The organism is Streptomyces sp. NPDC088810 (assembly GCF_044750305.1).
GTDB lineage: Bacteria > Actinomycetota > Actinomycetes > Streptomycetales > Streptomycetaceae > Streptomyces.
Genome location: NZ_JBIVJQ010000010.1, coordinates 281332 through 328344 on the forward strand (window position 1 = coordinate 281332; position 47013 = coordinate 328344).

36 protein-coding genes and 2 tRNA genes (1 of these 38 only partly in view) are annotated in these 47013 nt (G+C 72.7%); 10 read left to right on the forward strand and 28 right to left on the reverse strand.

The genetic code is table 11. From position 1 onward, the window contains the following. On the reverse strand, nucleotides 1-479 hold the 5' portion of the coding sequence (locus tag ACIP4Y_RS29165; RefSeq protein ID WP_401398713.1) for a catalase. The gene continues 976 nt to the left of window position 1, outside the view; the window shows 479 of its 1455 coding nt (coding positions 1-479); the start codon lies at nucleotides 477-479; its stop codon lies off the left edge, out of view. A gap of 144 nt (nucleotides 480-623) precedes the next feature. On the opposite strand from ACIP4Y_RS29165, the gene ACIP4Y_RS29170 reads away from it, so the two are divergent. After that, on the forward strand, nucleotides 624-1040 hold the full coding sequence (locus tag ACIP4Y_RS29170) for a Fur family transcriptional regulator (RefSeq protein WP_358647742.1): 417 nt from the start codon (nucleotides 624-626) through the stop codon (nucleotides 1038-1040). Between the two features lie 108 nt (nucleotides 1041-1148). Here the strand turns inward: ACIP4Y_RS29170 and ACIP4Y_RS29175 are convergent. The 4 genes from ACIP4Y_RS29175 to ACIP4Y_RS29190 form a co-directional block, all read right to left on the reverse strand. Further along, nucleotides 1149-1222 (reverse strand) — tRNA-Met (locus ACIP4Y_RS29175). A gap of 59 nt (nucleotides 1223-1281) precedes the next feature. Further along, nucleotides 1282-3096, reverse strand: coding sequence for a tetratricopeptide repeat protein (locus ACIP4Y_RS29180; protein WP_401398714.1), 1815 nt, complete (start codon nucleotides 3094-3096; stop codon nucleotides 1282-1284). A gap of 205 nt (nucleotides 3097-3301) precedes the next feature. Next, nucleotides 3302-3375, reverse strand: a tRNA-Met gene (locus ACIP4Y_RS29185). 41 nt (nucleotides 3376-3416) lie between these two features. Next, on the reverse strand, nucleotides 3417-6275 hold the full coding sequence (locus ACIP4Y_RS29190) for a UPF0182 family protein (protein ID WP_401398745.1): 2859 nt from the start codon (nucleotides 6273-6275) through the stop codon (nucleotides 3417-3419). 164 nt (nucleotides 6276-6439) lie between these two features. On the opposite strand from ACIP4Y_RS29190, the gene ACIP4Y_RS29195 reads away from it, so the two are divergent. Next, on the forward strand, nucleotides 6440-6982 hold the full coding sequence (locus ACIP4Y_RS29195; RefSeq protein ID WP_401398715.1) for a PPA1309 family protein: 543 nt from the start codon (nucleotides 6440-6442) through the stop codon (nucleotides 6980-6982). A 72-nt stretch (nucleotides 6983-7054) separates the two neighbouring features. On the opposite strand, the gene ACIP4Y_RS29200 is transcribed toward ACIP4Y_RS29195, so the two are convergent. The 4 genes from ACIP4Y_RS29200 to ACIP4Y_RS29215 form a co-directional block, all read right to left on the reverse strand. Continuing rightward, nucleotides 7055-8152: a PDZ domain-containing protein gene (locus ACIP4Y_RS29200; RefSeq protein WP_401398716.1), complete on the reverse strand. Its 1098-nt coding sequence runs from the start codon at nucleotides 8150-8152 to the stop codon at nucleotides 7055-7057. A 50-nt stretch (nucleotides 8153-8202) separates the two neighbouring features. Beyond that, nucleotides 8203-8376: a hypothetical protein gene (locus ACIP4Y_RS29205; RefSeq protein ID WP_358647750.1), complete on the reverse strand. Its 174-nt coding sequence runs from the start codon at nucleotides 8374-8376 to the stop codon at nucleotides 8203-8205. 139 nt (nucleotides 8377-8515) lie between these two features. Beyond that, on the reverse strand, nucleotides 8516-8977 hold the full coding sequence (locus tag ACIP4Y_RS29210; protein WP_358647752.1) for a molybdenum cofactor biosynthesis protein MoaE: 462 nt from the start codon (nucleotides 8975-8977) through the stop codon (nucleotides 8516-8518). 121 nt (nucleotides 8978-9098) lie between these two features. Then, nucleotides 9099-10208: an SDR family oxidoreductase gene (locus ACIP4Y_RS29215; RefSeq protein WP_401398717.1), complete on the reverse strand. Its 1110-nt coding sequence runs from the start codon at nucleotides 10206-10208 to the stop codon at nucleotides 9099-9101. A 192-nt stretch (nucleotides 10209-10400) separates the two neighbouring features. On the opposite strand from ACIP4Y_RS29215, the gene ACIP4Y_RS29220 reads away from it, so the two are divergent. Both ACIP4Y_RS29220 and ACIP4Y_RS29225 read left to right on the forward strand, forming a co-directional pair. Further along, nucleotides 10401-11846 carry a zinc-dependent metalloprotease gene (locus tag ACIP4Y_RS29220; protein ID WP_401398718.1) on the forward strand — a complete coding sequence of 482 codons (1446 nt, stop codon included), beginning with the start codon at nucleotides 10401-10403 and terminating at the stop codon, nucleotides 11844-11846. Next, a complete protein-coding gene (locus ACIP4Y_RS29225) occupies nucleotides 11843-12364 on the forward strand; it encodes an NUDIX hydrolase (protein WP_401398719.1) in 522 nt (173 codons plus the stop codon). The genes ACIP4Y_RS29220 and ACIP4Y_RS29225 overlap by 4 nt, the downstream gene beginning before the upstream one ends. A 60-nt stretch (nucleotides 12365-12424) precedes the next feature. On the opposite strand, the gene ACIP4Y_RS29230 is transcribed toward ACIP4Y_RS29225, so the two are convergent. The 4 genes from ACIP4Y_RS29230 to ACIP4Y_RS29245 all read right to left on the reverse strand — a co-directional run bounded on the left by ACIP4Y_RS29230 (nucleotide 12425) and on the right by ACIP4Y_RS29245 (nucleotide 16367). Further along, a complete protein-coding gene (locus ACIP4Y_RS29230; RefSeq protein ID WP_401398720.1) occupies nucleotides 12425-13180 on the reverse strand; it encodes an AIM24 family protein in 756 nt (251 codons plus the stop codon). Between the two features lie 17 nt (nucleotides 13181-13197). Further along, nucleotides 13198-13878 (reverse strand): AIM24 family protein, encoded by a 681-nt coding sequence (locus ACIP4Y_RS29235; protein WP_358647760.1) that lies wholly within the window; start codon nucleotides 13876-13878, stop codon nucleotides 13198-13200. Nucleotides 13879-13890: 12 nt separating this feature from the next. Next, nucleotides 13891-15570: a TerD family protein gene (locus tag ACIP4Y_RS29240; RefSeq protein ID WP_401398721.1), complete on the reverse strand. Its 1680-nt coding sequence runs from the start codon at nucleotides 15568-15570 to the stop codon at nucleotides 13891-13893. Nucleotides 15571-15761: 191 nt separating this feature from the next. Beyond that, nucleotides 15762-16367 carry a M48 family metallopeptidase gene (locus ACIP4Y_RS29245; RefSeq protein ID WP_401398722.1) on the reverse strand — a complete coding sequence of 202 codons (606 nt, stop codon included), beginning with the start codon at nucleotides 16365-16367 and terminating at the stop codon, nucleotides 15762-15764. A gap of 292 nt (nucleotides 16368-16659) precedes the next feature. Between ACIP4Y_RS29245 and ACIP4Y_RS29250 the strand changes: the two genes are divergently transcribed. Then, the gene (locus tag ACIP4Y_RS29250) at nucleotides 16660-17874 is read left to right on the forward strand and encodes a TOMM precursor leader peptide-binding protein (protein WP_401398723.1); all 1215 of its coding nucleotides are present in this window, start codon (nucleotides 16660-16662) and stop codon (nucleotides 17872-17874) included. Next, nucleotides 17867-19303: an ABC1 kinase family protein gene (locus ACIP4Y_RS29255; RefSeq protein WP_401398724.1), complete on the forward strand. Its 1437-nt coding sequence runs from the start codon at nucleotides 17867-17869 to the stop codon at nucleotides 19301-19303. Before ACIP4Y_RS29250 ends, ACIP4Y_RS29255 begins: the two co-directional genes overlap by 8 nt. 73 nt (nucleotides 19304-19376) lie before the next feature. Here ACIP4Y_RS29255 and ACIP4Y_RS29260 read toward each other — a convergent pair whose 3' ends face one another. From ACIP4Y_RS29260 to ACIP4Y_RS29280, 5 genes are all read right to left on the reverse strand, one after another. Beyond that, complete coding sequence (locus ACIP4Y_RS29260) at nucleotides 19377-19589, reverse strand: hypothetical protein (protein ID WP_401398725.1); 213 nt, start codon at nucleotides 19587-19589, stop codon at nucleotides 19377-19379. A gap of 136 nt (nucleotides 19590-19725) precedes the next feature. Next, nucleotides 19726-20049 (reverse strand): hypothetical protein, encoded by a 324-nt coding sequence (locus tag ACIP4Y_RS29265; protein ID WP_401398726.1) that lies wholly within the window; start codon nucleotides 20047-20049, stop codon nucleotides 19726-19728. Beyond that, nucleotides 20046-20414, reverse strand: coding sequence for a WhiB family transcriptional regulator (locus tag ACIP4Y_RS29270; RefSeq protein ID WP_037660091.1), 369 nt, complete (start codon nucleotides 20412-20414; stop codon nucleotides 20046-20048). Before ACIP4Y_RS29270 ends, ACIP4Y_RS29265 begins: the two co-directional genes overlap by 4 nt. Before the next feature lie 174 nt (nucleotides 20415-20588). Continuing rightward, on the reverse strand, nucleotides 20589-20912 hold the full coding sequence (locus tag ACIP4Y_RS29275; RefSeq protein ID WP_401398727.1) for a hypothetical protein: 324 nt from the start codon (nucleotides 20910-20912) through the stop codon (nucleotides 20589-20591). A 162-nt stretch (nucleotides 20913-21074) separates the two neighbouring features. Further along, on the reverse strand, nucleotides 21075-23303 hold the full coding sequence (locus tag ACIP4Y_RS29280; protein ID WP_401398728.1) for an ATP-dependent DNA helicase UvrD2: 2229 nt from the start codon (nucleotides 23301-23303) through the stop codon (nucleotides 21075-21077). A gap of 217 nt (nucleotides 23304-23520) precedes the next feature. Between ACIP4Y_RS29280 and ACIP4Y_RS29285 the strand changes: the two genes are divergently transcribed. Next, nucleotides 23521-23763, forward strand: a complete 243-nt coding sequence (locus ACIP4Y_RS29285; protein ID WP_030338954.1) for a mycoredoxin — start codon at nucleotides 23521-23523, stop codon at nucleotides 23761-23763. A gap of 65 nt (nucleotides 23764-23828) precedes the next feature. Here ACIP4Y_RS29285 and nudC read toward each other — a convergent pair whose 3' ends face one another. The 5 genes from nudC to ACIP4Y_RS29310 all read right to left on the reverse strand — a co-directional run bounded on the left by nudC (nucleotide 23829) and on the right by ACIP4Y_RS29310 (nucleotide 34122). Then, on the reverse strand, nucleotides 23829-24773 hold the full coding sequence (gene nudC / locus ACIP4Y_RS29290) for an NAD(+) diphosphatase (protein WP_358647068.1): 945 nt from the start codon (nucleotides 24771-24773) through the stop codon (nucleotides 23829-23831). A gap of 154 nt (nucleotides 24774-24927) precedes the next feature. Further along, nucleotides 24928-26331: a dipeptidase gene (locus ACIP4Y_RS29295; protein WP_358647070.1), complete on the reverse strand. Its 1404-nt coding sequence runs from the start codon at nucleotides 26329-26331 to the stop codon at nucleotides 24928-24930. 53 nt (nucleotides 26332-26384) lie between these two features. After that, on the reverse strand, nucleotides 26385-29990 hold the full coding sequence (locus ACIP4Y_RS29300) for a UvrD-helicase domain-containing protein (protein WP_401398729.1): 3606 nt from the start codon (nucleotides 29988-29990) through the stop codon (nucleotides 26385-26387). 113 nt (nucleotides 29991-30103) lie between these two features. Beyond that, a complete protein-coding gene (locus ACIP4Y_RS29305; RefSeq protein ID WP_401398730.1) occupies nucleotides 30104-33478 on the reverse strand; it encodes an ATP-dependent helicase in 3375 nt (1124 codons plus the stop codon). Between the two features lie 257 nt (nucleotides 33479-33735). Further along, entirely contained in the window at nucleotides 33736-34122 is a 387-nt protein-coding gene (locus tag ACIP4Y_RS29310) for an MGMT family protein (protein ID WP_401398731.1), read from the reverse strand. A 201-nt stretch (nucleotides 34123-34323) separates the two neighbouring features. Here ACIP4Y_RS29310 and ACIP4Y_RS29315 point away from each other — a divergent pair, with 201 nt between their 5' ends. From ACIP4Y_RS29315 to ACIP4Y_RS29325, 3 genes are all read left to right on the forward strand, one after another. After that, entirely contained in the window at nucleotides 34324-37176 is a 2853-nt protein-coding gene (locus tag ACIP4Y_RS29315) for a lysylphosphatidylglycerol synthase domain-containing protein (protein ID WP_401398732.1), read from the forward strand. Between the two features lie 76 nt (nucleotides 37177-37252). Beyond that, complete coding sequence (locus ACIP4Y_RS29320) at nucleotides 37253-38797, forward strand: alpha/beta hydrolase (protein WP_401398733.1); 1545 nt, start codon at nucleotides 37253-37255, stop codon at nucleotides 38795-38797. Between the two features lie 143 nt (nucleotides 38798-38940). Then, entirely contained in the window at nucleotides 38941-40500 is a 1560-nt protein-coding gene (locus tag ACIP4Y_RS29325) for an alpha/beta hydrolase (protein WP_401398734.1), read from the forward strand. A 65-nt stretch (nucleotides 40501-40565) separates the two neighbouring features. Here the strand turns inward: ACIP4Y_RS29325 and moeZ are convergent, their stop codons facing one another. From moeZ to ACIP4Y_RS29350, 5 genes are all read right to left on the reverse strand, one after another. Then, nucleotides 40566-41744, reverse strand: a complete 1179-nt coding sequence (gene moeZ / locus ACIP4Y_RS29330) for an adenylyltransferase/sulfurtransferase MoeZ (RefSeq protein WP_358647082.1) — start codon at nucleotides 41742-41744, stop codon at nucleotides 40566-40568. 63 nt (nucleotides 41745-41807) lie between these two features. Next, on the reverse strand, nucleotides 41808-42557 hold the full coding sequence (locus tag ACIP4Y_RS29335; protein ID WP_401398735.1) for a spherulation-specific family 4 protein: 750 nt from the start codon (nucleotides 42555-42557) through the stop codon (nucleotides 41808-41810). Beyond that, nucleotides 42545-43504, reverse strand: a complete 960-nt coding sequence (locus tag ACIP4Y_RS29340) for an NAD-dependent epimerase/dehydratase (protein WP_358647086.1) — start codon at nucleotides 43502-43504, stop codon at nucleotides 42545-42547. Before ACIP4Y_RS29340 ends, ACIP4Y_RS29335 begins: the two co-directional genes overlap by 13 nt. 186 nt (nucleotides 43505-43690) lie before the next feature. Further along, the gene (locus ACIP4Y_RS29345; RefSeq protein WP_401398746.1) at nucleotides 43691-44953 is read right to left on the reverse strand and encodes a hypothetical protein; all 1263 of its coding nucleotides are present in this window, start codon (nucleotides 44951-44953) and stop codon (nucleotides 43691-43693) included. Between the two features lie 155 nt (nucleotides 44954-45108). Beyond that, complete coding sequence (locus tag ACIP4Y_RS29350; protein ID WP_401398736.1) at nucleotides 45109-46845, reverse strand: DUF3492 domain-containing protein; 1737 nt, start codon at nucleotides 46843-46845, stop codon at nucleotides 45109-45111. Between the last annotated feature and the right edge of the window lie 168 nt (nucleotides 46846-47013).

Here is a 47013-nt window from a genome sequence, read left to right on the forward strand (position 1 = left end):
TTGTCGGCCTCGGTGCTGCCGGTGTACGGGTCGCGCTTCTGGGTGTGGATGAAGTCCGGGAACTTGATCGCGTCCCGGATGAAGAAGACCGGGGTGTTGTTGCCGACGAGGTCGTAGTTGCCCTCCTCGGTGTAGAACTTCAGCGCGAAGCCCCGCGGGTCCCGGACGGCGTCCGCCGCGCCGAGGTTGCCGGCCACGGTCGAGAAGCGCAGGAACACCTCGGTCTGCTTGCCGACCTCGGAGAGGAACGCGGCGCGCGTGTACGGCGTGACGTCGGCGGTCACGGTGAAGGTGCCGTACGCGCCGGCGCCGCGGGCGTGCACCACGCGCTCCGGGATCCGCTCCCGGTTGAAGTGGGCCAGCTTCTCCAGCAGCAGCTGGTCCTGGACCAGGACCGGCCCGCCGACGCCCGCCGTCTCGCTGTTCTGGTTGTCGGCGACCGGGGCCCCGGCCTCCGTGGTGAGCGGTCCCTGCGTCACGTGCGCCTCCTGCGTCATCACTGACTAGTCCTGTCCTGTGGCCAAAGCCGTTCTCGATCCTACAATGGACTTTGTCTAAGTCAAACAGCGATCCAAAGTCACACCCGTTCCCGATCTGGTGACTCTCCTGTTAGGCTGGTGGCCATGAGCGACCTTCTGGAACGGCTGCGTGGACGCGGATGGCGGATGACCGCGCAGCGGCGCGTGGTGGCCGAGGTCCTGAACGGCGAGCACGTCCACCTGACGGCGGACGAGGTCCATGCACGGGCCGTCGCGAAGCTGCCCGAGATCTCCCGGGCGACCGTCTACAACACCCTGGGCGAGCTGGTCTCGCTCGGCGAGGTGCTGGAAGTCACCACGGACAGGCGCGCCAAGCGGTACGACCCGAACGCGCACCGCCCGCACCACCACCTGGTCTGCGCCCGGTGCGGCGCGATCCGCGACGTCCACCCCACCGGCAACCCCCTCGCCGACCTCCCCGACACCGAGCGCTTCGGCTTCACGGTCTCGGACGTCGAGGTGACGTACCGCGGGCTGTGCCCGAACTGCGCGAGCGCGTAGCACCCCGTTTCCATGAGAAGAGCCCCGGCAACCGCCGGGGCTCTTCTCGTGCACGCACAAAAACCGAGGGCCGGAACCCATTTCTGGATTCCGGCCCTCGGCCTTCAGTAGCGGGGACAGGATTTGAACCTGCGACCTCTGGGTTATGAGCCCAGCGAGCTACCGAGCTGCTCCACCCCGCGTCGGTGAACACGACACTACGTGACGTCGACGCCGGGACGCAAATCGCTTTCCCGGCGGCTCACGCCGAGAGCTCTTCGCGCAGCGCGTCCCGCAGTCGCCCCGCCCGCTCGGCCACCTCCGGCGGCCCCAGCGCCACCGCACGGTCGGCCCACCGCTGACCCTCGGCCAGCTCCCCGCGACGCGCGTAGACCAGGGCCAGCCGCAGCGCCGCCCGACCGTGCCCGGCGTCCGCTGCCCGGGTCCACCACACCGCCGCCTCCGGCTCGCTGCCCTCGCGGGCGAGCAGCAGCCCCAGGTTGAAGGCGCCGTTGCGCGAGCCGGCCTCGGCCGCCGCCCGGTACCACCGCGCGGCCTCCACCACGTCACCCCGGGCCGCCGCGAGCATGCCGACCCGGACCTGCGCCCGCCGGTGCCCCTGCGAGGCGGCACGCTCGTACCACTCCTCGCACTCGGTCTTCTCCTGCACGGTCTCGCCCAGCTCGTGCGCGGGCTCCGGCGGCCGGCGCGCGTCGAGCAGGGCGGCCAGCCGGTATGCGCCCTCCGCGCTGCCGCCGCCCGCCGCACAGCGCAGATGCCGTTCGGCCTCCTGCTCGTCGCCCTCGCGCAGCCGGGCGATCCCGACCTGCAGCGCCGCCTCGGCGTGCCCGGCGGCAGCCGCCCGCTCGTACCAGCGCAGCGCCGTCTCGTCCTCGCCGCGCCCGGCGTAGAGGATGCCGAGGTTGAACGCGGCGTCCACGCTGCCGGCCTCGGCGGCCTTGGAGAACCACGGCTCCGCCCCGGTCGTGTCGCCGCCCTGGAGCAGCAGGATGGCCAGCGCGTTCGCGGCCTCGCGGTGCCCGGCGTAGGCGGCCCGCCGGTACCACTGCTCGGCCTGGGCGGTCCGCCCCTGCTCCGCGCAGAGCAGCCCGAGGTTGTAGGCGCCGTTGTCGTCACCGGCGTCCAGCGCGGCCCGGTACCAGCGTTCGGCGGTCTGGGTCTCGCCGCGCTCGGCGTGCAGCGCGCCCAGCGCGTTGGCCGCGTTGCCGTCGCCCTCCTGGGCGGCGCGCAGCCACCACACGGCGGCGCTCTCGGTGTCCCCGGCGTCGCGCAGCAGGAAGCCGAGCGCACAGGCGGCCCGGGGCTCGCCGTCCTTGGCGGAGGTCAGGTACCAGCGCCCGGCCTCCTTCAGTTCGCCGCGCTTCTCCAGGATCGCTCCGAGGTGCAGCGCGGCCCGCCGGTGGCCGCGCGCGGCGGCCTGCCGGTACCACTGCTCGGCCTCCGCGACAGCGTTGTCGGTCGCGGCCTCCTCCCCCGGTCCGGCCGTGCGGTCGAGGGCGCGCGCCAGCCGGTAGGCGGCCTCGCGGTGCCCGCGCTCGGCGGCGGCCCGCATCCAGTGCTCGGCGCCGACGTCCCCGCGGTGCTCCAGCAGGTCGGCGAGCGCGTAGGCGCCCAGGACATGGCCCTGCTCGGCGGACTGGCGCAGCCAGTACTCGGCGGCCGGCTCGTCCCCGCGCTCGCGGTGGTGGCGGCCCAGCGCGTGCGCGGCGGCGGCGGAACCGGCCACGGCGGCGATCCGCCACCAGCCGGCCGCCTCCTCGGGGTAACCGCGCTGGTGCAGCAGGACGCCCAGGTTGTTGGCGGCGGCCCGGTCACCGGCCGCGGTGGCCGCGCGCAGGTGGGGTTCGGCTCCGTCGAGGTCGCCACGGCGCAGCAGCATGGCCCCGAGGACGCTGGCCGCCTCGGCGTCGCCGCTCTGCGCGGCGAGCGCGAGGCGCATCTCCTCCTCGGCGGCCTCCCCCAGGTCCACCATCTCGTCGCGGGCCGGCTCCGTACCGGAAGGCTGCACAAATCGCCCTGTCTCGAACAGAGTTGCCTTGTCCCCCATAACGTCCATCGTCGCACCACCTGCAACCTGGGTACACCCGGTATACCGCAGCCCGTGAGGTCACTTCAGCGTTTTGTCGACATGCCCACAGGGAGACAAGTCAAACACACACCACCCAACTACCCACTGCGGCGCGGCCGTCCCTCCCCCCAGTACATGAGTTCGCACACCACGAAGGCCCGGATCCTTGTTGGATCCGGGCCTTCGACTTCAGTAGCGGGGACAGGATTTGAACCTGCGACCTCTGGGTTATGAGCCCAGCGAGCTACCGAGCTGCTCCACCCCGCGCCGTTGCAGGTCAACCGTACCACGGCGCGGAGGCATCTTGATCAGCGGTCGGTCTTGGACTGTGCGTCCTCGGCCCGCTTCAGCGCGTCCTGGAGATCCTTCTGCGCCTTGGCGTACGCGTCCCAGTCCGGCCCGTCCTTCAGCGCCTGCTGCCCGGCGTCGAAGGCCTTCTGGGCGTCCTCCAGCGCCTGCCTGACCGTCGGGTTGCCGGTATTGGGCGGGTTCTTCGTGCCGGTCTCCGGTGGTCTGGTCGAACTCTTCACCCCGAACACCTCGTTGAGGGCCTCGTCCAGGGTGTCCTTGAAGGCGGTCTTGCCCTCGTAGGTGACCAGAACCTTCCTCAGCAACGGGTACTTGAGCGAACCACCGCGGACGTAGACGGGCTCCGCGTACAGCAGGCCCCCGTCCAGTGGCACGGTCAGCAGATTTCCGTACTCGACCTTGGAGTGACCGCGGCTGAGGAGGCTGATGGTCTCGGCGATGGCCGATTCGGAGTTGAACTGGCTCTGGACCTGTTTGGGGCCGTCGACGGTCGTGTTCGTCGGCAGCTTCAGGACTCTGATCCTGCCGTAGTCGTCGGTGCGCGGATCGGAGTCGACGGCCATGAAAGCGCTGAGGTTGTCACGCCGGTTGGGCGTGAACGTCGTGGTCAGGGAGAAGGCCTGGTCGCTCTGGCCCGGCATCTTCATGCTCAGGTAGTACGGCGGCACCGCGCTGCCCGAGTTGTTGGTCGGGTCGTCCGGGACCTCCCACACCTCGCTGCCGGTGAGGAAGGTCTGCGCGTCCGTCACGTGGTAGCGGGTGAGCAGCTCGCGCTGCACCTTGAACAGGTCCTGCGGGTAGCGCAGATGGTCCATCAGCTCCGCGGAGATCGCGTCGCGCGGCTCCACCGTGTCGGGGAAGGCCTTCATCCAGGTCTTCAGCACCGGGTCCTTAGTGTCCCACTGGTAGAGCTTGACCTCGCCGGTGTACGCGTCGACGGTCGCCTTCACCGAGTTGCGGATGTAGTTGACCTGGTTCTGCTGGGCCACCACCGCGCGCGAGTTGTTCGTCGCGGTCAGCGAGTCTGCCGTCGTGTCACCGAGGGTCGTGCGCGAGGAGTACGGGTAGCCGTTCGACGTCGTGTAGGCGTCGACGATCCACTGGATGCGGTGGTTGACGACCGCCGGGTACGCGTCGCCGTCGATGGTCAGCCAGGGGGCGACCGCCTCCACGCGCTCCTTGGGGGTGCGGTTGTACAGCATCCGCGAGCCCTTGCCGATCGCGCCCGAGTAGAGGATCTGCGGCTCGTTGAACGCCACCGCGTACGCCGCCCGGTTGACCGGGTTGTCGAGGTTGACCCCGCTGTGGCCCTGGTAGCTGGTGGTCATCTCCCGCTCGTTGTCGGAGTAGTCGACCTCCTTCTGGGGGCCTCCGACGATCGAGTACGCGGTGGTCTTCTCGCCGTAGTAGATCCGCTGCTCGTAGGTCCCCAGGTCACCCTGGGACGGCAGGTTCTTCTCGGTGAAGACCGGCCGGCCCTCGGAGTCGGCCTCGGTGCCCTTGGCGGCCACCACGCCGAAGCCGTGCGTGTAACGGAAGTGGTCGTTGATCCAGTTGTTCTTCGGGATGCCGTCCAGGTTCAGCTCCCGCAGGCCGACGACGGTGTCCTGCTCCTTGCCGTCCTTGGGGTACCGGTCGACGTCGAGGTTGGTCGGGAACCCGTAGTAGGCCTTGATCTGCTGGAGCTGCTGGAACGTCGGCGAGACGACGTTGGGGTCCATGATGCGGATGCTGGCCGTGGCGCCGACCTGGTCGCGCAGCTTGGTCTTGTCCGAGGTCGTGGACTTGCCCGCGTACTCGGTGACCTTGGCGTCGTCGATGCCGTACGCCTGGCGGGTCGCCTTCAGGTTCTTCTGGACGTACGGCGCCTCCTTGGCCTGCTCGTTCGGCTGGACCTGGAACTTCTGCACGATGGCCGGGTACAGGCCGCCGATCAGGATCGCCGACAGGACCATCAGGCCGAAGCCGATGACGGGCAGCTGCCAGGTGCGCCGCCACAGGGTGGCGAAGAACAGCAGCGCGCAGATGACGGCGATGCAGAACAGAATCGTCTTGGCCGGCAGATAGGCGTTGGCGTCGACGTAGCGCAGGCCCGTCCAGTTGTCGGTCGCCTTGAAGTCGCTGGACTTGACCGCGAGGCCGTACCGGTCGAGCCAGTAGGCGACCGCCTTGAGGGCCACGAAGATGCCGAGCAGCACCGAGAGGTGTCCGGTCGCGGCGGCGGTGGCGCGCGCGCCCGGGCTGGTGACGCGCAGCCCGCCGTACAGGTAGTGGGTGAGCGCGGCGGCGATCAGGCACAGGATCGCGGCGGCGAAGCCGAAGCCCAGCAGGAAGCGGTACCAGGGCAGGTCGAAGGCGTAGAAGGAGACGTCCAGGTGGAACTGCGGGTCCTTCTCGTGGAAGGGCACGCCGTTCACCCACATCAGCCAGGTCCGCCACTGGCTCGACGCGGAGGCGCCCGCGATCAGCCCGACCAGCGCGGTGACGGCGAGCAGCAGCCACTTCTTGTACGGCGCGATGGCCATGCGGTAGCGGTCGAGGCTCTGCTGCTCCGTGGACATGGCGCTGAGCGGGGGCCGCAGCCGGTGCGCGAGCCAGATGTTGAGGCCGACCGCGACCGCCATCAGCAGGCCGAAGACGAAGAACAGCCCGATCTTGGTCGACAGGGTGGTGGTGAACACGGACGAGTAGTGCACCGACCGGTACCACAGCCAGTCCGTCCAGAAGCCCGCGAACATGGTGAACGCCATGCCGAGGACGGCAAGGACGCCCAGTGTCACGAGCAGGGTCCTCACCCTCCGGGACGGGCGGCCCGCTCTGATCCGTGGCCCCGTCGGGCCTCCGCCGCGGTCCGGCATCTGGAAAGCCAAGGTGCGCACCTCGAAGTTCGCTGTCGATCCGTCAGACCCTCGGGTTCGCGGGCCCGCCGTGGCCCCCCGTGATCGCGGGCCCACACCTATGCAACTTACTCACGGTTTACTCGGTTCCCGATTCCGGCCCTGAACGAGGCAGGATTGTGACCATGTCCAACACTCCCATGGCAGCGAGCCCGCTCACCCGGGCCGTACTCGAGATCGACGAGTACGTCTCCGGCCTCGGCTGGGACCAGCCCGCTCGCCTTTTCGCCCTCGTAGACACCGCACGGCTGCGGGCTCAGGAACCGTCGCTCGCGGCCCAGCTGGGCCTGCAGGACGAGTCCGAGGCCGTCGGTCTCACCCCGATCGAGCAGGACGAGATCCCGTCCGGCAAGCCGCTAGACGAGTTCCTCGGCACCATCGCCTGGCCCGACGCGGTGGCCGGCTGCGCGCTCGCCGTGGAGCGCCTGATGCTGCCGCCGTCCGCCGAGGCCCAGGTGCCCTCCGGCCTGGACGAGGCCGGGCTGGCGAGGTGGGTGGCCGAGCACCCCGAGCGCCAGGAGGTCCGGATGACGGTGGCCGTGCTGCGCGACGGCAGCCGCGAGTCGGCGCTGCGGCTGCGCGAGAAGGACTCCCCGACGGAGGTCCTGACCGGCCCCGACCTGGTCCCGGGCCTGGCGGACGCCCTGGCGGCGACCTTCGCGGACTGATCCCGTCCCGCGGTACGACGACGGGGGCGCCCCTGGTGGCCGGGGAGCGCCCCCCGCCGTGTCCGGGCCCGCTCAGCCCTTGGTGGTGCACCGGGGCAGGGCGGCGGTGTCGCCGCTGCGGATGTCCTTCAGCGCGTCGAGCGCGTCACCGATGGTCTTGACCTTGACCAGGGTGAGTCCGCCCGGGGTGTCCTTGGCGGCCGCGGCGCAGTTGTCGGCGGGGGTCAGGAAGTACCGGGCGCCCTTGTCGCGCGCGCCGACGGTCTTCATCTCGACGCCGCCGATCGGGCCGACCGTGCCGTTGTCGTCGATGGTGCCGGTGCCGGCGACGAACGTGCCGCCGGTGAGGTCGCCCGGGGTGAGCTTGTCGTAGATCCCGAGGGCGAACATCAGGCCGGCGCTGGGCCCGCCGACGTCGGCGAGCTTGATGTCGATGGAGAACGGGAAGGTGTGGTCGGTCCCGGCGGAGATGCCGACGATGGCCCGCTTGGCACCGCTGTCGTCGGAGGTCGCGGTGGTGATCGTGACGTTCTGCGTCCTGGTCGCCGTCTTGTCGGCCTTCTCGGCGGCGGCCTGCTCCTTGGCCGGGACGACGGTGAAGACGGCCTTCTGGCCCGGCTTGTGCTTGGTCACCAGCTTGGCGACGTCGGCCGGCTGCTTGACGGCCGCGCCGTCGACGGCCTTGATCACGTCACCGGCGTGCAGTCTGCCCTCGGCCGGGGAACCCTTGACGACCGTGGAGACGATCACCCAGGACCGCACCGGGACGCCCAGCTCCTTCAGGGCTGCGACCTTGGCGCTCTCCTGGGACTGGCTGAACTCCTCAGCGTTCTCCTGGGTGGACTGCTCCTCCGTCTTGCCGTCCGGGTAGAGCGTGTCGTGCGGGACGATCTTGCTGTCGTGCGCGAGCCAGCCGTAGACGGCCTCGACGAGGTTCATCCGGTAGTCGGCGCTGGTGACCCGGACGGTGGTCATGTTGAGGTGGCCGTCCGTCGGATAGGTCTTGTGGCCGGAGATCTGCAGCACCGGCTCGCCGTCGTGCTCCCCGAGCGTGTTCACGGTGGGGCCGGGAGACAGCTCCGCGTACGGCACGGGGATGAGCACTCCCGCGCACAGGAGCGCGATCAGCATCAGGGTCGAGGCGAGCATCGTCGCAGTGCGGCGTGGCATGCCACGACAGTACGGGACGCCTCTGTCAGCGCACCGTCAGGGCACCCCCGTCACGCGCCGCGCGCACCCGTGTGGGACTTCTCCATGGCTTCCCGGAACCGGGCGTATCCGTCCAGCTCAGGACCGTCGCTGCGGGCCTTCCGGGTCCGGTTCGCCCAACTGCCCCACAGCCCGCCACCGATCGCAGCCACCAGCGGGATCAGCAGCCAGACAAGCACCCCCATGCCGACCTCCCGTAGGCCATGAGCGTCCGCAACTGACTGATCAGCAGATTAACCATCCGCACGGACAACGCTCACGCGAGGGTCCCGGTTACGCAACCGGAGGGGTTGGTGTGCGGGATGTGACGCGTTCGGGTCAGTCTCAGCAGGCGCCGACCCACTCCTCGGTGCCGTCGGAGAACTTCTGGTGCTTCCAGATGGGCACCTCGTGCTTGAGGTCGTCGATCAGCTTGCGGCAGGCGTCGAAGGCCTCCGCGCGGTGCGGGCAGGCCACGGCGACGACGACGGCGAGGTCCCCCACCCGGAGGTCGCCCACCCGGTGGACGGCGGCCAGTGCCCGCACGGGGTGGTCCGCGACGACCTTCTCGGCGATCCGCCGCATCTCGGCCTCGGCGCTGGGATGGCACGAGTAGCCGAGCGCGTCCACGTCGGCGCCCTCGTCGTGGTTGCGCACGGTGCCCACGAACAGCGCGATGCCCCCGGCCGCGTCGTCCCCGACGGCCCGGAACACCTCGTCGACGGAGAGCGGCGTCTCACGGACGGCGATCAGCTTGATGGGATCCTGGGCCGCCCGCTCACCGGGGTGGTCGTTCGTGTGTGCCATGCGTCCATCGTGCCGCACGCCTCGGACATCGGGGAATGCGAGATTCACCAGGCACGCGCGCGGGGCGTTTTGGAGTGTCCTACGACGTGACCGCCCCGCCCCCGGCCCGGTGCCGTGCGCGTCAGCGCCGCCGGGCCTTGCGGGCCCGCCGTACGACGGCCGCCGCGCCCAGCAGGGCGACCGTCGCGCCGGCCGCGCCGGCCGCCGTCGCGTCCTTGCGTCCCAGCCGCCGCCCGGCCACCGTGTGCCGTCCGGACACCTCCTCCAGCAGCTCGGCGAGGACCTCCTCGTTGGTCCACTTCGGCCGCCACCCGGCGTCGTGCAGCCGGCTCCCGCTGACCACCCAGGGGTACATCGTGTACGCGAGGTCGCCCGCCGGGGACGGGGTGAGGCCGATGCGGTGCAGCCGGGCCGCCGCGCCGAGCGCGACCGCCGAGGGCAGCTCCATCCGCCGGATGCCGCTCAGCTCCTCGACCTCCTCCTGCTCCAGCCACCCGTCGCAGCCGACGGCCAGCTCCCCCTCGACCTTCTCCAGGACGGCGTACTCCAGGGCGCTGCACAGGTCCTCGACGTGGCAGAACTGCCACGCGGGCCGCGACCCGGCCACGACCAGCAGCCGCGGCGACTCGAAGTACCTGGTCAGCGCGGTGTCGGTGCCCCCGACGAGGACGGCCGGCCGGACCACGGTGACGTTGAGCCCCGGATGGGCGCGCGGCGCCCGGCGCGCCAGCCGCTCGATCTCCAGCAGGTCGCCGACCCCGGTCGCCTCGGCGGTGGCGCGCAGCTCGGCGTCCTCCGACAGGGGCAGCTCGTTGTCCGGGAGCGCGCCGTAGACCATCGCCGAGGTGCACAGCACCACGCGGTGCACCCCGGCCGCCGCGGCGGCGGTCAGGACGGTCTGGGTCCCCCGGACGTTGTAAGCCGTGCGTGCCGCCGGATCGGTCTCCAGGTCGAGGTCGAGCGCGAGGTGGACGACGACGTCGGCGCCGCGCAGCTTGTCCGCGATGGCGGGGTCGCGCACGTCGAGGATGTGCCACTGGGCGCCGGCGCACTCGCCGCGCCGCTCGTCGATGGCGAGGACCTGTTTGATCTCCTCGGAGGCGGCGAGCCGCTCGGTGAGCAGGGCACCGACCCCGCTGGCGGCGCCGGTCACCGCGACGACGGGCCCGCGCACGGCGGGAGAGGTTGAGGGGTTTCGCGCTGCGCGAACCTGCGGATCTGGGGAACTCACCGGGCGTCTCCAGCGGTTGTCTTCAGTACGGGCGCGAGTGACGCGTACGTACCAGGTGCATCCATCCTGCCGCAGGCCTTCCGCAGGCGAAGCACCGAGGCCCGATCGGGTCCAGGTGTCTACGCTGGGTGGTGTTGTCGGGCAGCCGCGCCGCCGGATCGCAACCGGTGGCCTTACCAGCCGAGGAATCCCGTGAGTGACACCCCATTCGGTTTCGGCCTTCCGCCGGAGGAGCCGGAAGACGGCGACGAGGGCAAGAAGAAGGACCAGCAGAGCGGTGGTGGGCAGGGACCGGCCAATCCGTTCGGTTTCGGCGGTCTGCCCGGAGCCGGCGGCTTTGGCGGCCCCGGCGCCGACAACCCGCTCGCAGCCATGTTCGGTTCCCTGAACCCCACCGACCTGGGCGCCGCGTTCCAGCAGCTCGGCCAGATGCTCTCGTACGAGGGCGGGCCGGTGAACTGGGACATGGCCAAGCAGATCGCCCGCCAGACGGTCGCGCAGGGCGCCCAGGACGGCTCGAAGGACGCCAGCGTCGGCCCGGCCGAGCGCAAGGCGGTCGAGGAGGCCGTCCGCCTGGCCGACCTGTGGCTGGACGACGCGACGTCCCTGCCGTCGGGCTCCGGCTCGGCGGTGGCCTGGTCGCGCGCGGAGTGGGTCGAGGCGACCCTGCCTGCCTGGCAGGAGCTGGTCGATCCGGTCGCCGAGCGGGTCGGCGCGGCCATGGGCGATGTCCTGCCGGAGGAGATGCAGGCCATGGCCGGCCCGCTGATCGGCATGATGCGCTCGATGGGCGGCGCCATGTTCGGCACGCAGATCGGGCAGGCCGTGGGTGTGCTCGCGGGCGAGGTCGTCGGCTCGACCGACATCGGTCTGCCGCTGGGCCCGGCCGGCAAGGCCGCGCTGCTGCCGGCCAACGTCGAGGCCTTCGGCAAGGACCTCAGCGTGCCGCAGGAGGAGGTGCGGCTCTACCTGGCCCTGCGCGAGGCCGCCCACCAGCGCCTGTTCGCGCACGTGCCGTGGCTGCGCTCGCACCTGTTCGGCGCGGTCGACGGCTACGCGCGCGGCATCAAGGTCGACACGGCCAAGCTGGAGGACGTGGTCGGCCAGTTCGACCCGCAGAACCCCGAGCAGCTTCAGGACGCGCTCCAGCAGGGCATGTTCCAGCCGGAGGACACGCCCGAGCAGAAGGCCGCCCTGGCCCGTCTGGAGACCGCTCTGGCGCTCGTGGAGGGCTGGGTGGACGCGGTGGTCCACGCCGCCGCGAAGCCGCGTCTGGGGTCCGCCGACGCCCTGCGCGAGACGCTGCGCCGCCGCCGCGCCACCGGCGGCCCGGCGGAGCAGACGTTCGCCACGCTGATCGGTCTGGAGCTGCGGCCGCGCCGGCTGCGGGACGCCTCCCGCCTGTGGGCGTCGCTGACGGACGCGCGCGGGGTGGACGGCCGGGACGGCCTGTGGGCCCACCCGGACATGCTGCCGACGGCGACCGACCTGGACGACCCGGACGGCTTCGTCCACCGCGAGCAGCTGGACTTCTCCGAGCTGGACAAGATGCTCGGCGAGGCGGCGAGCGGTTCGCACGGCAAGCCGGACCTGCGCAAGAAGGACGACGGCGAGACCGAGGGCGACGGCGCCGAGTGAGCCTGTACGACGACGCGGTCCTCGTCCTGAAGGGGTACGAGGGCCAGGAAGAGCTGCGCCAGGCCTACCTGGACCATCTGGCCGCCCACCCGGAGGGCATGTGGAAGGCCTGCCACGCGGGTCATGTCACGGCCAGCGCCCTGGTGATCGACCCGGAGCGCGGCCGGGTGCTGCTCACGCTGCACCGGAAGCTGCGGATGTGGCTGCAGATGGGCGGCCACTGCGAGCCGGGCGACCCGACGCTGGCGGCGGCGGCCCTGCGTGAGGCGACGGAGGAGTCCGGTATCTCCGGGCTGACGCTGCTGCCCGGCGGCCCGGTGCGGCTGGACCGGCATCCGATCCCGGCGCCGTGCCACTGGCACTTCGACGTCCAGTACGCGGTCCTGGCCCCGCCCGGCGCGGTGCAGCAGATCAGCGACGAGTCCCTCGACCTGCGCTGGTACGCCTACGACGAGGTCGCCGGCGTAGCCGACGAGTCCGTCGTGCGCCTGCTGGAGGCCACGCGCGCCAGGCTGTGACGGTGTAAGGGGTGGCCGCCCGTGCGGTCACCCCTTACACGTCCTGGGCCTCGGTCCGGCTCAGCTCCAGACGTTGCCCTGGTTCTGGCCGCGCGCCCCCTGCTGGCCCATGCCGAACTGGGCGGCCAGGCCCTGCCCGATCACGGCGTTCTGCGGCGGCAGCAGCTCGCTGGGCTGCACGAGCGCGAACCCGGAGCCCATGAAGCTCAGCTCCCAGCCCTCACCGGTGTTGCCGCGCCGCCGCCACACCCCGGAGGAGTGCGTCTGGGCCTGCATCTGCACGCGCAGCCCGGTGGACCAGGCCACGATCGCGTCGGCGTCGCAGTTGACGTACCGGTCGGGCGTGACCTGCATCAGCAGCGGCGCCCCCGAGGTCATCAGGGCCACCTTGCCGCGCCCGGTGATGTTGAGCTGGTACTTCCCGGAGCCGGAGATGCCGTAGAGGCTGTCGACGGCGATCACCTCGTGGTGCAGCGAGGAGTCCATGGCGAGGACGTAGGAGCTGTCGACGGTCAGCCCGTCCTGCTCGACGTCCATGATGTGCACGCGCTGGGCGAGGTTGGCGAGGTAGACGGTGCCCTGGCCGTGACAGCGCATCAGGTCCAGGCCCTCGCCGGTGCGTGCACGCGCGCGTGCCTGGTTGTTGCTGCGGTACTCGGCGTCGAACTCGACCAGGCCCTGGTAGGCGACCATGGTGCCCTTGCGGGCGAGGATGTCGTCGTGGCCCTCCAGGGTGATCCGGAGCATCTGCGCGTTCTGCAGGCTCCAGCGCTCCTGGGTCTGGAGGTCGTTGTGCGCGAAAAGCGGGCTCTGCATGGTGTTCTGGCTCCCCCTCAGCCCCGGAACCGGAGGCGGTCGGTGCTGTCCTCGCTGGGCTGGACGACGACGATGCCCTGGCCGGAGAAGGCCATCTGGTAGGCCTCGCCGCTGCCCCGGCCGATCAGCGACTGGGCCTTGAAACTGCGCTTGCCCTTCACCTTCAGGTTCGGCGACCAGGCGACGAGCGCGTCCGGGTCGACGTACGTCTCGTCCTCGCCGCCGCCGCAGTCCACGACGATCGGCTTGCCCCGGGAGGTCAGCGCGACCCAGCCCTGCCCGGAGATCTTCGTGTTCCACAGGCCCTGCCCGGCGAACTTCGCGAGCCCCTTCACACGCTCCACGCCCCAGGTCAGGTGCGCGTCGAAGGCGAGGAGGTTGGTGGCGTTGACGGAGATGCCGTCGCCGTTGAGGTTGATCACGACGACGTTCGCGCCGTAGTCGGCGAGGTAGAGCAGGCCGTCGCCGGAGCACTTCATCAGCGGCGCGCCCTCGCCGGTGATCCAGTCGCGGGCGATCTGGCGGACGGCCGGCGGGTTGGGCTCGTACTGGATGAAGCCTTCGTAGGCGACCATCGACCCCACGCGCGCGAGGAGGTCGTTCCCGGTCTGCAGGGCGACCTTCAGCATGTGGTTGCCGTGGTTCTCCATGCGGGCGGTGACGGGTGCGGGGGCGAAGCCCGCGAGCGGCTGGTTCATGACGGGCTCCCTTTAGACCTCGTAGGGCTGGACGACGATGAAGTTGCCGGGCGCGCCCCGGAACTGGAGGTTGACGCTCTCGCCGGTGTCGCCGGGGTAGGCGTTGCGGCGCATCCGGACCTGGCTGGAGACGATCACCTGGGAGGCGGCCGACCAGGCGACGACGGCGTTGCAGTCGGCGAAGGTGGTCGGCGTGACCGGCAGCACCACGGGCGTGCCGTGCGTCTTGACGACGATCGTGCCGGTGCCCTGGAACTGCATGGTGAACAGTGCGCCGCCCGGGATGCCGTGCCCCTCGATCCGGCGGACCTCGTACTGCAGGCTCTCGTCGAAGGCGAGGACGTTCTCGGCGGACACGCAGATCGCGTCGCCCTGCAGCTCGACCGGGTGCAGGTGGGTGGAGTTCTCCGCGAGGAACACCTGGCCCTGGCCGGTGCAGCGCATCAGCTGCATCTCCTGGCCGGTGGCGTTGCCGACGACACGCCCGGCGAACCCGGCGCCCTTGTAGCTGAAGTCGACCTTGCCCTGGTAGAGCACCATGCTGCCCTGCTTGGCCAGCACGGGCTGGCCGCCGATGCCGAGGTCGACGCGGATCAGCTTCTTGTTCTGCTGCGTCCAGCGCTGCCCGGTCGGCGTCTCCTTGAACGCCTGGAGCGCGGCCGTCACACCGGCAGCGCCCTGGGGTGCGCCCTGCGGCACTCCGTACGCGGCGGGCTGCTGGCCGGGGACCTGCCCGTAGCCCGGGGGCATGGGCGAAGTCGGCTGACCGCCGTAGGGGGCGGGCTGCTGGCCGTAGCCCGGGGGCAGCGGCGCGCCGGGCTGGCCGCCGTACGACGGCTGCTGGGGCGGCTGGCCGTAGGGCGCGGGGGCCGGGGCGGCCGGCGGCGGCACGGTGCCGCCGGCGGGCGGCGTCAGGGGGCCGACGACCGTCGGTGCGGCGTGCACGTTCGGCGCGGGGGCCGGGGGCGGGGGCGTGTGACCGGGCGGCGGGGTGTGGCCGGGCGGCGGGGCGAAGCCCTGCGGGGCGGGGGCGGGCTGCGGGGCCGGTGCGGGGGCGGCCGGGGCGCCGAACGCGGGCGGGGGTGTGGTCTGGGCGGGCGGGGCGAAGCCGGGGGCCGCGCCGGGCTGGGGCTGCGGCTGCTGCGGGGCGGCGGGCGCCTCCTCCTCCAGCACCTCGCCGCCGAAGTGCTTCAGCAGCGCCTCCAGACCGCCGTCGAAGCCCTGCCCGACAGCGGCGAACCGCCACCCGTCCTTGAAGTAGAAGTCACCGAGCATCACGGCCCGCTCGGTGGAGAACTCCGCGCCGCTGAAGGAGTACCGCGCGACTTCCTCGCCGCCCGCCACGATGCGCAGGTACCCGGGAGCGATGTGCGACATCTGCCCGGCGCCGTCGAGGGTCGCCGTGAAGGACAGCTTGCGGATGTGCGAGGGGATCCGGTCGAGCGTGACCCGGAACGACTCCGTGTCACCCGCCTGGGCACCCAGCAGCTGGATGGACTCCTCCGGGGACTTCGGCTGGTTGAAGAAGACGAAGTACCGGTCGTCCGAGAGACGCTCGTCGGCGTCCAGACCGAAGCAGCTGATGTCGAAGGTCAGTCCGGGGGCGGAGATCTGCACGCCTACGTACAGATCCGTGCCCGCCGTGAGGTCACTGATCCTGGCCTTGTGGCCGCGTTGGAATTCCCTGGCCATGCGTTACGACCGTCCCCCATCCCGAATGTGAGTGCGTCGCGCCAGGCTAACGGCAAAGACCGACAACCGCCCCGAAGGGTCGTCGTCGGTACAGACCCGGTACACAACCGCACCCGGCCGCTCACGTGGGCCACGACCGCTCGCCCGGGACGCAGCCGTTCGCCCGGGACGCAGCCGTTCGCCCGGGGCGCTCAGGAGTCCCGTTCGTCCCGCGTGCCCGGCAGGTGCGGCAGCCGCGCGGCGGCGACCACCCCTTCGAGGTAGCCGCGGGCCCGCTCGGTGCGCGGATAGGCTTCCAGGAGCCGCCAGAAGCCTGGGCCGTGACCGGGCACCAGCAGATGCGCCAGCTCGTGGCAGAGGACGTAGTCGACGACGTACTCCGGCATCCCCTGCAGGCGGTGCGAGAGCCGGATGCTGCCCTCGGCCGGGGTGCACGAACCCCAGCGGGTGTTCTGGTTGGTGACCCAGCGCACGGAGGCGGGCCGGGCCCGGCCGTCGAAGTACTGGGCGGACAGCCGCTCGGCACGCTCGGCCAGCTCGGCGTCGCCCAGCACCCGGCGGCTCTCCTGGGCGGCGAGTTTGTCGAGCATGACGGTCACCCAGCGCTGCTCCTCCGCCTTCGACATCCGGGCGGGGATCAGTACGACGGTGCGATCGCCCTCGCGGTACGCGGAGACCGTCCGGCGACGCCGGGCGCTCCTGCGGACCTCGATCGCGCTCGCCCCCGAGCCGCCGGGCGGCTGGCTCGTCGCGCTGCGCTGTGGTTCACCGGCGCGGTGCAGTGGGTCGGCGGGCACGCCCCGACGTTACCCGGTGGGCGCGGGCAAAGTCCCGGCTCGGGGACGGTCGGCCGCCGATCCCCCACCATGTGTTTGATTCGTACGACCGATCCGTACATCCGGTTTGCACCACTTCGCCCCGCCTGATCGGTATGACAAACATCCCCCGCCTGTGGATAACTCCCGACACCCGACACCCGGGCCGGGCATGCTGGCAGACGTCGGCGGACCACGACCGCTTCCGCCGGCGACGGACACGACAGGCACGACAGGCACGACAGGACACGACGGACACAGATACGGGGGGCATATGCATCCGGTGGTGAAGCCCGCGCTGCGGCGCGGCTGGCGCGACCGCAACACCGTGCAGTTCGGGATGACCCCGGCGCACGCCGTCACGCTGAGTCCGATGGACACGGCGACCGGCAGCTTCCTCGACCTGCTCGACGGCACCCGCGGGCTGCCGCTGCTGCGCGAGGAAGGCCGCCGCGCGGACGTACCGCCCCGCCAGGTCGACGCCCTGGTCGAGCGGCTGGCCCGCGCGGGCCTGGTCGACGACGCGCGCGGCGGCGGACCGGCCGCGGACGCACTGCGCCAGAAGACCGACGTCCTGGAGCGGCTGCGCCCCGACCTGGCCTCGCTGTCCCTCCTCACACCCGAGCCCGGCGGCGCACCGGCCCGGCTCGCGGCCCGGCGCGCCCTGCGGGTGCGGGTCCGCGGAGCGGGCCGGGTCGGCGCCCTGCTGGCATCGGTCCTGTCCGGCGCCGGCGTCGGGGAGGTCGACGTACGCGACGTGGGCCGCGTCGAACCGTGGGACGTGGCACCGGGCGGACTGCCCGCCGAGTCGCTCGGCGACCGCCGGGACGCGGCGGCGCGGGCCGCCGTCCGCCGCGCGGCACCGGACCGCCCGCCCCGGCACGCCCACTCCCCCGGATCCGGCGCCGAGGACCCCGGCCTCTCCCTGGTGATCTTCGCGCCGCGGGACGACGTCGCCGTGCACGCCCCGGACCCGTTCACTGCCGAACCGCTCATGACCGCCGGCACACCCCATCTGTATGCCGGTGTCGTGGAGGGCACGGGAGTCGTCGGCCCGCTCGTGCTGCCCGGCGAGTCGGCGTGCGCCGGCTGTCTGCACCGGGACCGCACCGACCGCGACCCGGCCTGGCCCCGGCTGGTCGCCCAGTGGCGGTCCGGCAGGGCCCGCCGGGTCGGGGCCTGCGATCTGACCCTGGCCACGGCGGTGGCAGGACTCGCGGCGGCCCATACGCTGGCCTTCCTCGACGGAGGATCACCGTCCGGCGCGGGCACCCGCTGGGAGGTGTCCCTGCCCGGTCTGAACTGGCGCGCCCGGCCGGTCCGGCCGCATCCTGAGTGCGACTGCGGGGCAGCGCAGCGAGGTAATCGGGAGCACTCCCCAACCGACGGGCAGCCGCGCGCGACAATGGCGGTGCAACGGCCGTCGGCGGAGCGGCGACGCGAAGCGAGCGCGGCACGGCCGACTGGGACCTGGAGGGCGTATGTCTGATCTTCCCCGGAAGGCGGTCACCCGGACCGCCAAGCTCGCCGCGCTCCCGCTCGGCTTCGCCGGCCGGGCGACCTGGGGGCTGGGCAAGCGGATCGTGGGCGAGTCCGCGGAGATCGTCGGCCGCGAGCTGCAACAGCGCACGGCGGAGCAACTGTTCAAGGTGCTCGGCGAGCTGAAGGGCGGCGCGATGAAGTTCGGGCAGGCGCTGTCCGTCTTCGAGTCGGCGCTGCCGGAGGAGGTCGCCGGCCCCTACCGCGCGGCCCTGACCAAGCTGCAGGACGCCGCCCCGCCGATGCCGACCCGCACGGTGCACGCCGTCCTCGAGCAACGGCTCGGGCCGGACTGGCGCGACCTGTTCGAGGAGTTCGAGGAGAAGCCGGCCGCCGCGGCCTCGATCGGCCAGGTGCACCGGGCGGTGTGGCGCGACGGCCGTGAGGTTGCGGTCAAGGTGCAGTACCCGGGAGCCGGCGAGGCACTCCTCTCCGACCTCGGCCAACTGAGCCGCTTCGCCCGGCTGTTGGGCCCGCTGATCCCGGGCATGGACATCAAGCCGCTGATCGCGGAGCTGAGGGACCGCGTCTCCGAGGAACTGGACTACGGCCTCGAGGCCCAGGCCCAGACCGCGCACGCGGAGGAGTTCGCCGACGACCCGGACGTGGTCGTCCCGGCCGTGGTGCACCAGTGCGAGCAGGTCCTGGTGACCGAGTGGATCGACGGCATCCCGCTGTCCGAGATCATCGCGGACGGCACCCAGGAGCAGCGCGACCGGGCCGGCCAGCTCCTGGCCCGCTTCCTCTTCTCCGGCCCGGCCCGCACCGGCCTGCTGCACGCCGACCCGCACCCCGGCAACTTCCGGCTGCTGCCGGGCGGCCCGGCCGGCGCGGACGACTGGCGCCTCGGCGTCCTGGACTTCGGCACGGTCGACCGGCTCCCCGGCGGCCTGCCGGACCCGATCGGCGTCTCCTTGCGGATGACGCTGGACGGCGACGCCGAGACGGTCTACGAGCTGCTCCGCACCGAGGGATTCGTCAAGGAGACCATCGCACTGGACCCCGACGCGGTCCTGGACTACCTGATGCCGATCATCGAACCGGCCCGGGTGGAGGCGTTCACCTTCACGCGTTCGTGGATGCGCGGCCAGGCCGCCCGCATCGCCGACCCCCGCTCCCCCGCCTACCAGCTCGGCAAGCAGCTCAACCTGCCGCCGGCCTACCTGCTGATACACCGGGTGACGCTCAGCACCATCGGGGTCCTGTGCCAACTGGGCGCCACGGTACGGCTGCGCGAGGAACTGGAGGAGTGGCTGCCGGGCTTCGTGACCGAGGTGGGCGAGGACGACGTGCTCGAAGAGGTGCTCGAAGACGGCCTGGCGGAAGACGACGTCACCGAGGATGACGCGGGCGAGGAGCAGTCGGCCGCGGGGGCTTGATCCGGCGTGCCCGGAAGTTGGTGAGGGGGAGGGGCGGGGGCGGGGGGGGGGAGGGGCCCCGGGAGAAGCGTTCTCACCACCAGGCCGAGTCCAGCCGCCCCTCGATAGCCCGAAGGTTCTCCCGCGAGCACGTGTCGCAGAAGTACTGCCGGATGCCGTTCTCCACGGAGCAGGTCCAGGTGACCGGTGGGGGGCCGTCGGCGGGGGTGCCGCAGCGGGCACACACGAGGCGGCGGCGCTCCGCGGTGGAGCCGCCCTGATCACTTCCGCCGGGAAGACTCGTCACCCGGTGACGATAACCCCGGGGGCGGCGGATCGCCTGCGCAACGCACCGCGGGGGCCGGTCCGTTCGGCCGGACCGGCCCCCGCGGGGAGGCTTCGCCTCCCTGGTCCGGGAGGCCACCGCTGCTCAGGTGTGTTCTCTACTGCATGACGGCCATGGCGAGCGCGCGGCGGGCGCGCAGGGAGGCGCGCTCGGCCCGGCGCTGCATCCGCCGGGCGGTGGCCAGGCGTACGGCCCGGCGTTCGCGCACGGCGTCATGGAGTCGCTCGTGCATATGCGCACGAGCCAGGGCTTCTTGCATGAGTTGCATCTCGCGGTTCCTGTTCTGGCGCTCATCGGTCGCGCCGGTGGTGGTGAAGTCTGGGGTCGCGGAGCCGGCGGGCTCGCTGGTGGACGGCTTCATCGGGGCCTGCTTCTTGGGGTCGTGCGTGAGGGGGCGATCGATCGTTCCTGCGGTGTTCATGCCGTGACCGGGTTCTTCCGCGGGCGGCCACGCGGCCGCTTCCGGGCGACGACGACGCCCTGGACGAAGAGCTCGCCACCCCAGACGCCCCAGGGCTCGCGCCGCTCCTTGGCGCCGGCGAGGCAGGCCTCCATCAGCGGGCAGGTGCGGCAGAGGGACTTGGCGTACTCCACGTCCGCCGGCGACTCGGCGAAGAAGACCTCCGGGTCGTAGGAGCGGCAGGGGACGGGTACGCCGAGGTTCTCGATGGCGTCGTCGAGCGCGGTGAGCGCGGTGAGGGGGATCAAGGTGGAGTCCTCCGTGAGGCCGGGCGGGGGGATCGTTTGCGAAGGCGGTACGGACGGGGCGTGCGCTTCGAGTTGCACGATTGGTCTTCCTCGTCTGGTCGGTCCGGCCGGTTGACCGGGTGTCGGCGTGGTACCGGGTTCTTTTCTTGTCCCGAGGCCCCTTCGCTCCGTCGTCCCCGTTCGGGGAAAACAGAAGGGCCGCGGATCCCGGATGGGGTTCCGCGGCCCTGAAGGCGCCGGCCTGATCGGCGATCAGGCTGGATCACTCCAGGGTTCTGGCCCACGGAAGGCCCACATCAGGTGGTGCTGCGTCGTCTGCTTCCGGAATCCGGCACCGGCCGCCGCAAAGGCATAGGCATGTGCCTGTGCCGCTACCGCTTCCAGTGCCTTGGTCGGTCGCTCATTGCGCTCACGGATGGGAAGACCCGCGAGGGCAACAGAGGACGCCGGACGCACGGCACGGATGCCGGACAGACCGGTGCCCTGGTTCGAGGCGCCGAGCATGCACGTGGAGACGGTCGAGCGATCGGTCAGTTTGGCCGCGCTGACGGTGGTGCTGATGTTGATGCTGATCACTGGACTCGCCTCCTCTCGGCGTCTCTGGGACTGGGGTGAGCCAGTCCGTTCGGTATGCAAGTACAACACGGAATCGGGCCTTCGAGAAGGCCGCTGTTTCCGTGCCTAGAACCTATGGGGATTGCTGGGGCATGCGCAAACTATTTTTTCGACGAGTTGGCATCAGTCGCTGTCGTTGTCCTGGCCGGGCTCCTGGCCTGCGCAGATGGCCAGAACGTCGGCTCCGTAGCTGCGCAGCTTGCGGCTGAGGACGCCGGGGATGCGGGCCAGTTCGGTGGAACTCTCCGGGCATGCCTCGGCGATGGCCATCAGGGTCCGGTCGGTGAAGACGCAGAAGTCCGGCTGGCCGCTGCGTTCGGCCTGCACCGCGCGCCACTCCCTGAGCCGTTCGTAGAGTCCTTCGTCCATGTCCGAGGGGCAGTCGGCGCAGCGCATCAGTTTCATCTCGCCCGCGTCGGTGAGCGTGCGGCCGCAGACCCGGCAGCGGGCCGGGGTGCGCTGGACGCGCCGGGGGGTTGTGGCGGCGTTTCCGGAGATGCCGCGCTCGACGCCGCCGCCGGCGTTGGCGCCGGCGCCGGCGTGGCCGACGGTGGGGGTGGTGCCGGGGCGCAGGCCGTCGAGGAACCGGCTGGGCCGGCGGTTGGGGCGTCCGCCGGGTGAGCGGGACAGGGCCCAGGAGAGGTGGAGGCGTTCCCGGGCGCGGGTGACGCCGACGTAGAGCAGGCGGCGTTCCTCTTCGATCTGCTCGTCGGTGCGGGCGTAGGTGATGGGAAGCATGCCCTCGGCGATGCCGACGAGGAAGACGACGTCCCATTCCAGGCCCTTGGCGGCGTGCAGGGAGGCGAGGGTGACACCTTGGACGGTCGGGGCGTGCTGGGCGTTGGCCCGCTCCTCCAGTTCCGTCACGAAGTCGGCAAGGGTGGCTCGGGGCCGGGCGGCGGCGATGTCGTGGGCGAGGTTGACGAGGGCGGCCAGGGATTCCCAGCGTTCTCTGACGGCGCCGGAGCCGGCCGGGGGTTCGCTGGTCCAGCCTTCGCCGGAGAGGACGGCGCGTACTTGGGAGGGCAGGTCGACGACGTCGTCGAGGAGGGAGTCGTTGCCGCCGAAGCGGGCCGCGCCGCGCAGGGCGATGCCGGCCTTGCGGATCTCGGGCCGGTCGAAGAAGCGTTCGGCGCCGCGCAGCTGATAGGGGACGCCGGCGTCGGCGAGTGCCTGTTCGTAGGTCTCGGACTGGGAGTTCGTGCGGAACAGGACGGCGATCTCGGCGGCGGGGACGCCGGCGTCGATCAGTTCGCGGATGCGGCGGGCGGCGCCTTCGGCCTCGGCGGGTTCGTCGGTGTATTCGGTGTAGACGGGTTCGGGGCCGGGGGGGCGCTGGGAGACGAGTTCCAGCCGTTGGTCGGCGGCGCGGCCTCGGGCCTGGGTGAGCAGGGCGTTGGCGAGGCGGACGACCTGGGGGGTGGAGCGGTAGTCGCGGACCAGTTTGACGACGGTGGCTCCGGGGTGGCGGAGACGGAAGTCGAGGAGGTGGTCGGGCGTTGCTCCCGTGAAGGAGTAGATGGTCTGGCTGGCGTCTCCGACGACGCACAGGTTGTCACGGTCGCCGAGCCACAGGTCCAGCAGTCGCTGCTGGAGCGGGCTGACGTCCTGGTATTCGTCCACGACGAAGTGCTGGTACTGGGCGCGGACCTGTTCGGCGATGTCGTGCCGGTCCTGGAGGATGGCGACGGTGAGCAGCAGGACGTCTTCGAAGTCGATGACGGCGCGGTCGCGCTTGAGGTCTTCGTAGGCGGCGTAGAGGTGGGCGATCTCGGCCGGGTCGCGGGGGATCTCGCGGCCGGCCTTCGCAGCCGCGTACGGGTAGTCGGCGGGGACGGTCTGGGTGACCTTGGACCATTCGATCTCGGCGGTCACGTCGCGCAGCTCGTTGCGGTCGAGTCGGGTGCCGAGGGCGGCGGCCGCGTCGGCGACGAGTTGGATCTTGCGGTCGAGGATGCGGGGCAGGGAGCCGCCGATCGCTTTCGGCCAGAAGTACTGGAGCTGGCGGAGGGCGGCGGAGTGGAAGGTGCGGGCCTGGACGCCTTGGGCGCCGAGTTGGCGCAGCCGTCCGCGCATCTCTCCGGCGGCGCGGTTGGTGAAGGTGACGGCGAGCACGCTTGAGGGCTGCAGGATGCCGGCGCGGACTCCGTAGGCGATGCGGTGGGTGATGGCCCGGGTCTTGCCCGTGCCGGCTCCGGCCAGGACGCACACCGGGCCGTGCAGGGCGGTGGCCACCTCGCGCTGCTCGGGGTCGAGCCCTTCGAGCACCGCGTCGGCGTCACTCGGCGGGCCCGAGTGCGGGGAGCCACCGGTGCCCTGCGGGAAGAGGGTGGAGTGCGTTGCTGCTGTCACACAGCCATGCTGCCAGGTCGCCCGGGACGGCTGTGCCGGTTGTCCACAGGCGGGGCCTCGCAGTCGTATTAATCACGGCGTCCTGATCGCGGCCTCTTGGTGACAGCCTCTTGATCGGGGACTCGCCGGGGCACACCACGGTCGGGAATGGCGGGCCGGTCGCTTACGTTCTCCCCTTGGACGATCTTTTCCGAGCTGGCTGAGGAGAGCGAGAGAGATGCAGGGCACTGTCACGATGTACAGCACGACTTGGTGTGGCTACTGCCGGCGGCTGAAGAGCCAGATGGACCGGGAGGGCATCGCCTACACCGAGATCAACATCGAGCAGGACCCGGAGTCCGCCGCTTTCGTGGAGAAGGCGAACGGCGGAAACCAGACCGTCCCGACCGTGCTCTTCGCGGACGGCTCCACGCTGACGAACCCGTCGCTGGCCCAGGTCAAGCAGAAGCTCGCCGCGTAGGCCCGAGCTGCGCCGAACGGCGGCTCCCGAGTCCCCACCGGGCTCAGGGGCCGCCGTTCGCCGTGTCAGACGAAGCTGCGGGTCGGCAGGGGCTTGCCGTACCACATCTCGATCAGGCGGGCCGCGATGGAGATGCCGTACGGCGGCAGCACCTCGCCGGACTCGAAGGCCGCGTGCAGCTCCTCGCGGGAGAACCAGCGGGCCTCGTGGATCTCGTCGCCGTCGACGTCGATGTCGGTGGAGGTGGCGCGGGCCATGAAACCGAGCATGAGGCTGGACGGGAAGGGCCAGGGCTGGCTGGCGACGTACTCGACCTGGCCGACGCTGACCCCGACCTCCTCGGCGACCTCGCGGCGCACCGCCTGCTCGATGGACTCGCCGGGCTCGACGAATCCGGCGAGTGTGGAGAAGCGGCCCTCGGGCCAGTGGACCTGGCGGCCGAGCAGGATGCGGTCGTCCTCGTCGGTGACCGCCATGATCACGGCGGGGTCGGTGCGCGGGTAGTGCTCGGCGCCGCAGGCCGGGCAGCGGCGGATGTGGCCGGCCGCCGCGATGACCGTGCGCTCGCCGCAGCGGGAGCAGAAGCGGTGGGTGCGCTGCCAGTTCTCCAGCCCGACCGCGTGGACCATGAGTCCGGCGTCGCGCGGGGACAGCAGCAGGCCGGCCTCGCGCAGCCCCGCCGGGCGGGCGGACTGGTCGATCCGGCCGGGCAGCGAGTCCTTCTGGAGCGCGAAGTAGCTGACGCCGTCCTCGTCGATGCCGAGGAAGTAGCGGTGCGCCTCGGTGAGGGGGGCCTCGAAGGACGGCGTCATGACGAGTTCCGTCCGGCCGTCCGGGGTCTCGTCGATGAGCACCTGGCCGCCGGAGACCACGAAACAGCGGGTCGTGGGGTGGCTCCACGCCGCCGCGAGCCAGGCCTCGTCCAGCCGGTGGTGGGCGGCGCGGTCGATGCCGCTCGGGGCGGTCAGCGAGATGGGTCGGTCGGCTGTGTGGTCGGTCCAGGTGGTCACGGGTGCTTCCAACTCCCCCAGTGCAGCGGATCTTTCGGCGGGCGGTTCGGCGGGATGTAGGGCGGGAGGGCACCGGGCCGGGCGTGGCCGGGGCGGGCGGGCGGTCCTTCCAGTGTGCCCCGCGCGCGCTGCCCTTCCGTACGGCGCCGGCCGGTCAGGGTGCGGTACGCCAGTTCCTGGCCAGGTCACCCCACAGGTAGGCGCTGGTCTCGACGCCCTTGAGGAGAAGGTCGAGCTCGACCTTCTCGTTGGGCGCGTGCCAGCCGTCGGACGGGACGGAGATGCCCAGGAAGAGGACGGGGGCGCCGAGGACTTCCTGGAGGTCGGCGGCGGGTCCGGAGCCGCCCTCCCGGGTGAAGCGGACCGGCTCCTGGAAGGCGCGCCCCATGGCGCGGACCACGGACTGCAGCGCGGGGTGGTCGAGCGGGGTCAGGCACGGGCGCGTGGCCGAGCCGAAGTCGATCTCGCAGCGGATGCCGGCGGGCACCTGGTCGGCGGCCCAGGCGCGGACGGCCTGCTCGATGTGGTCGGGGTCCTGGCCGGCGACCAGCCGGAAGGAGAGCTTCACCATGGCCGTGGCCGGGATGATCGTCTTGCTGCCGGGGCCCTGGTAGCCGCCGCCGATGCCGTTGACCTCGGCGGTGGGGCGGGCCCAGATGCGCTCCAGGGTGGTGTGCCCGGCCTCGCCGTGGGTGGCGTGGGACTTGGCGGTGCGCAGCCAGCGCTGTTCGTCGAACGGCAGCTCGGCGAACAGCTCGCGCTCGCGGTCGGTCAGCTCGACGATGCCGTCGTAGAAGCCGGGGATCGCCACGCGCGCGTGTTCGTCGTGCAGGGCGGCGACCAGGCGGGCGGCGGCGGTGGCCGGGTTGGGTACGGCGCCGCCGAAGGAGCCGGAGTGGATGTCCTGGTCGGGGCCGGACAGCCGGATCTCGCACTCGGCGAGGCCGCGCATGCCGGTGCACACGGTCGGTGTGTCCTCGGACCACATGCCGGTGTCGGAGACGATCACGGCGTCTGCGGCGAGGCGTCCGGCCTGCTCCTCGACCAGGGCCCGGAAGTGCGGGGAGCCGGATTCCTCCTCGCCCTCGATCAGCAGCTTGAGGTGGACGGCCGGCGTGGTGCGGCCGGTGGCGGCGAGGTGGGCGCGGACGCCGAGTGTGTGGAAGAACACCTGGCCCTTGTCGTCGGCCGCCCCGCGCGCGTAGAGGCGGTTGTCGCGGACGACCGGTTCGAAGGGGTCGCTGTCCCAGCCGTCCTCGCGGGCGGCGGGCTGCACGTCGTGGTGGCCGTAGACCAGGACCGTGGGTGCGTCCGGGTCGTCCGAGGGCCACTCGGCGAAGACGGCGGGGGCGCCGGGGGTCTGCCAGACCTCGGCGGTGGGGAAGCCGGTCTCCTTGAGCTTGGCGGCGAGCCAGTCGGCGCTGTGCCGTACGTCGGGCGCGTGGTCGGGCTGGGCCGACACGGAGGGGATGCGCAGCCATGCGGTGAGGTCGTCGAGGAAGGCGGCGCGGTGTTGCCCGATGTACGTGCGGACGGCGCTGTCCGGGGTCTGGCTCATGCTCCCGAGCCTATCGGCCCGCACCGACATCCTCGGCGGGCGGTTCGTCACACTCAGGTCGCCTGGTGTGTGCTCTCCGTCTCACCGGTGAGGAGCCGTTCGAGTGCGGCCCGGTCCGGCAGGCGCTCGGGGCGTACGACCTCGCCGGTGCGTACGTACAGGAAGGCGGCCGTGACCGACTCGGGCGGTATGCCCTGCTGCTCGGCCCAGGCGAGCCGGTACACGGCGAGCTGGAGGGGGTCGGCGGTGCGGGTGCGGCTGGTCTTCCAGTCGACGATCTCGTACGTCGTCTCGTCGCCGTCGCCGTGCCGGTAGACGGCGTCGATGCGGCCCCGGACGACGCGGCCGGCGAGGGTGAGCTGGAAGGGCGCCTCGACCCGGTACGGGGTGCGCCGGGCGTACTCGGTGCGTTCGAAGGCTTCTTTCAGGGTTTCCAGGTCGCGTTCGTCGGCGATCTCGGCGTCGCTGCCGGGCAGCTCGTCCGGTTCCAGCAGGGGCAGCGTCAGCTCCTCGAAGCGGGTTTCCACCCATGCGTGGAACCGGGTGCCCCGGCGTGCGGCCGGTTGCGGGGGGCGCGGCAGGGGGCGCGCGAGTTCCTGTGCGAGTCCGTCCGGGTCCTCGGCGAGCCGTAGCAGCTGGGACGCGGTGAGGGTGGCGGGCAGGGGGACGTCGGTGACGGTGCGCCGGGCGCGCATCAGCTCTCCGGTGAGCGCGTCCAGGTCGCGGTCCCAGGAGGCGACGGTGCGGGCCTCCTCGGGGGTGAGGGCGGCGGGGGCGGTGGCGGGGTGCGGCTCGGGGCGGTGCTGGGGGGCGGGCGCCTGGTGGGGGACCAGGGGCCGGCCGGCGTTCCGGGAGTCCGGGTCTGCGGGGGTGTCCGGGGCGGAGGCGGGCGCGTCGGCTTCGCCGTAGGGCGGCAGGTCCTCCTCGTAGGGGGAGTCCTCGTAGGCGGACTCCTCGTAGGGAGAGTCCTCGGAGGGAGAGCCCTCGTAGGCGGACTCCTGGTAGGGGGAGTCCTCGTAAGGGGAGTCCTCGTAAGGCTCTTCGCCGTACGGGTCGGGGTACGGCTCCTCGTACGGGTCGTCGTCCGGCGGCGCGGGCCAGTCCGGGTGTTCGTCGCCGGCGGGGTCGTGCAGGGCCGGGCGGTGGCCGGCGGGCTGGGCGGCGAGGGTGTCCAGGTGGGCGAGGACGGTCTCGGCGGCGGCACGGCGGCGGGCCAGGGCGGCGGCGTCCAGCGGGAGCGGCCACACCTGGTCGGCGCCGGCCGCGTGCAGGGCCGGGTTCTCCTCGCCCTCGGCCGGCTCGTCCGCCCATGCCTCGATCTCACCGTGCCCGGCCGCACAGTGGTCGTACAGGGCCTGGAGGAAGTCGGAGGGGCCGCGCGGCTTCTTCTGGCTGGGCCCCCACCAGTGGCCGGAACCGAGCAGCAGCGAGCGGGGGCGGGTGAAGGTGACGTAGCCGAGGCGCAGCTCCTCGGTGTGCTGGTGGTCCTTCATGGCCTCGTGGAAGGCCTTCATCCCGCGCGCGTCCCAGCTGTCGACGTCCGGCAGGGTGTCGGTGTCGCCGCGCAGGGCGTGCGGCAGCACCTTGGCCTGGGCGGTCCACTTCTCGCGGCCCTGCGCGCTGGGGAAGGTGCCGGTGACCAGTCCGGGGACGGCCACGACGTCCCATTCCAGGCCCTTGGACTTGTGGGCGGTGAGCACCTTGACGGTGTTCTCGCCGCCGGGCAGCGCGTTGTCGAGGCCCTTCTCGTACTGGGCGGCGGTGCGCAGGAAGCCGAGGAAGGCGAGCAGGGTGGCCTCGCCGTCGCTCGCGGCGAAGGAGGCGGCGATGTCCAGGAAGTTGGACAGGGTCTCGCGGCGGCGGGCGGCGAGCGCGTGCGGGGACGCCGACAGCTCCACCTCGAGGCCGGTGACGGCGAGGACGCGGTGCAGGACGTCCATCAGCGGGTCGGACAGCGAGCGGCGCAGGTCGCGCAGTTCGGCGGCGAGCCGGGCGAAGCGCACGCGTGCGTCCGGCGAGAACGGCAGCCCGTCGTCGTCGCCGTCCTCCAGGGGCGCTTCCAGGAAGGTGTCCAGGGCGTCCGCGAGCGAGATGACCTCGGACGGGTCGACGCCCTCGACTGCTTCGGCGAGCCGGCGGTCCGGGTCGTCGCCGTCGTCCACGCGCGCGTGGGCGACCAGCAGGCGGGCCCGGCGGCCGAGCAGGGCGAGGTCGCGGGGGCCGATGCGCCAGCGCGGTCCGGTCAGCAGGCGCACCAGGGAGGCGTTGGCGCCGGGGTCCTGCAGGACCTCGCAGACGGCGACGAGGTCGGCGACCTCGGGCAGGTGCAGCAGCCCGGAGAGGCCGACGACCTCGACGGGGATGTCGCGGGCGACGAGGGCGCCCTGGATCTCGGCGAAGTCGGTGGCGGTGCGGCACAGTACGGCGATCTCGCCGGGTGGCGTGCCGGTGCGCACGAGGTGGGCGAGGGAGTCGGCGATCCAGTCGATCTCCTCGGCGTGGGTGGGCAGCAGGGCGCAGCGGACCGTGCCGTCGTACTCGGCGCCGGGGGCCGGGCGGAGGGCTTCCACGCCCGCGTGCATGGCGCGCAGGGGCCCGGCGAGGCCGTTGGCGAGGTCGAGCAGGCGCCCGCCGCTGCGCCGGTTCTCGCTCAGCGCCTGCCGGGTGGCGGGCCGGCCGTCGGCGTGGGCGAAGTGGTCGGGGAAGTCGTCGAGGTTGGCGACGGAGGCGCCGCGCCAGCCGTAGATGGCCTGGCAGGGGTCGCCGACGGCGGTCACCGGGTGGCCGGTGCCGCCGCCGAACAGGCCTGCGAGCAGGACGCGCTGGGCGACGGAGGTGTCCTGGTACTCGTCCAGGAGGACCACGCGGAACTCCTCGCGCAGCAGGCGGCCCACTTCGGGGACGCCGGCGAGGCGGGCGGACAGGGCGATCTGGTCGCCGAAGTCGAGCAGGTCCCGCTGCCGTTTCGCGGCCCGGTAGCGCTGGACGAGGGCGGCGAGTTCCCGGCGGGCCGCGGCCGTCTCGGGGACCTTGCGCAGGTCGGCGTTGGTGAGTTTGGCGCCTTCGAGGGTGCGCAGCAGGCCGGCGTCCCAGGCGCGTAGTTCCTCGGGGTCGACGAGGTGTTCGGCGAGTTCGGAGTCGAGGGTGAGCAGGTCGCTGACCAGGTCGGCGAAGGAGCGGGTCAGCGCCGGGTACGGGCCGGGGGCCTCGCGCAGCACGCGCGCGGCGAGCTGGTAGCGGGTGGCGTCGGCCAGCAGTCGCGAGCTGGGTTCCAGGCCGATGCGCAGGCCGTGGTCGGTGAGCAGGCGGCCGGCGAAGGCGTGGTACGTCGAGATGACGGGCTCGCCCGGCGGGTTGTCGGGGTCGATGACGTCGGGGTCGGTGACGCCGGCCTTGATCAGTGCCGTGCGGACGCGTTCGGCCAGCTCGCCGGCGGCCTTGTTGGTGAAGGTCAGGCCGAGGACCTGTTCGGGGGCGACCTGGCCGGTGCCGACCAGCCAGACCACGCGGGCCGCCATGACGGTGGTCTTGCCCGACCCGGCGCCGGCCACGATCACCTGCGGGGCGGGCGGCGCGGTGATGCAGGCCGTCTGCTCCGGGGTGAAGGGGATGCCGAGGAGCTCCTTGAGCTGCTCGGGGTCGGTGATACGGGCGGACATGTCGAAAGAGGCTAGCGGCGGACACTGACAGCCGAGGACGAAGTGGCCGCCCGGGACGGAAGAAGCACAGGTCAGCGCAGGTGGTGCCGTACGTCACGCCCGCGCCGGAGTCGTTACTCCACTACGTGCCGTCCCTCCGGCCGTGCGCTGCAGGAGGCGCGGAACGCGCAGTGCGTGCAGTGCTGGCCGGTGCTCGGTGTGAACCGCTCGTCGAGGACCTTTCCGGCGGCGGTGGCCAGCAGCTCGCCGACCCACTCCCCTGCCAGCGGCTCCTGGGTCTGCACCTTGGGCTGGTCCTCGCCGCCGTCGCGCTTGGCGGCGCCCTGTCGGAGGTGGACCAGTTCGGCGCCGCCCGGTGCGGGGCGTACGCCGTCGAAGGCGGTGTCGACGGCGCCTTCGCGGACGGCGAGCTGGTAGACGGCGAGCTGGGGGTGCCGCTCCACCTCGCGCGCGGTGGGCGCCTGCTTGCCGGTCTTGAAGTCGACCACGTAGGCCCGGCCCTCGGCGTCCGTCTCCACGCGGTCCATCTGGCCGCGGATGCGGACCTGGTAGCCGCGGGCTTCGAGGGTGACGTCGAAGTCCTGCTCGCTGGCGACCGGGGTGCGGCCGGTGCGGTCCAGCACGTGCCAGTTCAGGAAGCGCTCCAGCGCCACGCGCGCGTTGTCCTTCTCCTGCTGCGACTTCCAGGGCGCGTCGAAGGCGAGCGCGTTCCACACGGAGTCCAGGCGCTCCATGAGGACGTCGAGGTCGGCGGGGGTGCGGCCGGAGGCTACCTCGTCGGCGAGGACGTGGACGACGTTGCCGAAGCCCTGCGCGGCGGTGGCGGGGGCGTCGGCCTTCACCTCGCGGCCCAGGAACCACTGCAGCGCGCAGGTGTTGGCGAGCTGGTCGAGGGCGCTGCCGGAGAGCACCACGGGCTGGTCGCGGTGGCGCAGCGGCACCTTGCTCTCGGTCGGCTCGAACATGCCCCACCAGCGGTAGGGGTGCGCGGACGGCACCAGCGGGCGGCCGTCCTCGTCGGCGAGCGCGGCGAGGCGGGCGAGCCGGCGGGCGGCGGCCTCCCGCAGCACGGCGGACGCGCGCGGGTCGACGGTGGTGGCGCGCAGTTCGGCGACGAGCGCGGCGACGGACAGCGGGCGGCGGGGGCGCCCGGTGACGTCCCGGGGTTCGACGCCCAGCTCGGTCAGGAACCGGGACGGCTGGTCGCCGTCGTCGGCCGGTGCCTTCACGGCGGTGACGACGAGCCGGTCACGTGCGCGCGTGGCGGCGACGTAGAACAGGCGGCGCTCCTCGGCGAGCAGCGCGCCCGGGGTCAGCGGCTCGGCGAGTCCGTCGCGGCCGATGCGGTCGGCCTCCAGCAGGGAGCCGCGGCGCCGCAGGTCGGGCCAGAGGCCCTCCTGGACGCCGGCGACGACGACCAGCCGCCACTCCAGGCCCTTGGCGCGGTGCGCGGTCATGACGCGGACGGCGTCGGGCCGTACCGCGCGGCGGGTGAGCGTGTCGGCGGCTATGTCCTCGGCCTCGATCTCCGCCAGGAAGTTCAGGGCGCCGCGGCCTCCGGTGCGCTCCTCCGCGCGCGCGGCGGTGGCGAACAGCGCGCAGACGGCGTCCAGGTCCCGGTCGGCGTTGCGGCCGGCCGCGCCGCCGCGCCGGGCGGCCCGCTCCAGGCGCCCGGGCCACGGCGTGCCCTCCCACAGGTCCCACAGCGCCTCTTCGGCCGTCCCGCCGCCCGCGAGGCGCTCACGGGCCTTGCGGAGCAGTGCGCCCAGGCGCTGCGCCCCGCGCGCGTACACCGGGTCGTGCACGGCCAGGCGCTCCGGTTCGGCGAGTGCCCGGGCGAGCAGTTCGTCGGACGGGGGCGGCAGCGGGTTCCCGGCGGCCCGCTCCTCCTCGCGCAGGGCACGGCCGAGGCGGCGCAGGTCGGCGGCGTCCATGCCGGCGAGCGGGGAGGTGAGCAGGGTGAGGGCGGTCTCGGTGTCCAGCCAGCAGGCGTCCGGAGCCTGTGGTCCGGTGTCGGTGGCGGCTTCCTCCGTGGAGGTGCCGGCGGCCGGCGCTGCCGCAGGCTCGTCGTCCGTCGCGGGGTCCTCGCGGCGGGGTGCTTCCGCCGTGGCCACCGCGCGGAGCGCCGTGAGCAGCGGCGCCACCGCGGGCTCGTGCCGCAGGGGCAGGTCGTCGCCGTCGATGTCCACGGGGACGCCGGCGGCGGTGAGGGCGCGGCGGAGGGTCGGCAGGCGCGAGCCGGCGCGTACGAGGACGGCCATGTCGCTCCAGGGGACGCCGTCCTCCAGGTGCGCGCGGCGCAGCAGGTCGGCGATGTTGTCCAGTTCCGCGCCGGGCGTCGGATAGGTGTGGACCTCGACCCGGCCGCCGTCGCGTACGGCGGCCGGCTCCCGGTGGGCCCGGACCTTGTCGGCGGGCAGCCGGGGCAGCGGCATGCGCTGGGTGATCAGGCGGGTCGCGGCCAGCAGGGCGGCGCCGGAGCGGCGGGAGGTGCGCAGCACCTCGACGGGGGCCAGGCGGCCGTCCGCGCGCGGGAAGCCGGCCGGGAAGTCGAGGATGCCGTTCACGTCGGCGCCCCGGAAGGCGTAGATCGACTGGTCGGGGTCGCCGAAGGCGACGAGGGTGCGGCCCCCTCCGGCCAGGGCGTGCAGGAGCCGGACCTGGGCGGGGTCGGTGTCCTGGTATTCGTCGACGTACACGGCGTCGTACTGGGCCGCGAGCCGTGCGGCGGTCTCGGGTCGGCGGGCGATGAGGACCGCGCGGTGGACCAGTTCCGCGTAGTCGATCACGCCCTGGAGATCGAGGGTGTCGAGGTACTCGGCGAGGAACGCGGCTGCCGCCCGCCAGTCGGGGCGGCCGATGCGGCGTGCGAAGGCGTCCAGGGCGTCCGGGCCGAGGCCCAGTTCGCGGCTGCGGGCGAGGACGGCGCGGACCTCGTCGGCGAACCCGCGCGTGGTCAGGCAGGCGCGCAGTTCGTCGGGCCAGCGCACGTGGGTCAGGCCGAGCCGCTCCAGTTCGGGCTGGCCGGCGAGCAGCTCGCGGACGGCGACATCCTGCTCGGGGCCGGAGAGCAGGCGCAGCGGCTGGGTGAACCGGTCGCTGTCCTGGTGCGCGCGGACCAGGGCGTAGCAGTACGAGTGGAAGGTGGTCGCCCTGGGTGCGCGGGCGGCGCCCATGCGCAGTGCCATGCGGTCGCGCAGGTCGACGGCGGCCTTGCGGCTGAACGTCAGGACGAGGATCCGCTCGGGGTCGCCGCCCCGGGCGATCCGCGCGGCCACGGACTCGACCAGGGTGGTGGTCTTGCCGGTGCCTGGGCCGGCGAGGACCAGCAGCGGTCCGCTCCGGTGGTCAACCACGGCGCGCTGCGCCGCGTCCAGAGGAGGGGGGTCCACGACGGCCGGCGGGGTACGGACCAGTCGGTAAGCGCCACGGCTCCCCTGCCGTACCGGGGGGTGCGGCAGGCGCCTGGTGGAGGAAGAGGAGCTCACGTGGTTGGCCGGTCCTGGTGGGTGTGCTGGCGGGGGTGCGGTCACGCGTGCGAGGCGGTGGCCGCGGGGTGAGGGGGACACGTGCTGCCGACGCTACGCCGCCGCTCCGGACGGAAGCAGGGCTTCCGGTTGTTCCGTCGGGGCGCTCGGACCACGCGTGTCCCACATCCCTCGAACGTACGGCATGCCACGGACGTCCCCCGTGTCCCCCGAACGGACCATGGGTCTGCCCCGGCGGCATCCGATGGCGGAAGCTGTCAGATGTGCCCCTCCGCGTCCGCGTCACCGTCCCACCGGGCCCGCCGCATGTCGAGCCGCGGCAGATGCCCCTCGGTGCTCCTGCCGGCCTGCTTCAGCGGCGTGCCCTCCGCGCGGTAGTGGGCGAGCGCGCGCAGCTCGTGTCCGGGCAGCAGCACACCGTCGGCGCGCACCACACGCCACCACGGGACGGCACCGCCGTAGAGGGCCATCACCCGGCCCACCTGACGGGGGCCTCCCTCCGCGAGCCACTCGGCGATGTCGCCGTACGTCATGACGCGGCCCGGCGGAATCCGCTCGGCGACGTCGAGGACCCGCTCGGCGTACTCCGGCAGCGCGTCCGCGTACCCCGCGCGGGCGTCTTCGGGAGGGCTCTGCTCGCTCATTCCCCCCATCCTGCCGCACCCCGCAGGCGTCCCGGGGAGGTGCGCGGGGAACGGTCCTCTCGCCCCGGGACGCTCCTTCGGGCAGACTGTGCGCCCGCGCATCCGGACCCTGATGCCCGTGTGTGTCGGTGGGGCATGCCACCATCGTGCGGGCGGTGACTGGTGATACGAGACCGAGAAGAGACCACGAAGGAGCAGGGCGTGCACCCCGATGGAGCGGCGGGCACCCCTGACGCCTCCGCGCGCCCCGGCCCCGCCCACGCGAACGAGGGCGGCACCGGCGCGCATCACGAAGACACCGGCCCGCGCGAGAACGACGGCACGCGCGCACGGGAAGGCGAACCCGAGCCGCGCGAGCGCGCTGCCACGCGCGCGCGGGGCAGCGGCACGGATACCGCCGAAGAGGCGCCCGGCCCCGAGACCGCGCCCCCGGACAGCCTTGCGTGCGCCGACGACGACCCCCACGCCGAGGAGGTGGAAGGCGACGAACCGCTGCTCCCCGCGCGCGTGCACCGGCCCTCCGACCTCATGCGGCTCCTGGTGGGCGTGCTCGCCATCGTGGTGCTGCTGGCGATCGCCGCGTTCGCGCACGGCACCACCTCGGGCCTCGAACAGGACATCAACAAGGGCACCGGGCAGGCCCCGGACCTGCTGATCAAGATCGCGGGACTGGCGTCCAGCATCGCGATCCTGCTGGTACCGGTCGCCTTCGCGATCGAGCGGCTGATCAAACGGGACGGCTTGCGCATCGCCGACGGCGTCCTCGCGGCCGTCCTGGCCCACGGAGTGACGCTCGCCACCGACCTGTGGGTCGCCCGCGCCGCCCCGGACTCCATCCAGGAGGCGCTTACCCAGCCCTCGCCGGGCGACATCCACGCCCTGACCGACCCGGTGCACGGCTATCTGGCGCCCGTGATCGCCTACATGACGGCCGTGGGCATGTCCCGCAGGCCCAGATGGCGCGCGGTGCTGTGGATCGTGCTGCTCCTCGACGCGTTCTCGATGCTGGTCACCGGCTACACGACCCCCTTCTCGATCATCCTGACGGTCCTGATCGGCTGGACCATCGCCTACGGCACCCTGTACGCGGTCGGCTCCCCCAACGTGCGTCCCACCGGCCAGACCCTGATGGCGGGTCTGCGGCACGTCGGCTTCCGCCCCGTCTCCACGGCCCGCGAGGAGGCCGTGGAGACGGAGAACGGCGACCGGGGCCGGCGCTACTTCGTCACCCTGGAGGACGGCCCGCCGCTGGACGTCACGGTCGTCGACCGGGAACAGCAGGCGCAGGGCTTCTTCTACCGTGCGTGGCGCAACCTGACCCTGCGCGGCTTCGCCACCCGCTCCAGCCTCCAGTCACTGCGCCAGGCGCTGGAGCAGGAGGCGCTGCTGGCGTACGCGGCGATCGCGGCCGGCGCCAACGCGCCCAAGCTGATCGCCACCTCCGAGCTCGGCCCCGACGCGGTCATGCTCGTCTACGAGCACACCGGCGGGCGCACACTGGACTCGCTGGCCGACGAGGAGATCACGGACGAGCTGCTGCGCAACACCTGGCATCAGGTGCGCGCGCTGCAGTCACGGCGCATCGCGCACCGCAGGCTGGCCGGAGACGCCGTTCTGGTGGATCGTTCCGGCAGGGTGATCCTCACCGAACTGCGCGGCGGCGAGATCGCGGCCGGCGAGCTGCTGCTGCGCATGGACGTCGCCCAGCTGGTCACCACGCTCGGCCTGCGGGTCGGCGCCGAGCGGGCGGTGGCCTCGGCGGTCGGGGTGCTCGGCCCGGACGCGGTCGCCGACTGTCTGCCGATGCTCCAGCCGATCGCACTGACGCGCTCCACGCGCGCGACGCTGCGCCGGCTGGCCCGGGAGCGGGCCCAGCGCGAACGGGAGGCGGTCCTCGAGGCCTCCCGGCAGGCCAAGCTGGCCCGCGCGGACGAGGCGTCCGAGACGGCCCCGCCCATCTTGGAGAAGCCCGACAAGAAGACGGTCCGTGCCGAGCAGCGCGCGGAGAAGCGGGCCATCGACGAAGCCCTCGAAGAGGCCCGCGAGGAGGATCTGCTCACCCAGATCCGGCACGAGGTGCTGCGGATCCGGCCCCAGGCGCCCGTGGAGCCGGCCCGGCTGGAACGCGTCCGGCCGCGCACGCTGATCAGCTTCATCGCCGGTGCGATCGGCGCGTACTACCTGCTGACGCAGCTCACCCACATCGAGTTCGGCACGCTGTTCGCGCAGGCCCAATGGGGCTGGGTGATCGCCGCGGTGCTGTTCTCCGCGCTCAGTTACGTCGCCGCGGCGATGGCCCTGCTGGGCTTCGTGCCGGAGCGGGTGCCGTTCCTGCGGACCGTGGCGGCGCAGGTCGCCGGGTCGTTCGTGAAGATCGTGGCACCGGCCGCGGTCGGCGGTGTGGCCCTGAACACACGCTTCCTGCAGCGCGCCGGGGTACGCCCGGGGCTCGCGGTGGCGAGCGTCGGCGCCTCGCAGCTGTTCGGGCTCGGCTGCCACATCCTGATGCTGCTGTCGTTCGGCTATCTGACCGGCACCGAGAAGACCCCGTCGCTGTCGCCGTCCCGCACGGTCATCGCGGGCCTGCTGACCGTGGCCGTCCTGGTCCTCGTGGTCACCTCCGTGCCGTTCCTGCGCAAATTCGTCGTCACGCGCGTGAGGTCGCTGTTCGCCGGTGTCGTACCGCGCATGCTCGACGTGCTGCAGCGGCCCCAGAAGCTCGTCACCGGCATCGGCGGCATGCTCCTGCTGACCGCCTGCTTCGTGATGTGCCTGGACGCCTCCATCCGGGCCTTCGGCGACGGATCGGTGTCGCTCAGCATCGCCAGCGTCGCCGTCGTCTTCCTCGCCGGCAACGCGCTCGGCTCCGCGGCGCCCACCCCCGGCGGTGTGGGCGCGGTCGAGGCGACCCTCACCGTCGGTCTGATCGCGGTGGGCCTGCCCAAGGAGGTCGCCGCCCCGGCCGTGCTGCTGTTCCGGCTGCTGACCCTGTGGCTGCCGGTCCTGCCGGGCTGGCTGGCCTTCAACCACCTCAGCCGCAAGGGAGCCCTGTAGGCGCCCGCCGGATGCGGTAGCTCGTACGGACCGCGCCCGGCGCGCGCCCCGGCGTGCACGCCCCCACGATGGGGGTATGGCGAACCCCTCCCGGCTGCGCGCCGCCGCGCTGACCACCACCGCTGTGCTGCTCTCCGCTGTGCTGGCCGGCTGCGGCGGCAGCGCGAAGGACGGGGATCTCACGGCGCAGGAGCTGGACTGGAAGGACTGCCCGGCCCCCTCGGAGGCGGAGGGCGGCGGCAGCGCCCCGTCCCCGCTGCCGAACGGCACCAAGTGGCAGTGCGCGACCATGAAGGCACCGCTGGACTGGAGCCGGCCGAAGGGCGACACGATCGGCATCGCCCTGATCCGCGCGCAGGCCAGCGGCCCCGCGAGCCGACGGATCGGCTCGCTCGTGTTCAACTTCGGCGGCCCGGGCGGCAGCGGCGTCACCACCCTGCCCGCGTTCGGCTCGGACTACACCGCCCTGCGCACCCGCTACGACCTGGTCAGCTTCGACCCGCGCGGGGTCGGCCGCAGCACACCGGTAGAGTGCGAGAGCGACGCCCAGCTCGACGACTACTTCCAGCAGGACGCGACCCCGGACGACAGCGCCGAACGCGCCCAGTTCCTGACACGCACCCAGCAGTTCAACGCGGCCTGCGAGAAGAACTCCAAGAAGATCCTGCCGCACGTGCGCACCACGGACGCGGCCCGCGACATGGACCTGATGCGCCAAGTCCTCGGCGACGACAAGCTGCACTACTTCGGCATCTCCTACGGCACCGAACTGGGCGGCGTCTACGCCCACCTCTTCCCCCGGCACGTCGGCCGGGCCGTCCTCGACGCCGTCGTGGACCCCACCCAGTCCCCGGAGCAGGGCGCCCTCGGCCAGGCCGAGGGCTTCCAGCTCGCTCTCGACAACTTCGCGAAGGACTGCACCTCGAAGGCCACGGAATGCCCGATCGGCAGCACCGAGCAGGAGGTCAAGGACCGCATCGCGAAACTCCTCGCCGACCTGGAGAAGAAGCCGATCCCGGGCATCTTCCCGCGCCAGCTGACCCAGACAGCCGCCACCAACGGCATCGCGCAGTCCCTGTACTCGAAGGACTTCTGGGAGTACCTCACCGAGGGGCTGGAGCAGGCCTACGACGGCGACGGCAAGATCCTCATGCTGCTGTCCGACTCGATGAACGGCCGCAACGAGAACGGCGAGTACAGCAACCTGACCGCGGCCAACGTCGCCATCAACTGCTCCGACGAGAAGCAGCGCTACAACGCGGACTACGTCCAGCAGAAGCTGCCCGAGTTCCGCGCCGCCTCCCCGCTGTTCGGCGACTACCTGGCCTGGGGCATGCTGAGCTGCACCGACTGGGCGGTGCCGGGCGCCGCCGACCATCCCGACGTCAGCGCACCGGGGTCGGCGCCCCTCCTCGTCATCGGCAACACCGGCGACCCGGCCACGCCGTACCAGGGCGCGAAGAAGATGGTGGACGCGCTCGGCAAGGGCGTCGGCGTCGAGCTGACGTACAAGGGGCAGGGGCACGGCGCGTACGACAGCAAGAACAAGTGCGTGCAGAGCGCGGTGAACGCCTACCTGCTCGACGGGAAGGTGCCGAAAGCCGGCACGGTCTGCTCGTGAGACCTCCCGACAGCCACCGAAGACCGGGAGAAACAGCAGGTCAGAGGGTTATCCACAGGCGCCCACGGACCCGGCCCGAGGCGCCTACGATGGCCTGAACGCCCGGCGCGGCACGATGCGGCGGGCCTGTCAGGGGGGTGCGCATGATGCGATTCCTGCGGTGGACGGCCGCGGTCGCGGCAGGGCTGCTGCTGGCCGGCTGCGGCGGCTCGTCCGGCGGGGACGGCGACAGGGACGAGGGCAAGGGCACCGGCTCGGCTCCCCCGTCGGCGTCACGTTCCCCGGCCGTGCCGTCCTCGACGGCTCTTCCGTCCTCCCTCGCCTCCCAGCACCTCGACTGGCGGCGCTGCAAGGCCACCGGGAACTCCTCCGCGCCGAGCGACGCCTGGCGGTGCGCGACCCTGAAGGTGCCGCTGGACTGGTCGGAGCCGGACGGCAGGACGATCGGTCTCGCCCTCATCCGCGCGCGGGCCACCGGCGCCGACCGCATCGGCTCGCTGCTGTTCAACTTCGGCGGCCCCGGCGGATCCGGCGTCTCGACGATGCCGTACTTCGCGGACTCCGTCTCCGCACTCCACGAGCGCTACGACCTGGTGAGCTGGGACCCGCGCGGGGTCGGCGCGAGCCAGGGCGTCCGCTGCCGCGGCGACCGGGAGATCGAGGCCGCCGAGTCGGTGGACGCCACACCGGACACCCCGGCCGAGGAGCAGGCGTACTTCCAGGACGCCACCGACTTCGGCAAGGGCTGCCGGAAGGCCGCCGGACCGCTGCTGGCCCATGTGTCCACCACCGACACCGCACGCGACATGGACCTGATGCGCCAGGTCCTCGGCGACGACAAGATGCACTACTTCGGCATGTCCTACGGCACCGAACTCGGCGGGGTCTACGCCCACTTGTTCCCGCGGCGGGTGGGCCGGCTGGTCCTCGACGCGGTGGTCGACCCGACCGCGGACACGGTGGGCCACGCCGAGAACCAGGCCCGCGGCTTCCAGCGGGCCCTGGACGACTACCTCGAGTCCACCGGCCAGGACCCCGAGCGGGGCTCCCGGCAGATAGCCGCTCTGCTGACACGGCTCGACGCCAGGCCGCTGCCGACGTCGTCCGGGCGGAAGCTCACCCAGACGCTCGCGATCACCGGGATCATCCTGCCGCTGTACAGCGAGTCGATGTGGCCGAGGCTGACCGGCGCCCTGAAGTCGGCGCAGAAGGGCGACGGTTCAGGTCTGCTGACGCTCGCCGACCAGTACAACGACCGGGACGCATCGGGTCGTTACGGCACGACGTCCCACTCCCAGCGGGCCATATCGTGCCTGGACGACAAGCAGCGGCCGACGCTCGCCGAGACGCGGCGGCGGCTGGCGGAGTTCGAGCGGATCTCGCCGGTGTTCGGGGACTACCTGGGCTGGGACACGGCCGGCTGGTGCCACGACTGGCCGGTGCCGGGCCAGTACGACACCCCGGAGGTCAGCGCGCCCGGCGCGGCACCGATCCTGCTGGTCGGCACCACCGGCGACCCGGCCACCCCGTACGAGGGCACTCGCGAAATGGCCGGCGAACTGGGCCGGGGCGTGGGCGTCGAACTCACCTGGCAGGGCGAGGGACATGGCGCGTACGGCAACGGGAGCGACTGCGTCGACTCGACGGTGGACGCCTACCTGCTGAAGGGAACGGTACCGAAGGACGGCAAGACCTGCTCCTGACGCGGACGGGGGCCCCGGGCACCACAGGCACCCGAAGCCCCCGCCGCACAGACCGGGAAACCGGCTCAGTACACCGGCTTGTGCGGTTCGATCTGGTTGACCCAGCCGATGACGCCGCCGCCGACGTGGACCGCGTCGGAGAAGCCCGCGGACTTCAGGACCGCGAGGACTTCCGCACTGCGGACACCCGTCTTGCAGTGCAGGACGATCTTCTTGTCCTGCGGGAGGCCCTCGAGGGCGGTGCCCAGGAGGAACTCGTTCTTCGGGATCAGCCTGGCGCCCGGGATGGAGACGATCTCGTACTCGTTCGGCTCGCGGACGTCGATGATCTCGATGTTCTCGCCGTCATCGATCCACTCCTTGAGCTGCTTGGGAGTGATCGTGGAGTCGACGGCCGCCGCCTGGGCCTCTTCGGAGACGACGCCGCAGAAGGCCTCGTAGTCGATGAGCTCGGTGACGGTCGGGTTCTCGCCGCAGACCGCGCAGTCGGGGTCCTTGCGGACCTTGACCTGGCGGTACTGCATCTCCAGGGCGTCGTAGATCATCAGGCGGCCGACCAGCGGCTCGCCGATGCCGGCGAGGAGCTTGATGGCCTCGTTGACCTGGATGGAGCCGATGGACGCGCACAGCACGCCCAGGACGCCGCCCTCGGCGCAGGAGGGGACCATGCCGGGGGGCGGGGGCTCCGGGTAGAGGCAGCGGTAGCAGGGGCCGTGCTCGGACCAGAAGACCGAGGCCTGGCCGTCGAAGCGGTAGATCGAGCCCCACACGTACGGCTTGTTCAGCAGCACGCACGCGTCGTTGACCAGGTAGCGGGTCGCGAAGTTGTCGGTGCCGTCGACGATCAGGTCGTACTGGCTGAAGATCTCCATCACGTTGTCGGCTTCCAGCCGCTCCTCGTGAAGGATCACGTTCACGTACGGGTTGATGCCCTTGACGCTGTCGCGAGCGGACTCGGCCTTGGAGCGGCCGATGTCGGACTGGCTGTGGATGATCTGGCGCTGCAGGTTCGACTCGTCGACCTCGTCGAACTCCACGATGCCGAGGGTGCCCACGCCCGCGGCGGCCAGGTACATCAGCGCCGGCGAGCCCAGGCCGCCGGCGCCCACACAGAGCACCTTGGCGTTCTTCAGCCGCTTCTGCCCGTCCATCCCCACATCGGGGATGATCAGGTGGCGGGAGTACCTGCGGACCTCGTCTACGGTGAGCTCAGAGGCTGGCTCGACCAGGGGTGGCAGCGACACGGGGACTCCGTTGGTCGGTCAATCACTACAGTTGTTCTCCTCGTAACACTGCCACGGCCTTCTTCATTCCGAGACACCCGTTCCGACACGCGAGACGATGTCGTCCCAGTAGCCGGGCATGGTCTCCCAGGGGTCCACGCGGCCGCCCCGGTCGGTGCGGTCCGTGAAGTAGATCGTGGCCGCGCCCTGCCAGCGGGCGATCCGCAGCGCCTCGTCCAGGTGGCCGCGGGGCACGCTGTGCACGAAGTGGCAGAAGCGGTCGGGCGGATAGTCGGCGGTCCACTCGGCCACCTGCGACCAGCGGTAGTCGGACCAGGAGCCGGAGAAGGTCACCAGCTGGTCGGCGTTCTCGGCGTACCCGGGGTGCGGAGGGCGGCCGTGGCCGAGAACGATGTGGGCGGTGTCACCGAGCGCCCGGAGCGTGGTGATCGCGCGGCGGACGTCGGGAAGCTCGGCGCGCTCGACGGGGCAGCGGTCCAGCAGGAAGCCGTCGACCCGGTACCAGTCGAGATGGCGGTGGGCGTCGGAGAGCAGGTCGCCGAAGACCCGGGCGCCGTAGGTGAGGTCGAGGTGGCCGAGGACGCGGACGCCGGCGGCCCGCAGCCGGGCCGCGGCCTCCAGGCAGTGCGGGTCGGGGCGGCTGCCGGGGCCGGCCGCGACGTCGAGGACCACCCAGTCCACCGGGGTGCCGGGGCGGGCGAGTTCCGCCCACTGGGCCGGGGCGACGAGCGGGTGGGCGTAGCCGGGGATGCCGAGGGCGGTGCGGACGCCGGTGCCGGCGGCGCCCGCGGTGGTGCTGGTCAGATGCGGCATGCCGCCTCCATCCAGATGTCGGCCAGGGATTCTTCGAGGTTGATGCGGGGCCGCCAGCCGAGCCGGTCGCGCGCGGTGCGCACGTCGGCCTGCTGCCAGCTGCCGCAGCCGTCCGGGTACGGGTATGCCACCGGGGCCGGGTGCTCGGAGTCGGCGCGGGGGTGGCCGATGGCGCTGCGCAGCGGTCCGGGCGGGGCGTCGAGTTCGTGGAGGGCACCGCCGTACCCGGCCACGCGCGCGAGGACGGCGGCGGCGTCCCTGAGCCGTACGGCACGGCCCGAGCCGATGTTGATCACGCCCTGCGCCGCGGAGAGCGAGGCGGCGTGCACGGCCCGGGCGACGTCGCGTACGTCCACGAAGTCGCGCTGGACGCCGAGGCCGCCGAGCTTGAGTTCGCCGTCACCGGACTGCATCGCGCGTCGCATGGCCTCCGCCAGGCGGCCCAGCGGGGAGCCGGCCGGGGTGCCGGGGCCGGCCGGCGAGAAGACGCGCAGCACGACGGCGTCCAGGCCCGAGCCGAGGACCAGTTCGGTCGCGGCGAGCTTGCTGACGCCGTACGGCCCGCCGGGGCGCGGTACGGCGTCCTCGGCCGTGGAGGACCCGGGCTGGCTGGGACCGTATTCGGAGCCGCACCCGATCTGCACCAGGCGGGCACCGCACCCGCTGCGGCGCAGGGCCTCGCAGACGGTGGCCACGGCGACGGTGTTGTGCCGGGTGAGCTCGCGGGCGCCGCCGCGGGTGGCGCCGGCGCAGTTGACGACGACCCCGGGGTGGACCGCGTCGAGGAAACGGGTGAGCGCGCCGGGGCTGCCGGTGGCGAGGTCGAAGCGGACGTCGGCGTCGTCGCCGCGGCCGAGCGCGGTGAGCTGGACGGCCGGGTCGGCGAGCAGGCGGTCGGCGACGTAGCGGCCGATGAATCCGTTGGCTCCGATCAGCAGGACCCTCATCGGACGGCTCCCGGGGTGTGCGCGCCGGTGGTACCGGCCGTTTCGGACGCTCCTGCGGCTGCTCCGGAGACTCCGGCGGTCGGCAAGGCTCCGGGCGCTCCGGCTCGGGAGGTGGTCATCTGGTGTTCTCCTTCAAAGGGGTGGTGCGGGTGCCGCCGGCGGTGGGCCGGGCCGGTGGCGGAAGGTTCACTGGGGTGCTCCCGTGGGCGCGTGGGCCGAGGCCCGGGTGAGGGTGCGGCCGGCGTGCCACAGCAGGGCCAGGGCCGCGGTGGCGCAGGCGAGGGCCGGTACGGCGGCCTCGCCCCAGGCGCCGACGAGGGTCTCGACGGGGGTTGTCAGGAAGGCGCAGCCGGGCAGCCGGCCGGCCGTCGGCAGCGCGAGGGCCGCCGCTTCCGTGGCCGCGGCGGCGCCCAGTGCGAGGGCGGGGGCGTGCCGGTGGCGGTGCACGGTGAGCAGCCGGGCGAGCAGGAGCAGGGCGCCCAGGGTGAGGGCCTGCGTGGAAGCGGCGGGCTCGTGCAGGACGGTGCCGCACAGGGCGAGCAGTGCGCCGAGGGCGGCAAGGAACAGGGCGAACGCGCCGGTCAGCAGTGGTTTCGCGGCGGCCGTGAAGTCCTCCAGGCCGCGGCTGCGGGCGAGCCTGCGACGGGCGCCGGCGGCGAGCAGGTGGGCGGACCAGGCCGCCGGGGCGCAGGCCAGCAGGAGGGCCAGGACGGGTGCGGTGGCCGTGGGCCAGGGGCCGTCCGGGCTCCCGGTGGGCGGGGCGTCGGGGCCGCCCGTCAGGAGGGCGTGGAGGAGGCCGTCGCCGACGAGGGCGTATCCGAGCAGCCAGAGCGTCCACACGCGCGGAGCGGTCGCGGTGCGCCAGGCGCGCGCGCCGGACGGACCGGCGAGCGGGCCGTGGCGCAGTGCCGCGCGCGTGGCGAGGGCTACGGCGAGGAGGCCGCCGAGTGCCACCAGCGGGCGGGGCTGCCCGTGGGTGAGCCGCAGCCCGGTCACCGTGGCCGCGCCGAGCGCTCCGGGCAGGAGGGTGAGCAGCACCCAGCCGGCGCGGACCCGGGGCGCCGGCAGGGGCGCGGGCTCCGGGCGCGGCTCGGCGTTGCGCGGCACGCGCGCGTACAGCTCCTCGGCGAGCGAGAACACGTCGCGGTGGCGGAAGCGGGTGGCGGTCCGGTCGGTGACGCCGTGCGCCTCCAGCCCCGCCGCGATCTCCAGCGGGTCCACGGCCCGCTCGCACAGCTCACGGTGGCGGTGCAGCAGGGCCTTCACCGGGTCACCGGACCCTCGGCGGGGGCCGGTGGCACGCTTCCGCTCGGATCTGGCGTCCGCTACGGCGCCGGGCGGGGCGGGAGCGGCCGGTGGTCCGGGGGCGTGCCCGGGGCCCTGCTCGGCGAGGTCGCCCGTCAGCCACTCCCCCGACCGCCTGTCCCACGGATCGGCGCCGCTCGGCATCCCCGGCCGGTCGGCTCCGGGCGGCTCCGGCAGGCCCAGGGTGCCGTCCGCGGCGGACCCGAGCACGGCGGACTCCCCCGGGACCCCGGGCGCACCCGGGTTCCCGGCAAGGCCCCGACCAGCCCCGCCGTCGGCAGTCCGGCTGTCCAGATCGCTCATCGGGCCCCCTCCGCGGCCAGCGGGGTCGCGCGGACCGGGGTGTCGGTGGCCCAGGCGGGGATGCCGCGGGGCAGGGCGCGGGCCGTGGGGCCGGTCCAGCGGCCGGGGACGTGGGACTCGGCCGGGGTGGCGAACGGCAGGGGTTCGCCGGACTCGTCCAGGACGACCCGGCGGACCGGGCAGTGCGAGACGATCTCCAGGTAAATGCCGTGAAATGCCGCGATGTTCTGCTCGACGGTGAACAGTTCGAGCGCCCGGGCGCGCGCGGCCGCGCCGAGGCGCGCACGGCGCTCGGGGTCGCGCAGCAGCGCCACGCACGCCTCGGCGAGCGCCCTGGGATTGCGCGGGGGCACGACCAGCCCGGTGCCGCCGATGACCTCGACGACCGCGCCCACGTCCGTGGAGACGGTGGCCCGGCCGCAGAACATGGCCTCGACGAGGCTGATCGGGAAGCCCTCCACGACGCTGGAGAGGACGACGACCGCGCCGGCGGCGTACGCGTCGGGCAGGGCGGGGGCCTCCGGGGCGCCGATCTCCTCGAAGGAGACGGGGTTGTCGCCGACGGCGTGCGCGCCCTCCGCCTCGTCCGGGAAGAGCTGTGCGGCGAGCGCCCGGCAGTGGCCGAGGTAGGCCGAGCCCTCGGCGTCGGCGGGCGCGCCGACGATCCGGAGGCGGGCCCCGGGCTCCTCCTTGCGCACCTTGGTGAAGGCGTGCAGCAGGGAGACGAGGTCCTTGGCGGGTTCCACGCGGCCGACCCAGACCAGGGTGCTCGGGTCGGCCCGGTCCGGGGCCTCGCCGACCTCCGTGAAGCGGTCGGCCGCCATGCCGGGGTACACCGTGCGGATCCGGTCGCGGTCGGCGCCGCACCGTTCCTGCCAGCGGCGGGCGTGCGCGTTGCCCGGGGTGAGGATCGCCGCCGCGCGGTAGACCTCGGCGGCGAGCCGGCCGTGGAAGGCGCCGAGCAGGGCGCGTACGGCGGGGGCGGCGGCGTCGGGGCCGACGGTCAGGTAGTGCGAGCGCAGGTGCACGCCGTATTCGGTGACGAGCAGTGGGACGTCGCCGAAGTGCCGGGCGAGCAGGCCGGCGAGGGCGGCGGAGCCGCCGGCGGTGGCGTGGCAGAGGTCGGCCGCGCCGAGGCCGTCGTCGCCGTACCAGTCGAGGGAGAGGGGGCGCAGGGCGCGTTCGAGGTGTGCGGCGACGGCAAGCAGGTCGGGTACGCGCGCCTCGCGCGCCGTTCGCAGCGCGTGCGGGGCGCGGCAGGCGCGTTCCAGGGTGCGTACGGCGGTGTCGGAGCGCAGGGCGCCGACGAGTCCGCCGGTCTCGCGGGCGAGTTCGGCGAGTCCGTAGAGCGCGCTGCCGAAACGGTCCGCCTGATCATGATCATCGGAAGCGTCCCGGGACGCGGCGTCCGGCGCACCCTCGGCGCCGCCGGTCCCGACGCCCGCGGCGCAGACCGCCGCGACCAGTTCCCCGTAGCACTCGGCGAAGCGCCGGCGCGCACGCCGCCCGTGGGCGGCCCCGTCGTCCCCGGCCGTCCACAGCGGCGCGGTGCGCACCCGCCCGACCTGCGGCGGGAGCGGAACGAAGCCCTCGTCCTGCTGGCTCCGGCTGCGGCTGAGCGCGTAGACGTCGAACTCGTGCTGCTCGAGCCCGCGCACAAGCCGGTCGCACCAGAGCACGGCGTCACCGTTCACATACGGATAGCCACCCTCGGTGAGCAGTCCTATGCGCACGTGTGCACCCCCGATCTCCCGTCTGGGGAGCCGCCGGTGGCCCGGCGGCTCGCAGCGGGACGAACGTAGAGGCACAAGGCGGTGGTGGGGCGCACGCGGTTGACGACAAACACAAAAACACCGGTAAACGCGTAAAAAAAAAGGGCGGGGGGACGGTATTGGCGGAGA

Excerpts from the sequence above, each read along its gene's own strand:
- ACIP4Y_RS29265 (WP_401398726.1), bottom strand. The coding sequence starts at position 20,049 with ATGAACACCGCAGGAACGATCGATCGCCCCCTCACGCACGACCCCAAG.
- ACIP4Y_RS29310 (WP_401398731.1), bottom strand. The coding sequence starts at position 34,122 with ATGAGCGAGCAGAGCCCTCCCGAAGACGCCCGCGCGGGGTACGCGGAC.
- ACIP4Y_RS29325 (WP_401398734.1), top strand. The coding sequence starts at position 38,941 with ATGATGCGATTCCTGCGGTGGACGGCCGCGGTCGCGGCAGGGCTGCTG.
- ACIP4Y_RS29190 (WP_401398745.1), bottom strand. The coding sequence starts at position 6,275 with ATGCCGGACCGCGGCGGAGGCCCGACGGGGCCACGGATCAGAGCGGGC.
- ACIP4Y_RS29250 (WP_401398723.1), top strand. The coding sequence starts at position 16,660 with ATGCATCCGGTGGTGAAGCCCGCGCTGCGGCGCGGCTGGCGCGACCGC.
- ACIP4Y_RS29235 (WP_358647760.1), bottom strand. The coding sequence starts at position 13,878 with ATGAACCAGCCGCTCGCGGGCTTCGCCCCCGCACCCGTCACCGCCCGC.
- ACIP4Y_RS29210 (WP_358647752.1), bottom strand. The coding sequence starts at position 8,977 with ATGGCACACACGAACGACCACCCCGGTGAGCGGGCGGCCCAGGATCCC.
- ACIP4Y_RS29335 (WP_401398735.1), bottom strand. The coding sequence starts at position 42,557 with ATGCCGCATCTGACCAGCACCACCGCGGGCGCCGCCGGCACCGGCGTC.
- ACIP4Y_RS29340 (WP_358647086.1), bottom strand. The coding sequence starts at position 43,504 with ATGAGGGTCCTGCTGATCGGAGCCAACGGATTCATCGGCCGCTACGTC.
- ACIP4Y_RS29195 (WP_401398715.1), top strand. The coding sequence starts at position 6,440 with ATGTCCAACACTCCCATGGCAGCGAGCCCGCTCACCCGGGCCGTACTC.
- ACIP4Y_RS29300 (WP_401398729.1), bottom strand. The coding sequence starts at position 29,990 with ATGTCCGCCCGTATCACCGACCCCGAGCAGCTCAAGGAGCTCCTCGGC.
- ACIP4Y_RS29200 (WP_401398716.1), bottom strand. The coding sequence starts at position 8,152 with ATGCCACGCCGCACTGCGACGATGCTCGCCTCGACCCTGATGCTGATC.
- ACIP4Y_RS29205 (WP_358647750.1), bottom strand. The coding sequence starts at position 8,376 with ATGGGGGTGCTTGTCTGGCTGCTGATCCCGCTGGTGGCTGCGATCGGT.
- ACIP4Y_RS29240 (WP_401398721.1), bottom strand. The coding sequence starts at position 15,570 with ATGGCCAGGGAATTCCAACGCGGCCACAAGGCCAGGATCAGTGACCTC.
- ACIP4Y_RS29170 (WP_358647742.1), top strand. The coding sequence starts at position 624 with ATGAGCGACCTTCTGGAACGGCTGCGTGGACGCGGATGGCGGATGACC.
- ACIP4Y_RS29285 (WP_030338954.1), top strand. The coding sequence starts at position 23,521 with ATGCAGGGCACTGTCACGATGTACAGCACGACTTGGTGTGGCTACTGC.
- ACIP4Y_RS29255 (WP_401398724.1), top strand. The coding sequence starts at position 17,867 with ATGTCTGATCTTCCCCGGAAGGCGGTCACCCGGACCGCCAAGCTCGCC.
- ACIP4Y_RS29180 (WP_401398714.1), bottom strand. The coding sequence starts at position 3,096 with ATGGACGTTATGGGGGACAAGGCAACTCTGTTCGAGACAGGGCGATTT.
- ACIP4Y_RS29230 (WP_401398720.1), bottom strand. The coding sequence starts at position 13,180 with ATGCAGAGCCCGCTTTTCGCGCACAACGACCTCCAGACCCAGGAGCGC.
- ACIP4Y_RS29295 (WP_358647070.1), bottom strand. The coding sequence starts at position 26,331 with ATGAGCCAGACCCCGGACAGCGCCGTCCGCACGTACATCGGGCAACAC.
- ACIP4Y_RS29345 (WP_401398746.1), bottom strand. The coding sequence starts at position 44,953 with ATGCCGAGCGGCGCCGATCCGTGGGACAGGCGGTCGGGGGAGTGGCTG.
- ACIP4Y_RS29320 (WP_401398733.1), top strand. The coding sequence starts at position 37,253 with ATGGCGAACCCCTCCCGGCTGCGCGCCGCCGCGCTGACCACCACCGCT.